The sequence below is a fragment of the Desulfosporosinus youngiae DSM 17734 genome (assembly GCF_000244895.1).
Lineage (GTDB): Bacteria > Bacillota > Desulfitobacteriia > Desulfitobacteriales > Desulfitobacteriaceae > Desulfosporosinus > Desulfosporosinus youngiae.
In genome coordinates this window covers 5,367,088-5,423,628 of the sequence record NZ_CM001441.1, presented here as the reverse complement: position 1 = coordinate 5,423,628, position 56,541 = coordinate 5,367,088, and the positions used below count along the sequence as shown (strand labels likewise).

Genomic DNA, 56,541 nt, shown 5'->3' with positions numbered 1-56,541 from the left:
AAAGACCTGGCGTTCCTGCCTTCGTTGAAAATGATTAGTTAAAAATTGGAGGAATAAAGCATGAATGATTTACAAGATTTTTTAATGGAAGATTTTGAGGATGCCGAGATTATTGAAAAGCCGGTAAGTCTTGGCGGAAAGGAAAAGAAAATGAAGTTTAGGCCAATCTCGGCCACAACCGGTGATGAAATCAGGAAAAGTTGCCGCAAGATTACATTTCACAAAGGGCAAAAAGTTGTTGAGGCAAATCATGATGCATTTATGACAAAGATTATTATTGAGACTACAGTGCACCCTAATTTTAAAAGCGAAGCATTGCAGAAAAGCTGGGGAGTCCTGGGTGCCGAAGACTTGCTTAATGCAATGAAAACCAAAATGAGAGACGGCGAATATGCCACGCTTTCAAGTATTGTTTCTGAAATCAACGGCTACGACAAGACTATGGAAGACTTGGTTGAAGAAGCAAAAAACTGATTGAGGGGGGCGATGGTGAGGCTAATTATGCTTACTACGCCCTCCACGAGTTTCATATTTTGCCTGGGGTGTTTGCGGAGCTACCGAGAAATGAGAAAGCAATGATTTATGCCATGATCGATATCCGGGTTAAAAAGGAGAAGAGAGAAGCCGCGAAGTTGAAGAAGAAATAGGAAGAGAAAATTAGGCTCATTTACCTCCAGCCATAAATTGATGGCCACACTTAAGGCAGGTTATTTCAATTCTTTTCGCACCGATATTCCCTGCGGCGAGACCTATCGGACCGGCCGCCAAAGCTCCAATGATGGCTTTTCCTATACCAAATCCTTTTTTGTTGGCGCTCAAAGATGTGGAGTGGCATTTGGGGCAATAGGCAACTCCTTCTTTGTCCATTGCCGCAATTTGCCTTCTTTGTTCTAAATCTCGCTTGATCATTGTTAGGTCTTTGGGATTAGGAACACCGGCAATAATGCGGTTAATAGTATCCTTATCGTTTGAGTCAACAATTGGAAATCCTTTATCTTTTGTTTTGCACGTAGGACATTTTTTGGCTGCATCCAATAATTTATCTCCACAATTAAGGCAGATTTTCACTAAAATCCCTCCTAAATAGATGAGTAATAATCTTACTAAATAGTTCTCCGTGATGGGGCCGATTATCCTGCATAAAGTTCCTTTCGATGATACAATATTCATTGATTGGAGGAGAAATAATGTTCAGGAAGAGAAATGAATAATGAAGATACAAAAAAACCTGAAAAAAAGAGGTTATACTTTAGTGAGCGTGACGAAGAGTTGTCTGACGGTTTTTGGCTAAAGCATCACGCTAAAATTGAAAAACTTGAATCTGATTTTTACGATGCATACAATTACGCCTTCGACCTAACGCCAACAGAAGAAATAGAAAAGTTATATCTTGCCTTGGCGCAATTGAATCGCTTGAAAGAGTTCTGTTATAAAACAAGCAAAGGAGGGAAAGTCTATTTCATTGATATGTGGGAACAAATGCACAATAGCCAGAGTCTATGTTTTAGTCAAGAAGAAGTCATAATTAATCGAATCGAAAAAATACGAGAAGATGAAATACTAAAAGAAAAAATCTTGAATATCATTAGGGTTACTGGTACATATATTCAAAAAGATTTGTATAGGGAATTTCCTGATTTTGAACGTGAACGTTTACAAAGACTTGTTAATTATCTGGAAATAAAAGGCTTGTTAACAAAAATAAAAAAGGGGAATTCTTATCAACTATTTCTTGTAGAAAACGATACTGAGCATTCCTAATGGGGGGTGCTTTTTCTTATGCTACGCAAGGGGGGATTAATTGTGCCAACCATCAGTGCTACACTGAGGATGTTCGACGCAATGTCTAGGCCGCTACAAAACATAACGCAGGGAATGAATCTCATGGTGTCAAGTATGCGGCAAATGCAAAGTGCTACCGAACGAAATACCAATGTTGGCAGGACGCTTGTAGCAGCCCAAGAGAGAATAGCCGCAGCCGAAGCGGGCATAAGGCAGGCTATTGACCAGTCCACTCGGGCACAACAACGATTTAACCAATCAAGTCAGAGCAGTGCAAGCCTTATCAACCAAGCGTCAAGTGCACAGGATAGATTCAACGCGTCGGCTCAAAATGGTGCACACCATACAAGCATGATGCTTTCTAATATTAAGGGGATTGTAGCAACTTATATTAGTTTAATGGGTCTAAGGGCAGCTATGAATACTAGTGATAGCTATATATCAGCGCAGGCCCGACTTAAACTGATTAACGATAGTTCTCAAACGGACGTGCAGCTTCAAGACAAGATATTTGCTACAGCAGATAGGGCGTATGGAATTTATGGCGTCATGGCAAGTAGTGTGGGAAAACTTGGCCTCCTGGCTGGAGATGCTTTTTCCAACAATAATGAAATTATTAGATTCACAGAACTTATGCAGAAATCCTTCAAGGTTGGTGGCTCATCCACCATGGAACAGCAGTCCGGTATGTACCAACTCACTCAAGCGATGGCTGCGGGAAAGCTTCAAGGTGATGAGTTTCGCAGCATCATGGAAAACGCCCCCATGCTGGCAAGCGCTATCGCTGATTTCACGGGAAAATCCAAAGGTGAGCTTAAAAAGATGTCTGCAGAGGGGACGATTACTTCAGACATTATTAAAGGTGCCTTGTTCAATGCGGCGGATGATATAAATTCAAAGTTTGCGACAATGCCTATGACGTTTGCAGATATGTTCAATAAGTTAAGAAATAACGCACTCAAAGCCTTTGGTCCTGTCATTGAGAAGATAAATAGCTTGATCAACTCGCCTGGTGGGGCCGCGTTCATAGATAATCTAACAATTGGAATCAATATATTAGCTCGTGCAATAAACGGTTTAATTTCGGGCTTGATTTTAGTTGGAAATGCGGTGCAAAACAATTGGGGCATTATTGAACCTATTATTTGGGGAGTTGTGGGTGCTTTAATAGCCTATAATGCGGTAATGGGGATTGCGTGGCTTACGACCTTAAAAGATTTGGCAGTAAAAGGAGCGCATGCCATTGCTTCTTGGGCGGAAACTGCGGCAATAATTGCATTAATAATAGCCCAAGACGGACTTAATGCGGCTTTGCTTGCATGTCCTATAACATGGATAATTGTTGGCATCATCGCATTAATAGCTATCTTCTATGTTGTAATAGCCGCCATCAATAAATTTGCCGGCACGAGCTATTCTGCCACAGGGCTTATTGCAGGGGCATTCATGTTCGCCGGAGCGGTTATTATGAACATCGTCTTAGCGATCCTTAAAATTGTTATTAATGTCGTCGCGACAATCTGGAATGTAATCGCAACGGTCGCCGAATCTATTAGAAATGTGTTTAATGACCCGGTAGGTTCCATTGTCCGATTGTTCGTTGGCTTGGGGGATACAGTTTTAGGAATATTAGAGACTATAGCTTCGGCAATTGACACGTTGACTGGAAAGCATCTGTCGGATGCAATCAATGGATGGAGGGGCGATCTTCAGGGGATGGCTGATGACTTAGTGGGTGAAGTAGAAATAAAGATTCCGCGATTAGATCCCCACAATTACCTTCCTGGTCGATTCGATTACACTAACGCTTTCAACACCGGGTATGACTGGGGCAACAAGGTTTCGGACAAATTCAGCCTGTCAAACCTTGGAACAAATACGCTGACGGATTTCGACTTGGGCAACATCCCCAATATAGGCAAAGTGGATGAAGTCGGCAAAATCAAGGATAAAGTCGATATCTCCAACGAAGACCTAAAGATCATGCGCGAATTAGCCGAAATGAAGAACATCCAGAACTTTGTAACGCTGACGCCGACAGTAGCAGTCACAACCGGGGATATTCACAACGGACAGAGCGTGGACACTATAGTAGGAAAGATTAAAACCATGCTGGAGACTGATATTGCTTCATCTGCGGCAGGAGCATGGGCGTAAGAAGGGGGAGAATATGCTTGGTAAGCGTAACGGTAGATTTAAGCAAACCGATTCAAGAGATTCAGGACAGTCTTGAAATAGCAACCTCCATCTTGGAAAAGGCCTCAGCAGAGGGTTGGTCACGCAGCACTTTTTGTAAGGCGATAGGCATACTGAATAGCCATATTAATAAAGGCAGGTGATCACCTATGCCCTACGGCATCAAACTGAGCTTATACTCAGAAACCATTGAGCTTCCCGTCATGCCCAGCGCCCTGGAAATTGGAGAGGGCGGGAATAACAAGACCTATGATGTTGTAGCCCTAGGGGAAATCAACGTCATAAAAAACCCCAAACTCTCAGAGTATGCGTTTAGCAGTTTCTTCCCGGCACAACGCTACCCATTTGTCACGGTTTCCCCCTTGTTGCTACCTTACGAATATGTAAAACGCATTCTAAAGTGGATGGAATCTAAAGAGCCCATCCGTTTTGTTTTTATCTCCGAAACGTTTGACATTAACACACTGGCCAGCATTGAAGGTTTTGACTGGAAGGAATCTGCCGGCTCCGGGGATATTGACTATACCTTAAAATTGAAACGATACACGCCTTACTCCGCACGCCGGGCTGTCGTTGCCCAAACAATGACAATCGCTTCAGTGTCCACTCAAGCCATCCAATCCCAGCCCCCAGCGAGGCCTAATGAGCAGCCGCCACCTAAAACCTATACTCTCGCAGCCGGGGATACTCTATGGGCTGTAGCACAGAAGCAATTAGGCAATGGAGGTCGCTGGCCAGAGTTACAATCATTGAACGGCATATCTGATGCTGAGATCAAACGGCTGCAGGTTGGCCGAGTAATAAAGTTGGCATAGGAGGTGCACTGTGCTAAAAATACTGATCGATAACAAAGATGGAAACGTGTGGGATATCTCTCAGATTGTCTCGGACGTCACCTGGAAAACGAGCAGGATCGGCAAAGCCGGCAGCCTGGAGTTTACGCTAATCAAAAACGCTTTAGGGCAAGATGCAGCCTTCAAGTACAGCAATGGAGATATTGTCCGGGTCCAGGAAGTTGAGGATGGTGTCAATGTCTTCTACGGCTATGTCTTTTCCATTGAAGGGGGAAGGGACGAGGCAGTTAAGATTACTTGCTATGATCAACTACGGTACCTCATGGCGAATGAAACCTATGTCTTTGCAAACGTCACAGCCTCTGAGGTCATTAAAACCATTGCCGCCGACTTCAAGCTCAAACTTGGGCGGATCGATGATACGGGGTATATAATTCCGACGATGTCCCAAAATGACCAAAAGCTTTTCGATACGATCTGCAAAGCCTTAGATTTAACTCTGATGAATGCTGGCAAAAATTATGTGTTCTTCGATGACTTTGGAGCTTTGTCGGTGCGGAATATTGAGGACTTACTGCTGGATTTCATCATTGGCGATGCCAGCCTCATGACCGATTATAGTCACAAGATATCCATTGATGATGACACCTACAATAAAATTAAGCTTTACAAAGACAACAAGGAAAGCGGCAAGCGCGAAATCTATCAGGCCCAAGACAGCGCCAATATGGCTAAGTGGGGCGTGTTGCAGCTCTATCAAAGTGTGGATGAAAACATGAACGATGCTCAGATTAATGAGCTGCTCGATAGTCTGGTCACATTGAAAAACCGGGAATCAAGGACGCTGAAAATCGAAGCTATCGGTGATCTCCGAGTAAGGGCCGGGAGTTATCTAAGGATACAGATTCAAGAGTACGAAATCAATCAGCCCTTTTTAGTGGATGAATGTAAGCATTATTTCGAAGGTGCAGACCATACGATGAGCCTGGAACTTAAAGCAATTATGAAGGTGGTATAATGGCAAGCTTATTGGATGTAATAAAAGCTGCGGGGATAGATGCTGTAGGGGCATCAAACCCTGTGAATGTTATGTTTGGAGAGATACTAACCATAAGTCCGCTGAGTGTGAAAGTCGACCAACGCTTTACACTGCCGGCGGATTTTTTAATTGTGCCGGAAAGTTTAACCCGGTATGAAGTCGACCTGACACACTCTCATCAGTACACTGATGATGGATCATCAAGAACCACAGCTACGGCCCTGACAACTAAACTGATCATCCGCCCTGGGCTTAAGGTGGGGGACAAAGTCCTGCTGCTCAGGGTCCAAGGCGGGCAGAAATTTGTAATCTTAGACAAGGTGGTGACAACATGATACCGACCGGCGGAAGCATCAACAACGGTGTGATTGAAGAAACGGAGCAGCCATCCCTCACATGGAAGCTGGATGCAGCTAAAGAACGAATTGCCGGCAGACTGGACGGCCTTGAGGCGGTCAAACAGGCTGTCTTTAAGATCCTGGGGACGCCTCGTTATCATCACTTAATCTACACAACAAACTACGGCTCTGAGATAGAGAAGTTAGTCGGAATGAATCCGGTCTTTGTAAAATCAGAGGCTGCCCGCATGGTCAGAGAAGCGTTAACCCAGGATGACCGAATCACCGGCGTTGAGAATATACGGACTACAGTCACGGGAGATGGTCTGCTCATTGAGTGCACAGTTATCAGCAAATACGGGAGTTTTGAGATAACTCAGGAGGTGAGGGTGTAAGTGTATGAGGGCCAAACGTATGAGTCCATCTTGGACAGAATGTTAGACCGGGTGCCTGGGGATCTGGACAAACGTGAGGGCAGCATTATTTATGACGCCTTATCCCCGGCTGCAGCAGAACTGGCCCAGGCTTATGCAGAATTGGAAGTCAACCTAAGGCTATTCTCGGCTCAAACATCAAGCGGAGATTACCTGGAATTAAGGACGATGGATTATGGGGTTACTCGTAGAGTCGCCACGAAGGCCCAGCGGAAGGCAATGTTTTACGGGCAAAATGATACCCCGCTGGATGTGGCCATCGGCAGCCGCTTTTCCATTGAGCAGGTAAGGTATGCTGCCAAAGAAAAAATCGCGTCGGGTCAGTATATTCTGGAGTGCGAAACTGCCGGTACTGTCGGCAATCAATACTTTGGTACGCTGATGCCGATTGACTATATCCCCGGGTTGGTGCAGGCCGAGCTGTCCGACATTCTCATTCCGGGAACGAATGCAGAAACCGACGACAGCCTCAGGCAGCGCTATCTACAGCGGGTTCGTCAGCCGGCAACGTCTGGGAATGCTGCTCAATATCGGCAGTGGGCGTCTGAAGTGGCTGGAGTGGGAGGCGCTAAGGTCTTTCCACTTTGGGAGGGGTCAGGGACGGTAAAGGTTGTCATTGTTGATGCTGAAAAGCAGCCAGCTACCTCCACTTTGGTGGACGCTGTATCAGACTATGTTGAGACCGTACGCCCTATTGGAGCCGCTGTGACCGTCGTTTCGGCAGCAGCTAAAGAGATCAGTGTTACGGCGACTGCCGTTTTAGCATCCGGCTATGCTATCCAAGGTGTAACGGACGCTTTTAAGGTAGAGGTGGAAAGCTATCTGCAGGATACAGCTTTTATCAACACCTATGTCAGTTATGCCAAGATTGGGAACCTGCTCCTTAGCACACCAGGTGTCATCGACTATACTACGTTGCTAGTCAACGGCGGCAGTGCCAATATCGCTCTGGCGGACGAAGAAATCCCGGTATTTGGGACCGTGGAACTGGGGGTGTAAAACTATGCCTTATCCGGATCAGATTGACCAATTTACCGAAAAACTTAACAAGAAGTCGGACGGCAGCGTTTACACGGTTGAAGAAGAGCTGCCTATTAATGGCGGGGTGTACCAGGGTTTCTTAGGTCACGACAACATTACGAACAGCACAATCAGAGTTTACACAGGACCACAGTTTACAGGTATCCCAGTGACAAACTTCATTGTATCCATTCCTTCTGAGACGCCTTGGAAACGTTCGATTAAAATCTTCGCCCAAACAGAGACGGTCTATGTTACCTATGAGACCCCCGGGGATATGGTAGAGGCGGAGGATGTTAACAATTTACAAGACAGTCTGATTCGAACCCAAGCAGAGATAGAGAGATATAAAGCAACAGGAATCATCGACGGCGGTGGATTTATTAGAGAGGAGGTATAACCATTGGCGGCACAAACAATTAAAATTCGCCGAGGTACCAAGCCCGAGCTAGTGGCCCTAGGTGCTTTGTCATCAGGAGAGATGGGGTTTTGCACAGATACTAAGGAAGTTTACATCGGGGACGGCACTGCCAATGTTTTTGTCGGCAGAGCACTATCTGGGACAGAAGCGGCCCGGCCCAATGCTGGGACATTAGGGCGGCTTTACTATGTCACCAGTGGCACCAATGCAGGCTATCTGTATTTTGATACGGTTTCGGCCTGGCAGCGTGTTAACGCCCAAAAGATAACAGATTTAACCGGAACCTTGGATGATGTGTCTGATGGAACAACCTATGCAAAGGTTAAAAAATCAGACATAACCAACGGCCAGGTTAACAAAGTATCAGATGGTACTAACACGAAAACTGCGGCTGAAATAAAATCTCATATTGACGATGCGGCTAAACACCGCCTTATCAATGACTCGGGGACAGCCATAACCGACTTATGGAGTGCTCAAAAAATTGGTAATGAAATTGAATTAGCTAAGCACAACATCGAACCTCAAGCCAGTGTGAAGAATCGTACCACTACAGCCCCACCGGGCAGTCCAGTGACCGGAGATCGCTATATCATCCCCAGCGGCGCAACGGGTGTGTGGTCCGGGAAACAGGATCAAATTGCCGAATATGCATCAGGAGCCTGGTCCTATTACCCGCCTCAGATTGGGTGGACCTGCTACGTTGATGAGGAACAAAAAATCTACAGCTGGAACGGGACAGCTTGGGTAAGAACCGGTGGAGCCCTGCAGACGATTACTGCCGGCAATGGTTTAACGGGGGGCGGGCAGGCCGACACAGTGACATTGACGGTAGGGGCGGGGAACGGGATCTCCGTTGCTTCGACTTCGGTTAGCGCTAAAGCTGGGAAAGGAATCCTCGTCAACAGCACGGGCATTGAGGCCAATATTGATGCCAGCAGTCTTGTCTATGACTCGGCCAATGGAAATAGGTTGATGGTATCCATTGTGGATGGAGGAACATTCTAAGGAGGGAGGCTGATGGCAAGAAAAGTATTGATCCAGATTAGGCGTGGCCTTGAGGGTAGCATTGGAACCTTGGCAGTAGGGGAGTTAGGCTTCTGCACGGATACCAAGAAGCTTTATATAGGAACAGAAAGCGGCAATGAACTATTGGTGGCTGCCCAAACCGTCGGGGATATGCTGAAAAGCATTTATGACACGGATAATGACGGCAAAGTGGATGTAGCGGAGGTGGCGGAGAGTGTCCCCTGGACTGGGGTCTCGGGAAAGCCAAGCACCTTTACTCCGGTGGGACACACACATAATGCCAGCGATATCAATGCCGGAACGGTGGCCATAGCGAGACTGCCAGCGGCATCTACAAGTGCTGCGGGAATATCTCAACTAAATAATACAATGACAAGCACCTCAACCACTCAGGCAGCCACGGCCAATGCCGTAAAAACAGCTTATGACCTGGCCGCGGGGAAACTGAGTCCCGGGGTAACCTGGAACCAGCTAAAGGGGGTGTGAGCCGATGGGATACGGAAACCAAATCTATGGCACCACCCTTTTTGGGACTGACGGCAACGACGGGGACCAGCCTGAGTATGCAAAGCCCGACCTCATGAGATATCTACCCGAGTATTATCAGAGCGTACGGGAAATGAAAAAGTTACAGGAGACTGCGTCCAATGAGCTGGGTCTTTTTTTATTTTCCATGAATGACCTGCTGGACCAATGCTTTGTAGATACCGCCACATGGGGCTTAGCTTACTGGGAAAGTGAGCTGGGTCTAGAGACAGAACCGACGAAATCTATAGAGCGAAGGCGGGAACAGATCAAGGCCAAACTGCGCGGGTCGGGGACAACCACGAAGCAAATGATTAAGGATACGGCCATTGCTTTTTCCGGGGGCGAGGTGGATGTGATTGAGTACCCGTCAGAGTACCGCTTTGAGGTCCGCTTTATTGGGACCAAGGGTATCCCGACGAATATGCCCGGGTTTATGGCGATGATCGAGCAGATTAAACCGGCTCACTTGGCTTACAGCTTTAAATATTCCTATACGTGGTGGGACTCCCTGAAGCATCTCGCTTGGAATGGCGTGAATGTTATGAACTGGAATGAGTTGAAAGTTTATGAGTAAGGAGGATGGTCATGCAGACAACAGCAAATTATGGACTTAAGAAACCGGACGGTACAGATATTGTTAACATTCAAGATTTTAACGACAATGTCGATGTGATTGATCAAAAGCTGAAACAGGCGATGGATGCGGCGGGAGAAATAGGTTCCCATGCTGATACTCACCGGCCCGGAGGTAGTGATCCTATTCCCACGGCGGCACCCTCGGGGGGATTGGGGACGGCTAATGCCGCCGGATCCAGCACAAGCCTTGCCCGTGCCGACCATGCCCATTTAGCCTTTGATAGCACAAATCCAGTGGCCAACGGCACGGCGTCGGCAGGATCAGCGGCCACTGCAGCCAGGAGAGACCATGTGCACCCGACCGATACCACCCGAGCCCCGTTGGCATCGCCAGCGCTCACTGGGACTCCGACTGCACCCACTGCGGCAGCGGATACGAGCACGACCCAGATTGCTACAACAGCGTTTGTTACCGGGCAAGCGGGGACTGTTACGCCTAACATGGATGGGTCTGCTGCCGTTGGGACATCAAAAAAGTATGCCAGAGAGGATCACAGGCATCCTGCAGATACAACCAGGGCACCATTGGCCTCCCCAGCATTAACGGGCACCCCCACAGCTCCTACGGCGGCAGTTGACACATCAACTACTCAAGTTGCCACAACGGCTTTTGTTGTAAATCAAGCAGCCTCGACAAGCCCCGTTATGGACGGGACGGCAACTGCAGGGACATCGAAGAGATATGCCAGGGCAGATCATGTTCATCCAGTCGATACGAGCCGGGCCGCGCAGACAGACCTTGTTGCGCATTTGGCGGAAGATGCGACATTAACCACTAAAGGGCATGTGCAATTATCGAGTAGCACAACAAGCACAAGCACGACTCTTGCAGCTACTCCAAGTGCAGTAAAAGTCGCCATGGACAAGGCTAATGCTGCAATCCCATCCTCGCAAAAAGGTGTTGCAAATGGTATTGCGGACCTTGATAGTAGCGGCAATGTCCCCGCTAATAGGTTAGGCAATGCTGCGAAATTTCAAAGGGGTAGTCTTTCGGGTTTTAGCAAATCCATGGCACCCTTAGAAGAGTATACTGTAACAATCCCTGTTATGCCGGAAGCGCAATCGGGGCGGGTTTATCTATCAGGATCTAACTATATAGGGATGGAGATTGCCTTTAATAGATCTAGCCTTGATGGCTATTCCATTACTGGGGCTGGCGCAAACAGTTGCGCATCATCAAAAATGGACAGCGGATATGTTTCCTATTACGGGTATGGGTTTAATGGATCATCGACAGTAAAAATTCTCGAATGTTACATTAATAGTAATAATTCTATAATCATCAAATTTGTGAATACTCACCTGAGTACTACCACTACAATCAATGTAGCAAGTATGTCGTGGGAGGTTAAAAGCCAATGATTGTAAAGCAGGATAAAGGTTTTGAAACCAATAGTTTTTACCCTGACACCGATTGGTATAACGACGAGAATTACGTGGTGGACGAAACGACAGAACTTGGACAATTGTTAGCTGAGAAAATCAAAAAACACGCTCCTTATTTTGAGTTTGTGCTAAACGAAAATAGAGAACTAATTGACATTATTCCAACGGAACGACCGCCACAACCACCTCCAGAACCAACCGAACTTGAAATACTGCAAAAGAAAGTCGCCATGCAAGACACGGTAATCGAGGAATTAATGTTTAGCATTATTCCACAATTAACAGGAGGAGGAATTTAATGATGGCTATGTATATCGCAGGCAAGATCCTAGATGGCAAGCAAGACTACGAGTATGTATTTAGTATTACACTCTATCAGCGCTATCAGGATGATGTTGACGCGATCCTGATCGGCGAAGGTAGGCAAGATTTAATTAAGCGGTAATGTCCGCAGTAAAGAATTGGGGCAAAGCAGGGACCGAGAGGTCTTTTTTCTTTGCCCTGCACATGTTAATAATTGATTTGTGTAGAAACAAGGATAATGATCTATCATGTAGAACACTAAATTAGTAACTTTATTTTTATTTTAGAAAGGACTAATTTAGTGTATGGAATTTAATGATTTAATCCTTCAGGTTCAACAATTATCACTTGAATTAGAACATTTAAAAGCGGCTCTTAATTCACGTACGATGTGGAATTCTCCGTTGTTATCGGGGGTAGTTGGAGCTCTAACAGTATTCTTGCTCACTGTCGTCTATAATTACTTTCGTGATATCGGAGACAAAAGATTCCAACATAGATCGTTTATTGTTGCTGAAGAAATTGATAATCTTGGAACTAGGCTAGAAGGTTATAATTATGAACCAACAGAAGACATTAGATTAGTAGAAACCGAATCCCTTGTGAAATTACATGATCGTGTTAAAACAGGGGCGCTTTGTTCAGGAACAAACTTCTTGAAAATTGAAAATCTGGGCCCTTCTTTAGTAACCAATGTAAATATTTCTATAGATATCGAAGGGCAGATTTCGAAGAAAAGGGTAACTCTGCAAAAGAGGATTCCAATTATTTCTATTAAGCAAAAGGTTTTTATTTTTGCTCAAGATATGGCGTTTCAATTTGAACCGCAACTCTTAAGAAAATCAACAATAACCTACACTACAATTGCCGGGGAAAAAATGAAGTATACTTATGAGGTATCTGAAAACGAGGGGAATACTACATGTAAAGAGAAATATTTTTATAAGTCAAGATTTTGTAACTTTAAGCTAATTGCTCATGCTGATACAGAACCTATAAGTTGGATCTATATTAAGCATAAGAGAGATGTTAAGCAGTAGATCCATTATGTGTAGTCACAAGTACCTAAACCGTCATTCTGGCGGTTATTTTTATTTCTAAAACGAAGGAGTTGATGTGGGTGGGAGATCAGCAAGAAGTACTTATGGAGATCCGGGAGCGCGTAGTGAGAGTCGAAACAAAATTGGACGCTCAAAACGACCTCAGGGAGAGGGTGTGCTCTGTCGAAGAAAAGGCAACCGAAACCGAGCAACGGTCAAAATCGAATACTCATCGCATTGACAAACTTGAAGCAAACAATACATGGCTCTGGCGCACTGTCGCTGGGGCCATCATTAGTGCGGGAGTGGGGACGTTAGCGTTATTAAAATGAAGGGAGAGAGTAAATTATGCCAGTAATCGAATGGCATCCATCCCCGAATTACAGTAGCAGGGGAGGACGCAAAATCATTGCCATAGTGGACCACGTCACCGCCGGCAGTTACCCTGGCTGTCTCAATTGGCTTTGCAATCCGGCTTCGCAATCGAGTGCTCACTATCTCGTAACAAAGACAGGCCGCATCCTGCAGCTGGTCAAAGAAGGAGACACGGCTTGGCACGCGGGCATTCGCAACAAGCCAAGCTGGGCTTTGTATGATGGCACGAACCCAAACACTTACACACTCGGGATCGAGCATGAGGGCCAGCCAGGAGATGTGATGCCGGAGGCCCAATACCAAGCCACGCTTTGGCTGCACAAGGATCTAACGCAAAAATACGGTATACCGATTGATGCTGATCACATCATAGGGCATTACCGTATCGACAGTGTTAATAGGCCTAATTGCCCGGGGGTTGGATTCCCGTGGGATAGGTTATTCAAGGATTTGAAGGGAGGGAGAGATGTGCTAAAAACAGCTGTCCTACTATATACGAAGGAAGACTTCTGGGCGGGGTATGATGTTGCCGTAAAGCATGGTAATTGTGCCATCTTTGTGCGGCCTCCGGATCTCTCTGTGCCGGCGGAGGCTAGGGCGGCTGAAAAGCTGATCGTGGTGGGCGGGGCAACGACCAATCATCCAAACGAAGTCCTGTTGAGTGGGAACGATAAATATCAGACAGCGGCTGCTGTGGCGAAGTATTTGGGGTAAGCAAATTGCATAATTTGCAAATTACAAAGGAGGAATCAACATGCCCACCGATTTATTTACCACGTCCTACCTGGGGAGTTATGCCGGTCTGGTTGCTGTGACGTATTTGCTCGTCCAATTCTTTAAGGAGCCTGTCAAGGCACGATTAAGCGACTGGTGGATACGGCTTATGGCCGTGGGCTTTGCGCTGGTGATCCAGCTTTTTACCCTGTTTGTCAGCGGTAATTTTACGGTTGAGGCTATTGGGTTATCCGTGCTTAACTCGTTTTTGGTGGCGATCACGGCGGCCGGTGCCCATAACATTAGCCAGCCGAGTACGCAGCAGTCGGTGGTTAGTGCCCTTGAGCCAGTTGTTTATAAGGCCCAGGTCCCGGACGTCAGCCCGCCGATTATTACGCCGCAGCCCAGCGCGGAGGTAGAGAGCGATCCGGTAATGTAGGTGGCGCGAGGTTAATATAGGCATGATGAAAGCCCTCTCCTTAGCTGAAGGGGGCTTTCGCTAAACAGTTTTGTTGACTTTTGATGTAAAGAAAAGGAATTTAGCCAAGTGATGACGAATCTAGTTAAAATATTGCGTAATAACTAGATTAATTATCAGGAGGAGATCAGAGTGAACGAAAAGATAATGCACTTGGCTAATTTCAATATTACCTTTGGGGAAAAAGCAGAGCCAATGCTATCACATTTCAAGGACATCATTTTTCCTGCTTTTACATCTGGTATCATGAGGGGAAAGGTTGATGAAATCCCTCATTTTCTATTTACTGATGTTGAGATCAAGCAAATCAAAGGCGGGGAATATATACTCGTTGGAAATTATATAAAAGAAACTGAATATACGATTCATACAACTGTTACGAATGGAGCGTTAACCGCTTCCCCGGCAAAGCACCCAACGGCTCCTTACTCAAGATTTATTATTTTTTTAAAAAATCATCGCATGATTCTGGTGCGAAATGAATCTGTAAGTCCCGATATTAGAAGCTTCCAAGCTACAGTAAGATATATTCTGAATAAATATACCCGTGAAGCTAATAAGGAACAACGAGAAAATAAACGTAAGCCTACTACAACTTTGCCGAACGCCTTAGTCAATATTGTAGATATGCCACTTAAAGAAGACATTAACGCTGTACTCAAAAGTGTTCAAAAAATTAAGTGGGTAAAACTTAATTTTTTTCCACTTAATAATGATTTTGGTAAGCGACCAATTGCAAACTCAATTAGAGCAGAAATGAAAAGTCTCGGTTCAAATACCACTAATTTAACATTTAACTCCCCGGACTCTAAAGAGGGAATTCAAAAATTATTAGAAGAGACTTCTGGGCAAGCTAGAACAACACTATTTGTTAAGAATAAAGACGGCGAGGATGAAAAAATTAGAGAAGATTCTTTTTCGTCTAACAAGAAAATTGCTTTCGCTAAAGATGTAACTAGCGATGATGATGAATATTTCGTTTTAATTGCACAAAAAGAATCAATAATAAAAAATGTTAGTAAGGAAAACGAGGCTTGGTATAAAAGATATGTAGCTGCCTTACGTTCATTATTGTGATATTGTGATTTCTTCGACAGAAAGCAGGTGTAAATTAATGAACGAAGAAAAATATTTTGCGACAATTAATGAATTTACAGAAAAAACACCTGCAAAAAAGATGATAATAGACGCCTTCAAAGAAATTACTCCAGATAAAAATAATTGGATTGCTTTCGTTATTAGCTTTGTTCTAGGTGTCTTTTTTGCTGCCATAATAGGGATTAATGAAAATACGGTAAAAATATTATTAGCTATAGTAGGGGTTCTTCTTAATGTGTTGCTTTATATATTTGGATACCTATTTACTATCTATGCTATTTTATTGGCATTTTTGAGCGATAAATATATAAAGGAACTAGCAAAACTCAAAACTGATGGTGTATCATCTTTGATGATCAGTACTAAATATTATGAATCTGTATTGTTTCTGTATTTTATAGGATTATGTATAACTGGTGTGATATTGCTGTTCTTAAATTGTATAGTCAATGAATGGGTATTGACTAGTAATTATATAATTAATAATAGCTTGGCGGTACTGGTACTTATTATCTACTTCACGTATATATTTCGAATTATTTACGAACTAAAGAGTGCTATATATAATACAATAGTATTGTTTAGAGAGAGTATTGCCTATAAGCTTTTGATTATCTTTAAAAAAGAAAGAGAAGGCGAACATATTGATAACGATAATAAATAAGGCTATTCTGCATATTCTGGATTTCAAGTCCGGTATAATGGTATTTTCAGATCAGGAATTAGATATAGGGAGTAAAAGTGTTCTTACTTTCTTAACGAAACATATTGAAAAGATAATGAACGATTCTGGTTCAAAATCTGGTAATTTTAATGCAGATAGTAGTTACAAGAAAAAACTTACGGAATACGTTACCGATAATATAGACTTTACTAGTTTTTCTGTTCATACCGCAGAATTAGTATACTCCGCTATATCTCTATCAGATATTTTAGAACCTGCAGATTTAATCGTTTGTGACGTGAACATTGATGATAAAAGGTTTATTGCAATATTAAAATGTAATAATAAAGTGGGGTTTACTCATCAAGTAATTAAAAATGAGGGAAAAATACAAAATGGAATCATCAATCATTATGCTATATTACCAAATATTTCACAAAAAATCGATGAATATGCCATTATTGAGGTAAGCTCTCTAGATATTAGATTCTGTGACAAGAAAAGATTTATTGATGGTAAGGATACTTATATCCTATCCGATATAGTTTTAGGATGTAACTCTACTATTTCTCCTAAAAACGCAATTGATTTGCTTCATTCCATTACACGCATGGTATCAGAGAATCATGGACAAAGCAGTGTTGCGGCTATCTCTAAGGTTAAAAATTATTTAGTAGAAAACGCGGAAGTATCAGAATACTTAGATACGACAGAATTAGGCAAAGAAGTATTTAACTCTTCTCCTATAATGCAAGAAGAATATATTAAAGAAGTAAAAAATACTGGCATTCCCGAGACAGTAAAGGTAGATAGATCCTTTGCAATCAAAAAGGGAAAAAATCATAGGATTAAAACTGACACGGGAATCGAAATAACATTTCCAGCGGATTACTTCCATAATAAGGACTATATTGAGTTCATTAATAATCCTGATGGAACTTTATCTATAGAGATGAAGAATATAGGTAAGATAATCAATAAATAGCTATAAAAGGGGATGGTTTTGTACATTCTTAGTATTTAAATTTGGACTTCCTAAGTAAGGCTTGAGTTTTAATAGCGCAAATTAACTCTCATCGAATGATGAGGAGTCTTTTTGTTATTGGATGATCACGACACCCAAAACTTTCCTCTACCAATTTCGCTTCATTCGCCTTATAATAGAACAAACGTTCTTTAAGGAGCGAATATATGTATGAAAATAATCGCTAAGCCGGTGGAAATGGTAGCATGGTTCGATCAAGCCGGTAAACCTCATCCGGTACGATTCAGACACGAGGGATCTGTGGTCCAAGTCCAGCGCGTGGTACATACGGTGGAAGAAAAAATCGCTGGCAAGCGCATGATCATTTTCCGCTGCCAGAGTGAAATTGATGGAATACTAAAGGTATTTGAACTTAACTATGAGGTGCAGGCCTGCAAGTGGATGCTCTGGAAAATGTAACAGGGGAGAGCCTCGCCTAAACTCTCCCCCTTTATCAGAAAGGAAGCGATGCCATGTCTACACCGCAATACATACTATGCCAGATTGTCCCATAAGGTTACAAGCTTAGGCTCCCATTGAAAACGATGGGGGCTTTTTTTGTGTTATAGATCTTCTTCTTCAAATAATTCTTCCTGTATTCCGCTTGAAGGAGGAAAAGCCTTTTGAAAATTCTTTTTAAATATTTCCCACGAAGATGATATCCTCATGATAGCTATCAACTGCATAAGATGGTCACGTAAGTCCTTTTGTCCAATGTCTGTTGAAAGATGTTGGTGGTGGGTAGCTTCTCTTCTACCTGACTGTTTATTTTTGACGGGGTTCAATTTCTTTAGCTCATCAAGAACACCGGGGGGCAGCTTTTCATATACCAATTGATTAGTCAATTTTCCAACCAATCTCGGTCTGTGTGTATCAAGGGGATCATAATTCCATTTTCTCAATCTAAATAGTTGTCGATAATATTCATCTGGGAACATTTTTGCCCATTTTAGTCTTTCATCTGTCAAGTAAATGGCTAGCAATTTTTGAAGGGCATCTTTTTCTCTTACTTCTTGATATCCAGTAGCCTCGTCAATCAAAGCTATTATACCTGTATGAGCAAGGCCCCTCATAAGAATTTCTGCTTTCAATGCCTTATCTAATTGTTGTTTCTGTAATATATTTGCCTCTCTTGCATTAAGCCAAATATCACATACAGTAGGAAGAATTGATGCATCGTAACCACTGACGGTTCTTTTCCCGTCTAAATATAAAATTGGATCAAGGGACCCGACATCTAAAGCCTTATCAACAAAGGGTTTCAGGTTTTTAGGGGCTATAAAAACGGGCAAAGGGGCCCCGGCTTCTTGGTGTTCTTTTTTTAGTCGCCTTGATGCACCGCTTGCCGTTCCTAGTATAGCATGGGTTATACCAGTTTCGCTTAATACTCTTTTCCCATTGTCTAACACAGCGCAAGGTATTCTAATATTACCAATGACAACGTCGCCCTTATATGCCGCTTTCCGCAATTGTTCCCCCATTATGAACAACCCCCAAAATATTGTATTTTTAGTATAGTTTCTCTTAAATTATGGAGATTCCTGCCGAAAGTATAAATATTTAGGCCACAAAGATCAAAATCTATATCAAGGCTGACTTTGCAAAGCCAGCTCGAAGCGGGATCCCGCGACCTCCCCGGGGCTTGTCCGGGTTAGGTTTCGGCCTGGTCCCTCAGGCCATCGTCAGGCGGGTTCGTAAATGGACCAGTCAAGAGTAGTTTTACACGATGGGCAAACATCAGGCATATCCCCATTTTCATCGCATAGTAATTCAGTGCTGCACTTTTCACAACGACATATTCCATAATTGTCTTCATATACCTTAGAATTCACACATATCATCCTTTCTCATCACGCCGGGCTTAGCCGCCCGGCTTTCGGCTTTGGTTTTTATATTGCGTTTTCCAATGTGATTATTCTCTTTTTTATCTCATCGTATTGCTTGTAAAACTTGTTGTGGCGGTGCTGTGCGATTTGGCTTTCGGGGTTGGCCCTCAGCCTATCAGCTTCTTTGCTTGCCATTGCTAGCAATTCAAAGGATGCTAAGCGGAGTATTTCAAGTTCGGTGATGGTGGTAAAGTTCGTCATTGTGGCGGCCTCCTTTGTATGTACTAGTGTTATTACATATAATATACCATAGCGCTAGTACATAGTCAATTATAATTATACTAGCGTTAGTACATTTTTTGTGTTATGCTTAGGTTGAGGTGATGCTATGCCCACGGCGCGAACTAAAGCAAATCGAAAGTATAACGAAAAGGCATATGATCGGATACCCCTTACTGTGAAAAAAGGGGAAAAGGAAGTAATCCAAGCTTTTGCCGAGAAGAAAGGCTTGAGCGTTAACGCCTTCGTTAATGCGGCCATACAGGAAAAAATGAACCCGGCCCCGGTTAAGGCTCAAAAGAAGAAAGACCCATCTCCTAAAGCCGTTGAGAGGAGCGGGATTGTTTACACGATGCAAGACCTAATGAGAGACTGGGACCACTATATCTATGTGCACAGTCTAGATCCTTCCCAGGGAGTTATCGCTGACGTAAAGGATGATCTTATACGTAATCTTTTCCCCAAGGGCGCAGAGTTGGCCGAGATAGGCATAAAGACGCAATATATTTGCCCATTTACGGGTAAAAAGTTTGGATCTATAGAGAACCTTATTTATGCGGCAATTCCTAAGTTAATATCATGGAGGGAAGCCGAGGCGGAAAGAGAAGGGCTTTTGGAAAAGCAAAAGCGAGAAGCAGCCAAAATGGCTAAGCAAAGACAAAGGCTTATTGATGAGGGGAAATTCCCGAAATTTTAATCTCGGCAAAAAAGACGCCGGCAATTAGCCGGCGCTTTGTCACACATCCTGGGGCATGGACATATAGTGTAGTGTTAAGAATATATCGCTGGAGCAGAAACCTGGTGTTTAGGGCAGCACTGGGGTTCTGCTTTTTTATTTAAGAAATAGGTGCCGGTAAGCTAGTTATGAACTTCGCGTATCCTTCATTGCACTTCATCAGGTTCAAGCTGTGAAAGCGCTTAAGGCTTAACAAGTCTTCTTCCGTATAGGGGTATAGTTCGCTTTTCAACTCATCATAATTCTTTTTATCACATCCGCTGATGAGCATATATGACGCATTGGCGCTCCTGAATTCTTCGCGGATAGTCTTAACTTGGTTGAGGTAATGGCAGCTGATGATAGGTTTAAGATTAAACTTCGGGAGCTGGCTAAGTTTCAGCTTGAGGAATTTCTCCGCATTGTTCACTTGGTAGAGCTCATCGATAATTAAGTTTACCTTAGTCATTTTGCGTCTATCTTGAATCTGCTCTTCCCGGATCTGCAGGGCAAGCCATATCTTAGTGAGCCAATAAGTTACATAAACGTCTTTCTCATTGTCGGTCAGAAACATACGCTGAGGCATCTTAATAACTATAAGCTGGTTTTTCTGCATTTCCTTAACCAGATCAATATTATTCTCAGTTCCTTTTTTAAGCATGGTCTCGATATAAGCATTAACCTTAAGCTTTTGTAGCCTATCTACAGCACCGGTAATTAAGTGCATCTTGGTGCCAACTACCTTGCCTTTTTCAACGTTATCCAGCTCATGTAGGTAATCGATATACTCTTCCATGTTTTCCATTTGCTCTGCAGGTATTCGGTCTATAAATGACTTCCTGACTTTGTAATTAATTAGAGTGGCGAATACGTCTTTTATATTACCATTAGACAGGAATACCGCTAATGCCGCGCTTTCAAAATATCTCCCCATTTTAGCCGTGAAGTTTGCATCGTCAGCATTAATGCTATCAACGAGCGTCATCAGTAGAGCCGATTGCTCCTTAGCATTTTTGTACTGGATAAAATGGGTTGTGCTTCGTGGAACCTCATTATAGCCAAGCCCTTGCAACGTATCCCAGTGATCACACCTAATCTCCAGAACTTTATCTCTTGGGAAGGTTGTTGCGATTTCTTCACTTAGCTGGCAGCTCCCGATGTAGTCGGGGATGATTACGCACTCTCCTGCCTCAATAGCATCCCGGGCTATGTTTGCAAGGAACTTCGATTTGCCTGCCCGGTTAGGCCCGATGAGTACCAGCGAAAGCATTTGATAATCAAAATCTGTACTCATGTAGACCTTTTGTGTATAGCCTTTGTACGTGTTTTCGCCTAAGCACATTACTCCCTTTAGGAGTTCGTCCGGCACCTCAGTCTCTAATGTCTCTACCTTTTCAATAAACTTGTGTTTTTCAAGTAATTCACGTCCAGGGAGCGCCAAGAAGTTGCCGCATTCGTAAACGCTTACTTTCATCGTAGCAGCCCCTTTAATCTTAGTATCTAAGTGATGGAATTTACCTTTGTACTTTCGGTGTCGTAAGCTATTATCTTCACCTATGCAGTCGTAGCTTTGGGCTAGAGCTATTGCGTTATTTCGCTGGTGTAGGTCGTCCTTACTTTCACTCAGTACGATAGCTTGAATATTTAGTACCATGTGCTTGCCTTTAGTTACGGTTGCATTAGACACTACTTTATGATTAATTGCGCTACGTAATGTTTGCTCTAGAATAGAGGCATTGTTCTTTTCATACCTAACTAAGTATTTTTGACGGCTGTCATCACCAAGGAACCCGCCGACATCGTCTACAAGCCCCGATAAAAGGGAGAATGCCAGCTTAAATAAGTAAATAATACCAGTCTTATTTTTATCTACAGGTTGCTCTTTGCGTACTTTAGTGATGGTAGCCTTATATTCACTTAACCAGCTTCGTTGGGATGTAGGAATAAAGTTATAAAAGATCCCCACTTTATCGCCTTCATGCATGATGTCTACTATATTAAGGTTACTTTCTAAGAGACTGTTACTGCGTTTGTCAACGGCAAGACTGAGACCATCTTCTTTTGAGTAGTCTAATTGGTAGGTAGTGACGTCTTCGTTGAAGCCTGGAAGTTCATTCACAGCTTGGACTGTTACGTTATTCCAGGAATCTGTCATTTTTTCTTTAATAATGCTTTGAGACTGCTCTGGAACAATAAAGTAAAACTCGATCCGTTTCTTTTCTATATAAATGTAATAGCTAACTTTGGGGTTTAGTATTAAAGAATACTTGGAACCCAAGACGAATTTCTTCCCGAATAATTTAATTAATTTTTTGTGTTCAATTTTTATGCTTTGATGAAAGGTTTTGTAAAGAGAGCCTATAGTTTTTGCCAAATTATTGGAAGTGTTATTTCGTATCGAGTTATTAGGTGTAAGCTTTAAATAAACGTAGGAAGGCTTTACGATTGCTATATAGTCGCAAAGTTTAATTGACTTCATTGTGTCGCCTCCTTACTGTAAATTTAAGTGAGGTGCAGGATCTACTGAGGTTTTCCCGTTATCCAGCCTTATTTCAAAATGCACATGTGGTCCAGTGCTACGGCCTGTGTTACCGCTTAAAGCTATTACGTCACCTTGTTGCACGGATTGGCCTACGTAAACTAAAACCTGGCTGTTATGCGCGTACATAGTCTGCGCCCCGTCTTGATGGTTGATTTCTACAACGTTCCCAACGATATTTCCCTTATACCCGGCAAAGCATATTGTACCAGGCTTACTCGCAAGCACTCTGGTTCCTTCGGGAACGGCGAAGTCGATACCGTAATGAAAACCGTCAGGGGAAGAGGCACGCGGTCCGTAAGGGCTGGATACAGGACCAATTACAGGAGCAATATATTCCCCTTTGACGAAAGTCTCTCCGTTGCCGTTTACATCAATGAAAATGTGAAGCAGAATGTATCCCACTAAAGTTATACCGACCCATCTGATACCCGGCCTGAATCCTCCTACGTATAGAACGATTAACGACGTACAGCCAAGTAGAACAATAACATGCATGTAGCTCATGAATAAAACCGGCTTCGTCATAACCATTGTTACAATTGCTAAAATAACTCCGGTCTTTAAAGCCGCAATAATCATGACTTAAACAACTCCTCTATCTGATTTAAAGCTCCAGGGAGAGCAAGCATTGCTCCGAAACATATAAGATACCCTATAAACTGGTGCTTTGCTTTTTCGTAATCCCCATCCAAAACGGACTGAATAGAGTTAACCGCACCTTTAACCAAAATCACATATTTACCTACATTAACGATCTTCCAGTATATTTTCATTCCCCCGTCATCAACACTTGAAGCGAGGGCAACGGTAGGGGAGAGGAACATAACGACCGCCGTAATTCCCACCTGAATACAGAGCGTTTTATGCCTTCGAAAATGGCTGGTTAATCTTAACATTTGATTTTCCTCCCTTTATGCTTGCTCGTAGACATATTTCGGGGTAGCTGTCGCATAAAGTTTATAGACGATAAACTTACATAGGCAAAGTCTGCGCTCATCGGTCCGGGTCCCCGGACTCTTTTTGTTTTTGTCGGTCAATAATGCTCTGGTACGCCCTTACCAGCGCCTGACACCGCTCTGCGGCTTGCTCGTTGCCCATCTCGCGGTCAATGAGGCTGCGGATGTAGCGGCTGGTGTTGCCTTTGCCCTTGGTATAGGTGATTTGGTCGGGGGTCAAGGAGACACTGGTGACTTTAAGTTGCTCCATGGGATCAGCTCCTTTACTAAATGTTTAGTAATACTAAATAGTTAGTAATTGATACTCAAAAAACCGCGATGTATTCCATAAGGGCATAAAAAATAGACTTCCTTTTTGTGGAAGTCTATTGAGGGGGGTACAGATCATCGACTGTTAACCTTTTTAATTCAATTTCTTTTTCGGCGGCTATATCATTAAATGCAGCCGCCATGCACTGAGCCAATGAAACCTTAGGCTCGTGAGTCCCATTTTCGTAGGAGGGCCAGTGACGATTTCCGACACCAGTTCGATACTCCATCTCTTTTTGAGTGACTCCGAGTTTTTCCCGGTAATATCGAAGGTTATTTTGAATTCTTGGCTTTTTTCTTAAACTACTATCCATACGCATCACCTAGAAACTTTATTCTAGGGGAAGGTCTAAAATCCTTTATTTTCCTACTTGAATATCGCCTTATATTGCAGGGTTTTATATAGTGTAAGGTCGCCTCCACCAATAAGTACTCAATCTTTGATACAATGAATGAACATACGAAGCCCAGCAATGCTGGGCTTTTCGGCTTTCTTGGGTAAGTTGAGCACCGTTTAGGACGGTGCTTTTTATGTTTCTTGCATCTTCTTCTTTGATAAGGATGCACCCTACTCTGGAAAACTCAAAGTATCAGGACATATTCGCCCCAGAGAAACCTATATGAGGGATGTTTGGGACAGGATAAAGCTACGCTCAGCAGTAGAGAATGCTGAGCCTATTTTTGGGGGGACTAAGGAGATCGCAGCCTACGATATCCCTGAGAAACACTATACCTTTATAAATAACATATTGTATAAGGGTATAATGCAGCAGGGGTGATGGAGTTGCGAATATTACGTATAGGATCGACTGGAGAAGATGTTATTCAATTACAGTCCACTTTAAGTATCTTGAACTATAATCCAGGGATAACTGATGGGATTTTTGGAGTAAAAACAGCGTCTGCAGTAATCCAATTTCAAAAAGACTACGGACTTGTTCACGATGGAATAGTAGGGCCAATAACCTGGGGGTATCTACAGCGTCAGAGTACTGCCTATAAAATTTACATTATCAAACCGGGTGATACATTTTACAAAATAGCTCGCGCAAATAACACGTCTCTTTCAGGGCTCATCGCTGCTAATCCAGGCCTTGATCCCCAAAGGTTGAGGATTGGTCAAGCAATTCAGCTCTATCCTATTTATTTAACGGATCCATCTATACGTATCATTTATCCTAAAGATGGAGCTATACTGCCTTATGGCGATATTGAAATAATCTGGACTCCGGTTCTGGGTGCTACGAGTTACACTGTAGATGTTACAGACAGGGATACAGCGCTGCCATATCTTCGCAATTATACAGCTAATGTGCCTGCCGATAAAAACAGTTTCATATTACCCAAGGGTCATTTAATAATAGGTCATCGTTATGAAATTACAGTATATATACTTGATCCATCAACGGGTTATAATGTTCCAAAATATATGCCAAAGGTCAATGTGACTATTGACGAAAGCCCAGTAAAGTCTCCTGAAATATTGATTCCACAAGACAACACGATAGTATCCAAAACTAATTTTGTACTACAATATGTCCAACCAGACATAGAAGGGAACATTGATCGAACTTTGATCTTGACATCAGCTACCAGCTCTTATAGTACGACTTTAAAGGTCAATACTGATCATCCAGAGATTCCCGAACAACTGCCATCTTTTTGGTTTGACGGTGTTCCTAGTGGCGAGTATAAAGCAGTTATAGTTTATGAAAATAGAACTCAAAGTATTAAGCTTAAAAGTGAACCTATTCAAGTTACTCTTACTGAATGAAAAAAGCCGGAGCTTCCGACTCCGGCTTCCCCGCTCTCCGCTAATCGCGTGGGCCACCCAAGAATATCACACAAAAAAATTAAGGTCGATTAAATTGAACGACAATGCTCTAAGACCATTAGAGGATACTATCTAAGGACAACACAAGGGTGAAACGAATCAAAATTGCCCTTTTATAAAAATCTACCTTCCGCATCCTCTTCAGTAGATTCTGTGTCCAATTCAGGTGAAAGCGTGAACGATCCAACGGCAAGTGTGAACGCCATTAAGCTTAATGCTATTTCATTCGCTGAAGAAAACTTCAGACGCTGTCTGAAGCAGTTTGAGTGTGAGCAACTTACAGATTGGACAAACCGGCTTATCGAACGAGGTAGCGTGGATCCGAATGTCGTATAATTGCTGGTTTTCAGCGGGTATCAAGCAAGGTTTCAAGTTTAGTTACCTTGAGGGAATTATGACAGGCTGGCTTAATCATGGGGTTACAACCTTGGAGCATATTGCAGCTCGTGATGAAGAGTGGAACGCCAACAAAGAGCTCAAACAAAAAAATAAGGGCTCAGGAGACGAGCCTCCTGAGCCGCCAAAACCAGGAAAGTACGACGGATTTTATCTGTGAAGGCCACGGATCCAACTGAACTCACCTTAATGGGGAATGCGTGGAATACTTACCCTAGGAGATACACTTTTACATTTTGGACAGACATATTCAGTATTCTTAGCAGCCGAAAGGATGTTCATTTTTAATGTTTTGGACGTACAGGTGACCCACTTGCTTAAATGATCCATCTTCTGACAGTTAGGGCAACGTAATAACAATGTCGCTTCACCTTCCTTAGGGTAGTCTATGAGCGACAGGGGACAAGTGTTACAAAGGGGAGTAGCAGCTCTCTAGGAGAAAGGATAGACACACTTAGGGATGCGGCATTGATGGGAATTTAAGCTTAGGTTAGCTTTGAATCGGTTATAGCTGAAGAAAAAGTAACGTACCACATAAGCCATCTTCCAAATTCCGTAGAAAAGGAAGTATTCCTAAAAATAAGAAATATTAACCACTACAAAAGCGAAATTGATTCGAAATCATTTGGCGTTGTAGCAGAGCGTATCTGCAAAGAACGCAGCTGGAATTATTACATCAAAGAGGATTCGCGTGCAGAAATGGAACTCGATGTAATCGGAGGGGAAAAAGATGCCTAAGCAAAATCCGACCATCTTCCAAAGCATGAGCGAAGCTTGCCCAGAATGCGGCAATAAAATAGTTCGTGAAGGTGGCTGCATTCACTGCATTAACCCGTCCTGTGGTTGGGGGCAATGTGGATAACACGGTGGATAAGCTGTTAGTTAAATGTGAATAAAGGGGTGAAGGAAGGATGGTAGCAAAAAGGAAGGCAACATGGCTAATGAGACTCTAAAGAAAGAACCAGTTAAACCTCATCCAAAGGTTAAGTATGAGGACACAATGGGGTTTTAAGTGCTTGATCGGATGATGCGGGAGAACAAAGGAATATCGGGTACAATGTAATAGCCCAGGTATAATACCTAGGCTGAAACAGTTATAGGCCAATGGAGGCGATTAGTATTACCAGTAAAGATACGATGATCTGCGGTATCAGGAAAAGTAAACCTAAAAAGCCTAAAAGCATATAATTCACCTCTTTATGCTAAGTTATGATAGCTTATTCGGTATGTCCACTGTATGTTAGTCGGGATTGGGTAATACGGGAGAATCGTGGGGTAAAACTGCAATAGAAAAATGACTTGGCTCGTGAAGAAGCTATTGCTTTATTCAGTGGGCTCGCTGGTATTCTAATCACCCTTTCTTTGGCATTGTGGGCCAGCAAAAGCATGATAATGAACATTGTAAACGAAAAGCACTTTTCTTTAAAATCTATTAATAGGCTAATAGAAGAACTCTTATTGAATGGCTATGAGTTAGTGAGCAACGAAACAGATGTGCGCTTCCTATCCTCCTTCCCCAATGGATGGAACGTATGTTCCTCAAAGATGGTAAAAAATATATGGCCAAGTGGTTTCTGAAAATTTATCTGCTTAAGAGTTTCTTGTATAGTATTTAATCATCTCGGTCGGAACGCCATTTTTAAGAAAAAAGTCTTCAATGGTCTCACCTGAATGTATATTTGTATTAATTAAAATTAGTTGAACGGCGAATCGATTTGCCTGTCTTTCGTACTTATTGGCGTTTGAAAAGGAGTATTTATCTAAGAAAAAGCGGTTTAGACCCCTGTGAAGTCTGTCGTGTGCCAGCTCGTGGGCGCATATGAATCGCTGCCAATGAGAATTCAGCCTAGAATTAATTACGATAAATCTACGTCTGAGCTTACTATAATAAATACCTCGAGTGTGCTCCCCCAGATCAGCAAAACGAATATGAATTCCAAGATGTTCAGCGATAGTGAAGGGGTTATTGGTTTTATACTTACGGGTTAAAGTATGTATAAGTTTGTCCATTTTTTAGTTGCACCTCTTTATAAAAAACGGCACCAGGATTTATTTCTTGGTGTCGTTTGTGCTGTCAGGTTTCTTTTTGCGTTTGTTCATCTGTTTGGCTTCCCAGAAAAGGCCGGTGAGAACGTCTTTGATTCTCTGGCGGTCATCGCTTTCGATAGGGATGCCATCAAACATTAAGTCATCGTCTTCTTCGAGCATTTTCTTGAAATCGCGCTTATCTTTTGCAGTGGCCCAGGAGGGGACTGGGCTGTCAGATTCAAAATTAAGAATATAGTCGGGTGTAACATTATGAAATTTAGCTATCTTTTGGAGCATTTCTATGTCTGGCTTAGCTATATTGTTTTCCCAAGAATTGTAGCGAGGTCTTTTTACATTTAGGGCCTCAGCCATCTGGTCTTGAGTAAGCCCTCTTCTATTTCTTAATTCGGCAAGGATTTCACCAATCATGGAGCAACGTCCCTTCTTTTTGATAATTATATTAACAAAATATCTTGACGATAATATAATTATCAAATATAATCAAAACACAAGGAGGTGAACTTAGGAAATGCAAAAAAGGCGCAACTTCTTCTCCGCGTGTAGGAAGAAAAAGGGCAAACAAAAAGAGGTTGCCAAAGACTTGGGGATCTCTGAGGTTTATGTGCGGATGATTGAGAATGGAACATTTAATCCTGGCAGAGATTTAATGTTCAAAATGTCTAGGTATTTTGATGAACCAATTGAAATATTGTTTCCTGATCTTTACGGGAGCCGCGAAAAGCATTGAAATGATAATTTTTTTATCTAATTAACATTATATGTGATAATTATTTTATCGTCAATGTTTTGTAGGATGTTTATTTTTTTGGCGTTTTTGATAATTAAATTATCTAAGAATAAGTAATGATAATTTGAAAGTGAGACAGGGAGAAGAAAATGTCACGTAAGCAACAGGCAGTCACAGTCAATCTTACAGTTAGAGGCTTACTTGAGTTGGAAAGGTTACAGAAGAGCGACTGTCACCGGGAATATTCGGTACTAGGATAAATGGAGACTGGGCTGGTTAAAAATGAAGTGGCAGAGAGGGGAGGATGTAAGCAACTGGAATCAAGGGAGATTGTATGTAAGCCGTAAGTTAAATAAAGGAGAGGAGTGGAGAAAATTGAAACTCAATAATGAAGTTCTTAAACTAATTGAAACGGTTGTAAATAAGGTGGCTCAAGAAAGCGCAAAAGCTGCGACGCAAGATACACTTGTTGAACGTAATTTCTTTCAAGAAACAGAAACCCTGCTGTATAATTACCAAGCTTTGAAGCTAAAGGTTGCTCAAGATGAAGAATTCTTATTTGATCCTGAAGCCTATACAACTCCTACGAATAATCGCTCAAAAGACATTATAAGGTTTTCAACGAGTAATACCGGAAGTCATGGATTGGATATTGACAGATATACGCAAGGTATAAAGTCAAGCATGATGCGGACGAGGCAGGAGGTAATGAGGATTGACAGGGCCCTTGAAGTGATTAAAGATGATAAATATTATGAAATAGTTCCCATGAAATACTGGGATGGAATGACTATTGAAAGCATTGCCTCGGATCTTGAATGTGATGAAAAAACTGTAAGAAGAAATAAAAATCGCCTGGTGAATAAACTAAAGATTATGCTTTTCGGAGCAGATGCTTTGAATGAAAATGTCCGGGTCCTGCCCGATTGATGCCCAAAGTCCTGCCCTGTACAATCCCTTTTAGCTATGTTAAAATTTCTATAATGCAAAAATATGATTTAAGAGCGTTCCGAAAGGAGCGCTTTTTATATTGCATAACAAAACTATACTTGATCAAAGATTATTGTATATTTATTGACTATTCCTCTGTTAGCCGTTTTTTATTGGCTGGCAAGGGATTCTTCAGAGCTGTTTTCCATTAATTATCCCATTGGACACGCAGCCTGATAAATCAGAAACTATCCGGAAAAGAGGTGAGACTGACGTGATTATAGAAAATGAGCGCATCGCCACAATGAGCGTGGCCGGCGTAAAAAATTTGACGAACTTGGAGCAGATTATCTCTATAAAGGTTAGCGAGTGGAAGTCGTCTCATAAGCGAAAAGAGATGATCAAAGGGGAGAATTATTACCGAAATAAAACAGACATCCTGAACCGTGAACGAAGGGAGATCGGGGCCAGTGGGGAAAAAGAAATTGTTGGGAATTTATCAAATAATAAATTGGTCAATGGCTTTTTTCGCAAGCTGGTAGATCAGAAAGTTGGATATTTGTTTTCCAAACCGCTGAGCGTACAGACAGACATCCAAGACTATCAAAAGCAGCTTGCCACTTTTTGGGGAAAGTCGATGCTTCGAATGCTGCAGAATATTGGAAAAGAGGCAATCAAGAAAGGTATTGCCTGGCTGCACGTCTACTATGACGAAACTGGCCAATTGTCCTTTATGAGGATCCCATCGGAAGAAATCATTCCCCTTTGGTATAATGCAGCACATAGAGATTTGCAGGCTGTGATCAGAGTTTATGAGGTGGAGACCTACGAAGAAACACGGCGAACTGTCGTAACGAAGATTGAATGGTGGGATATAAACGGCGTAAAACGATATATTCTACAAAGCGGGGGACAGTACGGACTAGTTCCCGATATAGAGGAAGGAGAAGAAGGGGCGCACTTTACAGTTGTTCAGGGAGATAGCGTAAAACCAGTCAATTGGGAGCGTGTACCCTTCATTGCCTTTAAATATAACGAAGAAGAGCAATCTCTTTTGGATCTGATCAAAGAGCTGATTGATGACTATGACGCCCGAAAGAGTGACAATGTCAACAAGTTAGAGGATCTGACAAATTCTAGTTATGTGGCATATAAAGTTCATATGGAGATGAACCGCAAAGATATCTATGAATTTGGCAGAGGCGTTTTATTCGAGCCTGACAAGATTGGAAACAGCCCGTCGGGAATCGATCTTAAAGTTCTTTATGCTGGTCTGGACATGGATGCCAATATTATCGAATCTGAATTTCAAGCGAGTTTAGAACAGCTGCGCTGGTTTATTGATGCTCATATTGCCAATACCACCGGCCGGGATTACTCGAATGAGGCGGTTGATTTTCGTTTTAACCGGGATATCCTTATTAAGGAAAGTGCAGTAATTGAAGATGCCAAAAACAACCGTGGAATTATATAGAATGAAGCTGTAGTCAGCAACTATCCTTGGATGACAGATGTTAAGAAGAGTTGGGAAGGCTGGAGAAAGAGAAGAAGAAATGAGCTGCTTCAATGACTATTCGGTTTAGGCCAAAATGGAGGAGAGCGGGGAGGCGGTATAAAGAAATTCCAGGCTAGGATGTTCTGAAAACCTTGGATGACTTCCAAATTTTAAAGTGTACAGAAGCTCCAGAAATGGAAAAGCACTCGAGCCAAAAGGTAAGAGTGCTTTTATTGTGCCGCCGTTTCGGTACTGCCGGCGTAAAAGAACAGGACATCACCGGACACGACCGGGCAAAAAGTGACGATGAAAGGACGATAATCATGAATAAAGAGCAGTTTCTTGCCCTCGGGTTGAGAGAGGAATTAGCAGTGAAGGCCGCGGCAGCGTCTCAAGTTGAGCTGAGGAGCTATATTCCAAAATTACGTTTCGATGAAGTGAACGGCGCTAAAAAGCAGCTGGAAAAGGACATTGCTACCCGGGATAAGCAGATTGAAGACCTAAAGAAAGTGGATACTGCCGGCCTTCAGGTTGAGATTATTAACCTCCGAAGTGAAAATAAAAAGGCTAAGGAGAACTATGAGGCTGACGTGAAGGCCATTACGCTAACTAATGCCCTTAAGTTGGCTCTAACTGGCAAGGCCCACGATCCAGATATTGTTGCTAGTCTGCTGGACAAAACAAAGATTGAACTAAATGAGAACGGGTCAATTAAAGTCGGCTTAGACGATCAGCTCAAATCGTTAAAAGAATCCAAGGCTTTTTTATTTAGTGAGGAGAAAAAGGAAAACCAGGGATTCCAGTTCAAAGGGGTTAGGCCGGTTGAAGGGTCTGCACCAAAGGAGGGATTTTATTGATAACTGTCAACCTCATTCGCGACAGCATTATATCGGTATTGGATCAGAATTTTCCCGATATAAGCATTTATGAAGAAGAACTTGCGGAGGATTTTGAAGAACCTTGTTTTTTTGTAAAGCTCCTTTCTGCGTCCCAGGAGCAACTGCTTGGCCAGCGGTATCAACGGTTTCATTTCTTTGATCTTCATTATTATGGAGGAAGTAATGGAAACCTGCATGACATGGCAGAGCAGCTCTATGACAAGATGGAGCTGATCAGCGTGGACGGCAGGCTTGTCAGGGGTACCGGAATGCGTCATGAAATTGTTGACGGGGTACTTCATTTTTTTGTAGCCTATAATTTTTATGTACTGCGCAGGGCTGAATCAGATCGGCTAATGCAGTCTATGAAACAGGAGGGGTATGTACGTGGTTGAAGGAAAGAAAGTGCAGACCGCAAAGGCCTACACGAAACAGCAAATAATACAGTCTAAACAGTATACCCCAAAGGATGCTTTGCAAGCGCTTTTAGATGAAAGACAGAAATACACTTGTCATCAAATCAAAGCAATACTTGACGATTTTTTAACTAAGGAGGTTGGGTGAAATGGCAGCAGGTACATTCACTATACAAAACAAAGTGCGACCAGGGGTTTATATAAACTTTGAGTCTAATCCCCAAGCGCTGGGAACTCTTGGGGAGCGCGGCATAGCTACTCTGCCCTTAATGCTCTCCTGGGGAGAGCCTAATAAAATCATTTCTATTGAAGCCGGAGAGGATACCTTCTCCATGCTGGGTTACAGCATTACAGATCCTAGATTGCTCTTGATTAAAGAAGCCTTGAAGAGAGCCAAAACCTTGCTTCTTTATCGGCTTAATGCCGGCACAAAGGCCGCAGTAACCATAGAAAACCTGACAGCTACGGCGAAGTGGGGCGGGATTCGCGGCAACGACATTTCCCTGGTCATTCAGGAAAATATTGATGATGATACAAAGTTTGATGTATCCACCTTAGTCGATGGGACTGAGATGGATAAGCAAATTGTAACGAATATTGCAGGACTTGCCGCAAATGATTGGGTTATATTCTCTGGCAGCGGGAGTTTGACAGAGACCGCCGGTGTGCCCCTTGTCAATGGCGCAGACGGCACGATCACTAATCAAGCTTATGTTGACTATTTGGCCGCAGTGGAGATTTACGACTTCAACACCATGGCCCTGCCTTCGACAGATGATACCCTTAAAGCCATGTTCCAAGCCTTTTGCAAACGTCTGCGGGATGATGAAGGCAAGAAAATACAGGTGGTTTTAGAGAATTATCCTTTGGCCGATTATGAAGGCGTAATCAGTGTCAAGAATGGTGTCATCTTAATTGACGGAACAACCCTTACGGCAGCTCAAGCCACTGTCTGGGTAGCCGGTGCAACGTCAGGTGCGCAAGTGAATGAATCACTTACTTATCAGGCTTATGATGGAGCAGTGGATGTGGCGCCCAGATATACCAACACCCAGATTATTACAGCACTGAAGGCAGGGGAGTTCTTGTTTACCGCTAATGATAACCGGGCGCTGGTAGAGCAAGATATTAATACCCTGACAAGCTTCACCTCGGACAAAGGCAAAGCCTTCAGCAAGAATCGAGTGATCAGGGTGCTGGATGGCATTAATAACTACCTGGAAAGCACCTTTTCTGAGTTTTACATTGGGAAAGTAAACAACAATGATGATGGCAGAAATCTGCTTAAGGGCGAGTGTATCCGCTATATGGAGACCCTGCAGGAAATCAACGCGATTCAAAACTTTGATTCCCAGTCTGACATTACAGTCATAGCCGGCAACGAAGGGGATGCGGTCTTTATAGAGGCCTACACCCAGCCGATTGATAGTGTGGAAAAAATCTATGTGAAAGCGCAGGTGAACTAAAATGCCATTTATGAAGTCTGAAGATGCCATTATCGGCAAACAGGCCCGTGCCTTTGCCACAATAAATGGGCGAGTGGAAGAATTGTTTTATGCTAAATCCATAGAAGCCACGATTGAAAAAACTAAAACCGATATTCCCATACTGGGGAGAATGAATGTCGCCAAAAAATCAACGGGCTGGTCCGGCAGTGGAACCTTAACTATTTATTACGTTACAAGTTTATTCAGAGCTTTGATGCTGGACTATATCAAGACCGGCAGGGATTTCTATTTTGATTTGCAGATTACTAATGAAGATCCGACATCAAGTGTAGGAAAACAGACCACGGTTTTAAAGAGATGCAACTTGGATAGTGTTATTATTGCGTCCTTTGATGCAAGCAGCGATGATGCCATAGAAGAAGAGATGCCCTTTACCTTTGAAGATGCAGATTTGCTGGATCAATTTAATAAACCGGCAAGCAGATAATTCAGACTGCCGAGAAAAAGCACTTGCAAAGAGTGCTTTTTCTTAGGCGGATTTTGAGGCTCTGTCATGTCGCGGGCGAAATGATTAGTGAGGAATGGGAGGAATAAAGTATGAGTGATTTACAGGCATTTTTTGCGCAGAATGTCCAGTCCGATGTTACCGAAGAGGTAATTGTCTCTGAGCGCTTCAAAGGGCCGGATGGCAAGCCAATACCCTGGAAGATTCACAATATAACCGAAACGGAGAATGAAGAGTATCGCAAAGCGGCCACAAAACGAGTTAAAGGAAAAAATGGATCACAGCAGGTTGAAACTGACCAGAATGCCTATCTGATAAAAATCTTAGTGGCCAGTGTTGTTTTTCCGGATTTAAAAAACGCGGAGCTGCAAAAATCCTACGGTGTCATGGGGGCGGAGGATCTTTTGAGGAAGATGTTGTTTCCGGGAGAATATGCAACCCTTGTTCAGAAGGTGCAAGAACTGAACGGTTTTGACCAAAGCCTGGGAGACTTAATGGATGAGGTAAAAAACTAATTGAGGAGGGCGATGGTGAGTGGAATTACGCTTACTATGCTCTCCACGAACTGCGGATCCCCCCGGATGAGCTCGTGAAGAAATCGAGAGAAGCTAAAGCCGCTATCTATGCCATGATTGATATTCGAGTTAAAAAGGAAAGGCAGGATAGGGCAAAGCTTAAGAAAAAATAGAAAATGCTAGGGAAATTATGCAATTGAAAATGAAATTATCATCTACTAAAACGAAGAAAGGCAGGGCGCTTTTTATTATGCCTGAAAGGAGGTCATATATTTGGCAACCGTGAGCGCTACTCTCAGAATGTTTGATGTCTTTTCACAGCCACTTCAAAATATTACCCAGTCACTAAATATAAGCATCTCCGCCATGAACGAGTTAACCAATGCCTCTGCCCAAAATGCGCAAATCACAAATCTCGTGGCATCAGCGCAGCTTCGGCTTGCTTTTGTTGAGACCGGGTTGCAAGACGCGACCAGCGGCGCTGCAAATGCACAAGCTGAGTTAAACAATCATTTCACTGCAGGTCAAGAGGGAGCAAAAGGCTTCATTTCATCAATAAGATCTTTGCTCGGCGAGTATCTAACCTTTCAGAGACTTAAGGACTTAGGTGAAGCGACTATCGGCGGTGCGATGGAACAGCGGAAAACGCAAGATATGTTTATCGCACGAACTGGAGATAGTGAAATAGGAACTGCCATGTTCAATAAGTTTAAAAAGGAGGCCCTTGCTGCAGGGCAAGATATTAATAAATCCCTGCAGAGCAGCCTCTCTTTTTTCTCATCCACTCAAAACGTAGATCAATTAACCAAGCTGAATAACTTAACTCAGCGTTTAAATGCCTTTGACACTTCAGGAAATGGAATCGAGGGAGCCGCCTCTGTCTTAAACGAAGCGATGTCGGGTGATATTACCTCATTGGGCGAACGCTTTAATATGTCAAAGTCCGATATCCAGGCCTTTAAAATTAATGAACTGGGCAAGTCCGGAGATATAGAAGGCTTTATTGAGGCCTTTGAGCATCTCCTGGAGAAACAGAAAATGGGACAGGTAGCCTTTGATGAAATGATGAAGTCTCCGGTAAAGCAGATGGAAGTTTTCACGAATAATATGGAATCTAGTTTTGCCAATGCGGGAGTACAGGCTTTGGACGCTCTTGCGCCGCTTATTATCATGTTGAATGATGCTTTTCAGGAAGGAAAGTTTCAGCCGTTTTTTGACGGACTGAGTGCCGGATTAACTATTATTGTTGGGGGAGTTGCCGGGATTGTCAATGGCCTCATCTGGCTAGGTGGAGTGGTACAGCAGAATTGGGATTTCATAGCTCCTATTCTTGCAATGGTTGGTTCGGCGCTGACGTTATGGGCCGTGAGCAAAATACCGGAACTATACCGAAGTCTTTGTCTGTTGGCAAATCCTGTATGGCAAGCTGTGGCGGGTTGGGTTGTATTGAATTGGCAGATCCTGCTGGTTGGCGCTGTCATCGGCTTGGTGCTTTACGCTATGGTGAGATGGGGCGATGCTACCGTAGAAGTCATCGGTTTCATTGGAGGGCTTTTTGGGATTTTTTTTGGATTCTTATTTAACAGGTTTGCTTTTTTGGCAAATATAGTTCTGGGGTTTGCAGAGTTCTTCGCCAATGTATTGAAGGATCCCATATATGCGGTACAAAAGCTGTTTTACGACTTATCAATAAACTCTCTTCAATACATGGCTAACCTTGCCAAAGGCATTGAGAATCTTCTTAACTATATACCAGGATTAAAAGTAAATATTACCTCGGGCATGGATAATTTACTGACCAAGCTTGAAGGGAAGAGAGACAGCCTTAAGAGTGAGGCAGATGTTGTGAAGCTCATGAGATTTAATCAAGTGGATTATGGTGACGCCTTTACCACAGGACAGACTATCGGGAAAAAAGCAGGCAATTTTGCTGTAAGCCATGTTCAAGATGCTTTCGGAGCCTTAAACAATGCATTTCGTCCTCAAGAACCGCCAGCTGATAGCCCCTTCAACCCCGATAGCTGGAACCAAAACTCAAACATCAATCGTGTCAATGAAGTTGGTAGAATCGAGAACACCGTCGATATTTCCAGTGAAGACATAAAAACCATGCGCGAGTTGGCTGAAATGAAGAACATCCAGAATTTTGTGACCCTTACGCCAACAGCCAATTATATGCACAACGGAGATGTCAACAACGGACAGAACGTAGATACCATTGTAACTAAGATTAAGACGATGCTGGAGACGGAGATAGTTTCTTCCACGAATGGAATGTTTCCGATATAAGGGTTAGAGGCCTGAAATTCTAAATTTATGAAATTTCCCAGAAGTATGCTAGATAAGGCAGGTGATAAAATGTCCTATGGCATCAATCTAAGCTTCAATAATACCGAATCAATCCAACTTCCGGTCATGCCTGGTTCTTTCGAAATAGGAGAAGGCGGAAAAAACAAAACCTATGATGTACTGGAATTAGGTGAAATCAATGTTATAAAAAATCTCAAGCTCTCAGAGTATGCTTTCAGCAGCTTCTTTCCTGCCCAGCCTTACCCTTTCGTCACAGTTCAACCCCTGCTGAAGCCCTATGAATACGTAAAACTTATTCTAAAGTGGATGGAAGCTAAGCAGCCCATTCGCTTTATTGTTATTTCCGATGCCTTTGATATCGACACCTTGGCCAGTATTGAGGGTTTTGACTGGAAAGAAGAGGCCGGCAGATCAGGTGATATCGACTATTCCTTAAAGTTGAAGAAATATGTGCCTTATTCAGCACGACGAGCTGTCAGCATTTCAACTTTGGAAACTGCCACAGCCTCAACACAAACAATTCAAGCCCCTGAAAGGCCAAACGAGCAGCAGACTCCCAAAACCTATACCCTTGCAGCCGGTGATACTCTTTGGTCTGTGGCTCAGAAATTACTGGGAGGCGGAGCTCGCTGGCCGGAGCTGCAATCCTTAAACGGCATTTCGGATGCCGAGATTAAGCGGCTTCAGATCGGCCGGGTCCTAAAGCTGCCGTAAGGAGGTGTATTGTGCTAAAAGTACTGATTGATAACAAAGACGGCAACGTGTGGGATCTATCTCAGATTGTTGCGGACGTAACCTGGAAAACCAGCAGGATCGGCAAAGCCGGCAGCCTGGATTTCACACTGATCAAAAATGCCCTTGGCCAGGATAAAACGTTTAAGTACAGCAATGGGGATATCGTCCGGGTTCAAGAGGCCGAGCATAATGTTAATATCTTCTACGGTTATATCTTTTCCGTTAATGAAGGAAAGGACGAGGCAGTCAAGATCTCGTGTTATGATCAATTACGCTACCTCATGGCCAATGATACCTATGTGTTTACGAATATAACAGCCTCTGAGGTGGTTCGAACCATCGCTGCCGACTTCAATCTCCTGCTCGGTCAAATTGATGATACGGGCTATCGGATTCCCACTATGGTTGAGGACAATCAAAAGCTGCTGGATATCATTTGCAAAGCCTTAGATTTAACGCTCATTAACTCCGGCAAAAATTATATCTTCTTTGATGATTTTGGTTCTTTGTCTGTGCGCAATGTGGAGGATCTTTGGTTGGATTTCATCATTGGTGATGGCAGCCTTATGACGGACTATACCTATAATACCTCCATTGACTCGGACACCTATAACAAGATCAAACTATATAAGGACAATAAAAATACGGGCAAACGTGAAATCTATATCGCTCAGGATAGTGTCAACATGGCCAAGTGGGGCGTGCTGCAGCTCTATCAAAATGTGGATGAAAACCTGAACCCGGCTCAGATTGATGAGCGGCTGACAACCTTGTCAACGCTAAAGAACCGGGAATCAAAGATTCTAAAGATTGAAGCTATCGGTGATTTTCGAGTAAGGGCCGGGAGTTATGTCAGTCTGCAGATTGAAGAATACAGTATTAATCAACCGTTTTTAGTTGATGAATGCACACATCGTTTTGATAGTGCAGACCATACCATGAGCCTGGAACTTAAAGCAATTATGAAGGTGATATAATGCCAAGTTTACTGGATGTTATAAAAGCGGCTGGGATGGATGCAATGGGAGCTTCCAACCCTGTAACTATTATGTTTGGAGAAGTCGCCGCAGTAGATCCGCTCAGTGTAAGAGTCGACCAACGCTTTACACTGCCTGCGGATTTTTTGATTGTGCCTGAAAGTCTAATTAAGTACGAGCTGGATCTCATGCATACTCATCAATACACAGACAGCGGGTCCTCAAGAGAAACAAGCGAGGCCCTAAATTCTAAGGTCATTATTCGTCCTGGTCTTAAAGTGGGAGATAAGGTCCTGTTACTTCGAGTCCAGGGTGGCCAAAAATTTGTAATTCTAGATAAGGTGGTGATGATGTGATCCCAGTGGGAGGAAGTATAAGCAAGGATAGGATCGAAGAAATAGAGCAGCCGTCACTCACTTGGAAACTGGATGCAGCCAAACAACGAATTGTGGGCAGACTGGACGGCCTTGAGGCAGTTCAGCAGGCGGCCTTTAAGATTCTGCAAACCCCACGCTTTCAGCACCTGATTTACACAGCAAATTATGGTTCTGAGCTGGAGAATCTGATTGGCAGCAATCCGCTCTTTTTGAAACCAGAGGTTGCGCGAATGATCCGGGAAGCTTTAACTCAGGATGATCGAATTACCGGTATTGAGAATATCCAGATAACGATCATAGGGGATAGTTTACTCATTGCGTTTACAGTCATCAGCAATTACGGAAGCTTTGAGATGACTCAGGAGGTGAACCCATAAGTGTATGAAGATCAAACCTATGAAGCTATTTTATCGAGAATGCTGGATCGGGTTCCAGGTGATCTGGACAAACGAGAGGGAAGCATAATTTATGATGCCCTATCTCCGGCTGCGGCGGAACTAGCTCAGGCTTATGCAGACCTGGAGGTTAATCTGAGACTATTCTCAGCTCAAACCTCAAGTGGAGCCTATCTGGAATTAAGGACGGCGGATTATGGGGTAACTCGTAAACCGGCGACCAAGGCACAGCGGATGGGTCAGTTTTTTGGACAGAATGATTCACCCCTGGATGTGGCTTTGGGCAGCCGCTTTTCCATTGAGCAGGTAAACTATCAGACTATCCAAAGAATTTCAATCGGTCAGTATGTTTTGGAGTGTGAGATTGCCGGAAGCATAGGAAACCAGAAGGCGGGGACTTTGCTGCCCATCAACTACATTAATGGCCTTGTGAGAGCAGAGCTGATCGATATTTTGGTTCCTGGAGCGGATACAGAGACGGATGACAATCTCAGGCAGCGGTATCTGCAGCGGGTTCGTCAGCCGGCGACCTCAGGGAATGCGGCTCAATATCGACAATGGGCCCTTGAAGTAGCTGGCGTGGGAGATGCGAAAGTTTTCCCCTTGTGGGCAGGGTCAGGAAGCGTGAAGCTTGTTATCGTGGATGCTGGAAAACAGCCGGCCACATCAATCTTGGTGGACGATGTCTCAGACTATATTGAGACTGTGCGCCCTATCGGCGCTGCCGTGACCGTTGTTTCGGCAGCAGCTAAAGAGATTGGTGTTTCAGCGGTGGTCACTTTGGCGGCAGGTTATGCTATCCAAGGAGTGACAGATGCTTTTAGGGCAGCCCTGGGAAGTTATCTGCAGGATACAGCTTTTGCCAGCACCTATATCAGTTATGCTAAAGTTGGAACCATATTGCTGAGTACACCGGGTGTCCTTGATTATACAAACTTGACAGTCAATGGCGGCAGTGTAAATGTAGCTTTGGCGGATGAAGAAATACCGGTACTTGAAACCGTAGGACTGGGGGTATGAATAAGTGCCCTATCCTGAGGAACTTGATCAGTTTTTAGAAAAGCTGAATAAAAAGCCCGATGGCAGCAGTTATACTGTCGAAGAAGAATTATTCATTAACGATGGGGTGTACAACGGCTTTTTAGGTCACGACAACATTACGAACAGCACAATCAGGGTTTATACAGGGCCTCAATTCTCAGGCGATCCGGTGGCTAATTTTATCGTATCAATTCCCTCTGAAACACCTTGGAAACGTTCGATTAAAATCTTTGCCGAAACAGAAAAAGTCTATGTAACCTATGAGACGCCTGGAGATATGGCAGAGGCCAAAGATATCAACAGCCTGCAGGAAAGCGTAATTCGTACCCAGACAGAAATTGAAAGATATAAAGCCAATGGAATTATTGATGGCGGTGGATTTATTAGAGAGGAGGCATAAGCAGTGGCGGGACAGACAATACGCATAAAGAGAGGAACTAAGGCAGAATTGGCAGCCTTGGGGGCATTGCCAGCGGGAGAAATGGGGTTTTGCACAGATACAAAAGAAGTTTATATTGGGGACGGGGTCTCAAATACGTTCGTTGGTCGTGCCTTATCGGGAACAGAAGCGGCTCGGCCTAATGCTGGGGCCTTAGGAAGGCTTTATTATATTACCGGCGGAGCTAATAGTGGCTATCTCTACTTTGATAACGGTACGGACTGGAATCAAGTCAATGCTCAAAAACTGACAGATCTTACAGGTGCCTTAGATGACATTGCTGACGGAACGACTTATGCAAGGGTTAAGAAATCAGAGCTCAGCAACGGTCAGGTTAATAAAGTATCGGATGGTACCAACACAAAGACTGCTGCTGAAATAAAAACTCACATTGATGATGCCCCAAAACATCGCGTCATTAATGACTCCGGAACGGCGATTACCGATTTGTGGAGTGCTCAGAAAATTGGCAACGAAATAGAGCTTGCTAAACATAACATCGAACCTCAAGCTAGCGTGAAGGATCAGAATCTTACAGCCCCTCCAGGTTCTCCGGCAACGGGTGATAGATATATTATACCGTCTGGGGCTACCGGGGCCTGGGCGGGTAAACAGAACCAAATAGCAGAATGGATATCCGGAGCGTGGGTGTTTTATACTCCTCAGACAGGCTGGACATGCTACGTTGATGATGAACAGAAGGTCTACTCTTGGAACGGAACAGCTTGGGTAAGAACTGGGGGAGCCCTGCAGACCATCACTGCCGGCAATGGTTTAACTGGGGGCGGTCAGGCCGATACGGTCACCTTAACGGTAGGAGGAGGAAACGGAATTACTATTGGCACAACGACGGTGAGTGCTAAGGCGGGGAAAGGAGTCCTCGTCAATAGCACAGGCATAGAAGCCCATATTGATACCAGTAGTATTATCTATGATACGGCCAACGGAAATAGGTTGATGGTATCCATTGTGGATGGAGGAACATTCTAAGGAGGGAGGCTGATGGCAAGAAAAGTATTGATCCAGATTAGACGTGGGCTTGAGGTAAGCATTGGGACTCTGGAAATAGGTGAGCTAGGTTATTGTACAGATACCAAAAAGCTTTATATTGGAACAGATAACGGAAATGAGGTCCTCGTCGCCGCCCAAACAGTTGGGGATATGCTGAAAAGCATTTATGACACGAATAATGACGGTAAGGTTGATATGGCTGCGGCAGCCGAGAGCGTCCCCTGGAGCGGTGTGACGGGAAAAAAAGTCCTCTCTGAGTCCAGTACCGATGAAGCTCCAATGACCATACCTCATGGGGTTGCGCCAGTTTCTCCAGTTAACGGTGATCTATGGACGACAACCTCAGGACTCTATCTCAGGTTAAACGGAACAACAAGAACAATGGCCCACACAAGCACCTGGAGTACGGTGTCCCAAGCCGAGGCCGAAGCAGGAACAGTCACCTCACAACGATTATGGACTGCCCAAAGAGTGGCTCAAGCTATAGCTGCTCAGGCCATGCCCAAAGGCCCGGTAACCTGGAATCAATTAAAGGGGGTGTAAGCCAGTGGGATACGGAAGTCAACTCTATGGCACCACTTTTTTAGGCACGGATGGCGGCGACGGGGATCAGCCTGATTACTCGACACCTAACCTCATGAGATACTTGCCTGAGTATTATCGGGGCATTCGAGAAATGGAAAAGCTCCAGGAGACGGCATCGGATGAGATGGGTCTTTTTTTGTATGCTATTGATAATGTGTTAAGTCAATACTTTGTGGATACGGCTACATGGGGCTTAAATTATTGGGAAAGTGAGTTAGGTTTAGAGACAGAACCGGCAAAGCCTATAGAGCGAAGGCGGGAGCAGATCAAGGTTAAACTGCGTGGCTCCGGTACAACAACCCAACAAATGATCATGGACACCGCAGCTGCCTTTTCTGGGGGTGAGGTGGATGTCATGGAATATCCGGCGGAGTGTCGCTTTGAGGTTCGGTTTATTGGAATAAAAGGTATTCCTGCTAATATGCCAGGGTTTATTCAGATGCTGGAACAAATTAAGCCTGCCCATTTAGGGTACAGTTTTAAGTATTCCTATACATGGTGGGATTCTTTGAAACATCTCACTTGGAATAGCGTGAATGTTATGAGCTGGAATGAGCTCAGAGTTTATGAGTAAGGAGGTAGACTATGCAAACGACAGCAAACTACGGACTAAAGAAACCCGCTGGAACAGATACTGTCAACATTCAAGACTTTAATGACAATGCTGACGTGATTGACCAAAAAATAAAAGAGGTGATGGATGCGGCAGGAGCGATAGGTTCCCATGCTGATGCCCACCGACCTGGCGGTAGTGATCCTGTTTCTACTGCGGCTCCTTCGGGGGGCCTGGGAACAGCTAATGCTGCTGGATCAAGCACAAGTCTTGCAAGGGCCGATCACACACACTTAGCTTTTGACAGCACTAATCCTGCCGCCAATGGCACAGCTTCTGCAGGCTTTGCGGCTACCGCGGCAAGGAGAGACCATGTTCACCCAACGGATGTCACTCGGGCTCCTTTGGCTTCGCCTGTCTTTACCGGAACACCAACTGCACCGACAGCTGTGACGGCAACTAATAACACGCAAATTGCTACTACAGCTTTTGTAAAGGCGGCAGTAGCCGCTTTGGTGGATTCTGCGCCGGCAGCCCTTGACACGCTTAATGAGATAGCTGCGGCGTTAGGTGATGATCCCAATTTCGCTACAACAGTGACCAATCTTATTGAAACTAAGGCTGATCAGACTGTTGTTGATGCGCATTTGGCGGATGTAGTGTACCAAGTCGCAGGAGGAACGGCAACCGCATTAACCTTACGACTGCTACATTAACTAATGGCTATTCTAAAACATTCATTGCGTCTGCTAATAATAGTGGGGCACCAACAACTATAAATACCAAATCACTATATAAGCCAGGCACAACTACAGCACCAACTTTAATCGCTGATAAAGCCTATACAGTTTGGTACAGTACATCTGATAATTGTTTTTTTATAAAAGCTAGTGCAGAGGGTGATGCCGTTGCTGATAATGTACTAGCAGGAAAGACATTCAGCAACGATGCAGATACTGGATTAGTCGGGACCATGGTCAGTAGGGGGGCTGGAGGAACAGTAACTCCGGGAACTTCAGCACAGACTAAATATGCTGGGTACTATTCGAGTAATATTACTATATCCGGGGACCCTGACTTGATACCGGCAAATATATTGAGTGGAAAGGACATATTCGGTGTCTCTGGTACGCTTCAGAAGAAAGGCTCCGTGAGTGCATATCTGAATCCCATAGTATTCGTGGATATTAATAAGGTGATTTCGTTCGTCGATGGTGATGGGATCTGGGTGAGGGGTTCCCAAGGTGAAGCCAACTTATATAACCCATCTGGGACAGTAATTAAGACGGTTCTATTTACACCAAGTTCATATATCGAACTCAGGGCAGTAAATGTCGATAGGATGTTCTGGTATAATACATCATCACGTGCCGCATATGTAACAGATAAAAATGGAACAGTCATCTCATCCATAACATCATTTTTCAATTCTAGTCGTAGGGAACCTGTGTGTGTAATGCACACGGCAACGGATCGACTTTATATGTACACCACCAATGGCTCTAGCTCGATGATGTGGATAATCACCCTATCTGGTACGGAGATTTATTCTGCTAATTATGGTAGTTCAGGTAGATGGTTGGCAGTAATGCCGGAGGGTGCAATAACCGAGACCGCCGCCTCCTCTCAATATGTGAGTTTTATAAGTAAATCCGGTACTAGTGTCGGTATATCACCGTCCATATTCCACCATGTCTTCAATTAATATTAAGGAGGTAATACAGATGAAATTCGGTAAGATAGTTAATTTCACGAATATGTTCGGACAATGTGATTACAAAACCCTCAACATTGATTCAATTGTTCCGGGTTCACAGGGTTACAAAATGGATAGGTCATGTTTTGTATTTGCGTGTGATTGCGACCTGCCACAGCATGAGGATATATCTGAACTAACACAGGCACAATGGCAGGCAGAAAAAACAGCTATAGCCAATGAAAATAGCGCAGAACAGCAAACTATTGAGCAAAAGATTGATGATCTTAAGAGTCAAAACGCCCAGGTCATTCTTACTTTAGTTATGGAGGGATTAATGTAATGGATTGGTTTAAATTTGTGTCAAGTAACTATCCAGTAAACTATTCTATTGATGACGTTAAAGTATTTGTGGTTAAGAGCAAGATCACTGAAGAACAGTATAAGACGATTACCGGTATAGACTATGTTGACTAATGCACAATAGACTCATTATGTGCAGCAAACGCTTTAAAAAAGGGCGTTATTTTTATTGCCTAATAGGAGTGAGGTGGGGCTATGGCGGGGGAAAACTTAGTCACAGAACAATCCTGTGAGAGAACACATAAAGGACTAGATAAGCAGATGGAGGTGGCTGAGCGCAGATTAAACGCACATAGTGAGACCATAACAGATTTAAAGATTATTATCACCCAGCTCACTCAGCTGTTGGAGACAACCTCTAAGACGTTAGAAACAATGGAGAAGCGAGTGTCTGCTCTCGAAACGGCTCGCGAATATGCCGAAGAGGCTAGTGGGTTTTGGAGTTCATCTGGTGGACAATGGATTATTAAGGGTTCGGTGACTCTAGCGCTCATCATAACGCTTGCGGCCATTGGTCAGAATGTTAACCCTGAGTTTCTGTCCAGTATTTTTGTAAAGTGAGGTGAGTCATTCGGGTGAATTAAAGATATATGATATGATCTTCGACCCAGGCCATGGCGGCGCAGATCCGGGAGCTGTAGGCTCGACAACTAAGGAAAAGGATAATGTTTTAGCGTTGGCCAAGAAAATTGCAGTGATTCTCGAAGCAACAGGCCGCTTCAGAGTGAAGTTCACTAGGACTACAGACAAGGACTTCTGCGCGCCGATAGCATTCAACGTTGATTTGGACCTGAAAAATAGGGTAAAAGCGGCCAACTCTTTGGGCGGTGACGCATTCTACTCCTTCCACAATAATTCAGCGGCTGCGAAAGCATACGGGAACGAGGTCTATGCTCTTGCGGCCGGGGGCGAAGGGGAGAAGATTGCCAAGGCGATCCGGGCAAGAATGGCTCTGCTGGGAATGACAGACCGTGGTGTCAAATACGCAAATTGGTATGTATTAAAGTGGACAGAGATGCCGGCCGTGCTCATTGAGCACGGTTTCATTAATTCAGAGGAAGCCACGATCTTGGAAAAGATGGATCAGGCTGCTTTAGCGATCGCCCAGGGGATTGGGGATCATTTCGAGGTTAGTGTCAGTGGAAATACACAAAAGAAAAGGGGCTATGAGATGAAAGAAGCGGTTTTAGCTCATGGCATTGAGGATTACTTGGTACCGGCGCGAAGAGAGTCAATCAAACTTGGCAACTGTGCAGTTTTTTTGAGATTTGATGATAAGACCCCACCGCCAGACGTTTTTAAAGCCGAGCATCTTGTCATAGTCGGGGGTGGACCCGTGGGACATCCGAACGAAACAATCCTTTCCGGGAAGACTTGGGGAGATACTGCAGCTGTTGTAAGTGCAACAGGCGCTTAATATTCGCAAGTGCTTGCCAATTTGAAAAGGAGAAATAAAAGTGGATATTGTATTATCGGGCCTCCAAGCTTACTGGGGGTTAATTTTATTGGTTAGCGGCTTTGTTGTTTTCTTGGTGTCTCAAGGAAAGGCAAAAGCAACAAAAATAATCCTTTCTCTGATGCTGCAGGTAGAAAAGCAAGCAGAGGCCCTTGTATTGGAGGTTGGTGATCAGAAATTTAGTTTTGTGGTTAGTAAGGGATATGAGTTACTGCCGAGAGCGGTACGAATGGTTATGACTTATTCGATGTTTGAAAATATGGCCAGAACACTTTATGCCAGCGCGAAGAATTATCTAACAGAATTAAACTCTACCGACGTTCATCAAAAACCAAAGCAAGAAGCTGTTCAGGAAGTAAAGGGAATTGATCATGGGTAAATTATTTTAAGACATGGCGAGAGCCCTATCCTTAATTGGAGGGGCTTTTTCCATTATAAGGTTTAACACATTCTACATATCAAGGTCACGTAACGTTAACATATTTGTTCTATACTAAATATGGCCGAAAAATACTTGGACATAACGGTTGAAATATAGACCGCTGTCTCTCTTACCTCCTCTGTCACGCCCCTCCTATGGAGGGGCGTTTTTTGTTTTTTATCCTGGGAATAATTTTATTGATATAGTTCTTAAGGTAATTCAAACTGGAGTGCGTTCAGCGCAGCAGCTCTACAATTGCCTCAGGATCTGGGACAGACCATCGGAAATACTGCAGAAGAAGCAGTTGTATGTGTTATGAATGTAGCTCAAATTCGGAATCGATTCCGAATTTGAGCAGAAACCAGGCGATTATCCTCTGGGGAATTCCTGGGGAGGAACGGGATGCAAATGGAAATACCTTAAACGAATAAATAGATCAAACTTTCTCGTATGTATGAAAAATCGGCTGAAATATATCGGATGCATGGAGACATGCAAAAAGCTTTAGAATATATGAACTTAGCGTCCCTTTATGCGAAGGATCTGGAGAATGATCCGGCGCTTATTCTTCTCACCCTGTCATTAGCCCCCTTGGCAAGCCAAGCCGGTATCCATCCATGGGTGTTAGTGTTTGTAATTCTCTTGACAATCGATCCTTTCTTTTTCCCCTATCAATCGCCAACCTATCTTATGGCTTACTACAGTACGGGGGGGAAGGCTTTTAATCACAGGCAAGGTCGCTATGTTGCCCTTTGCTATGGTATTGTTGTGCTGCTAACGGTCGTCCTTTGCATCCCGTATTGGAGATTCATAGGATCAATATGGTGACAGAAGTGGGCAATCCAAGGCATGTCCCAGAAAAGACAACGTTGTCTTTTCTGGGACATGCCCTAATTTTTTAAATGGTATGGCACCTCTCGGACAGCAAACTCATAGAATATAGGGACATGCCGGATTAGCCCTTCCGGAGAAAAGCAGACGTTTATCAGTTTTCCTGTGATCATGTGTCCACGAATGATATTGTCAGTTGAATTTTGCCACTAAAATAGAAATGTGCATCTCAAAATCCCAAACGTTTGGGATTTTGAGATGCAACAAGCCGGGGATACGGGAATTATTTACCGCAGTTTATGTATGGGCAGGATTATTGAATTGAGTTTGACTCCCTTCAGGATTCGTACCGTTCATCCAATATATGCAAAAGCCAAGCACCCAATATGCCCCAAATAAGAGAAGCGATAAAAAAGGAAATAGCTGATCCTAGATCCATCAATAATGTGTTATGGATTCCAATGATATAACACGAGGACAAAATTGCGAACCAGCTTCCAAAACCAACAAACAACCCTCTCAATAAATAAGTTTCCCTTTTTTCCTTAAGAATAAGATAACTAGAAATAACAATCAAAGAAGTGGAAAAACAAATTTGAGCAATGGAACTTACAAAAGCCTCAGGAAAGTTATTAAATTGTCTCCCAAAGATCATTAAAGCTGAATAGTTTATAAAACGGCGCTGACTTAAGTGGAGTATATAATAAGAAAATAAATTTAAAGCTAATAATACTAAAGAAGCAAAAAATCCGGCAACCAAGCTCCTTGCAAATCTGTCTTTAAGGTCAATGATTTTCATCTTACGGTCCTCCCTATGTTTTGCTTAACCCTACCGTAACTATCAACATAATAATCCTATCTTTTTGATTCAATCATGGGACTTCTATTTCTATCCTGTGCTGTCCTGTACTTCGGAGGGGATAAACTTCTCTATCGAACCCCGATGTTAATTGTAACCTATTTTCATTTTTTTAACCGTGGTGGCGGGAGCCCGTGCAGAATTTCCGACTGCCTATTCTTATATACGGATTTTATTATGCTTATCCTTATCCTCAGCTTTAGAAAATACTCAGGATTTAGTGAAAGCGGCTTAAACCGAGGGGATTTTTCTTCAATCCTGAGGATTTTGTTGAGCCCCACAGATCGCAGGACACTGAAATCACTAAAAATCAAGAGGTTAATTTCATGTGTCAAGCTTAGGAAAACGCAGTTGATAATTTAGGCTTGACAAGTATAGCAATATATGGATAGACTTAATAGAACTGATAGAGGTGCATTGTACAATCAGTATCCGAAGTTGTTAAGGTTTACGTAAGACCGTAGCTTCGGTGAAAGGTGTAGATGCCGAAGTTGGTCCCAATTACGTGGGGACTGGGCTGGTTGAACAAAATAAGATTTGTTCAATTGTCGCGTTTGCGGAGAGCTATCTATATTACAGTATGATTGGAAAATCATAGGGTAATTTAGTAGCTGATTCCGTATCAGCTATTTTTTTGTATAAAAGGAGACGTAGAATTAACATGAAAAAGAACACTGTTTTCAAAGGTATCGCCACTGCTCTCATCACTCCTCTGGACGAAACAGGAATTAATTATGAACAGCTTGGCAGATTGATCGATTGGCAAATTGCAGAAGGGATTGATGCTCTGGTAATTTGCGGAACCACAGGCGAAGCGTCGACCCTGACTGACGCCGAGCACAGAGCAGCAATTACATTTGCCGTTCAGCATGCAGGAGGCAGAGTGCCGGTTATTGCCGGCACAGGCAGCAATGACACCGAATACGTGCATGATCTCACGCATTGTGCCTGCGAAGCAGGTGCGGATGCAATGCTCGTAGTTACCCCTTATTACAACAAAGCTACGCAAAAAGGCCTGATTAAAATGTTTGCTCAAATTGCCGACAAGAGTACTAAGCCTATCATTCTCTATAATGTGCCTTCAAGGACGGGGATAAATATTGAGCCTGCAACCTACGAGGCATTAGCTGAACACGAAAATATAGTAGGGATTAAAGAAGCAAATGGCAACATTTCCAAAGTTGTTGAAACCATGGCGCGTGTGCATGGTAAGCTTGATTTGTATTCAGGCAATGACGATCAGTTGGTTCCACTTATGGCGCTTGGCGGAGTTGGCGGCATTTCTGTGATTTCTAACGTCATGCCGGCACAGACACGTGAGATTTGCACACGTTTCTTTAAGGGTGACATTGCAGGCAGTGCAGAGCAGCAATATAAACTTTACTCCCTTATAGAGGCACTGTTTTGCGAAGTAAACCCTATTCCGGTCAAGGCTGCTATGGCAGCTATGGGTTTCTGCAAGGATTATCTCAGATCCCCTCTTACAACAATGGAGGATACAAACCGTGAAAAGTTGGTCTCTCTTATGAGAGCACATGGATTAAACGTTTGAGGAAGATCATAGAGACAGGACGAGACCGGCAAATCTATCTGGCAATAGGGTAGTTTCGCTATCCTTGGGCTGAAAAATGTAATAGTAGTGCACAATCTTTAATACAATTAAGAACATAAAAAGGGGCTGTCTTCATTTATTTTTGAGACAGCCCCTTCGGCTTTTGGGGGTTAAAAATTAAGCATCGTTTTTAGTATGAATTTAATTAACTTCGCCATAAGCAATCGAGGTTGACAGTTGACTTCAATTCCGGGCATAACTGGAAAAGTCGAGATAACAAAAATTTATCTCGACTTTAATGGACTATTTTGTTTGTCTGAACGTAAGTGTCAGAGAGTACGGCCCGAGGCTACGGCTTGCAAGTTTCACTTATACCTTTTGGAGCAGACGTTTTTAATGACCTTAATAAATTCTTTTTCGACTAAAGAGAGATGATGGCGGTTCAGCCATATTAAAAGGATTATAACCTCTAAATGCGCATCGCTGAGGGCGATTTTTTTTATTTTACTGGATTTTACGTATTCATCAGCCATAAACTGAGGGACGAAGGCAATTGTTTTTCCTTGAGACAGAATCTTTTCCATCATCTCTAGGTTGTCAACCCTGTAAGACACATTAATATCACCATATCTTTGCAATACACTCGATACGCCACAATCAGTGATATATTCAGTGTTGTATAAAAGAATAGGCAAAGATAGGGCCTGCTTAAGAGTCATAGTGGAAGACCCTTTAGTCATCTCACAATTATTCCCGGAAATGATGACCAGCTCATCAGAAAACAATTCTTTGTAGTTAATATCCTTTGATTTGGAAAAGGCATCGGTTTTTAAGATCATCCCAAAATCAGCTTTACCTGATTGAACATCCCTTAGTATATTATTCGACTCTCCGACTTTCAAAATAGTATCCACTTTAGGATGATCATGTTTAAAGGTTGTCAATATTTCAGGCATTACTGTTATGTTTATACTTGGTTCAACAGCCATTGAAATATTACCCTGTAAATCAATTGAATCGCCATGAGCAATGGATTTGATTTCATCAATCTTGTTGAGAACTTCCTTAGCCACAACAATAATTTGTTCGCCCATTTCAGTAAGCTGGGCTCCTGCATTAGTTCTTTTTAGCAGAACAATACCCAGTTCGTCCTCTAATTTACTGATGGCAGAGCTAAGCGCAGGCTGTGAAATATGGGAGCGTTCGGCGGCAAGAGAAATCGATTTAGATTCATGGACAGCAATTAAATAGGATAATTGTTCTAAGCGCATATTTCTAACCATCCTTGACAGCTTAATTTGGGATTTAGAGTTTATTTTATGAGGTTTGAACTTAACGATTACTTCTCATTATACTATGAGTTATTCAGATAACAAAGTGAGAAAACAATAATAATTCAACCTATTATTTGGAAGTTACAGTTAGGTGTAAAAATTTAACTATAGAAAAATTTAATAATCTTCCTCTATATTAACTATAGGGGGCATAATCACTAAGTATTTTACAGATAAAGCTATATTACCTTATAATCTGCAAATAAGTGATGGAAATCACAATTAAAACATAAATTTATGAAGGGAGAAAAGTTAACGCTCTTATTTCGATTTATTAATTTTTACAAGTGGGGTGCCATAATATGACCCCAAGCCCTTGGACAGTCTAATTAAAGTTAATTATCGTTTCAATAGTACTGGCTCCTGTGGATTAATTTATAGGAGGTTTTGATGGTTATTTCAGGACAATAAGTAGTTGAATCAAAGAATCTCAGATTAAATCACAAGAAAGGGTGAATAACTTGTCACAAGAGAAGTCTAAAGGTATATATGCTCGTATTAATCCTGTTGTTTTCTGGGGCAGTGCCATTTTATGTGTTGTGTTATATGCACCAATGCTTATTTTTGGTACGGAGCTGCAACCTTATGTTTCAACCATCTTAAAAGCTATAACCTATAGAATGGACTGGTTATGGTTATTATTTGCTTTGGGTTGTGTAGTGTTTTCACTTTGGCTGGCTTTTGGCAGATATGGCAATGTAAAATTGGGCGGAAAAGATGATAAACCTGAATTCTCAGACTTCAGCTGGATATCGATGATGTTCACCGGCGGTGTCGGAGCCGGTTTAGTTTATTGGTCCATGGCCGAGCCTATTTTTTATCTTAAGTTTCCTCCTTTCTGGGGTGAGGCATTTTCAGCACAAGCTGCGCAATTCTCTATTGCTTATGGAATATTTCACTGGGGTATATCGGCCTGGGCTATCTTTGTCCCGGGGGCTATCGCCTTTGCCTACATGATTTACGTAAGAAAAAAACCCTACTTCTATCCAAGCTATGCTTGCAGGGGAATATTGGGGGACAGGGTAGACGGATGGCTTGGCAGAGCTATTGATATCTTTGTTGTTATCGGTCTGGTAGGCGGATTAGGGACTACCTTAGGAACGGTCGTGCCTATGATATCGGCTGTAAGTGCCAATATGCTGGGTATTGAGGATTCTATGGCGGTAAAAATTGGGGTTACACTGGTGATTGCAGCGGTATTTGGCTATAGTGCTTACTCCGGTTTAAATAGTGGAATTAAAAAATTGTCGGAATTAAATAGTTGGTTATGTATGGGATTATTAGCCTTTGTTATGCTGGTAGGCCCCACCCTATTTATGTTATCCTTTTATGTTGACAGTCTAGGGGTTTGGGCTACTAACTTTTTACGGATGAGTTTATATACGGATCCGGTTACCAAATCCGGTTTTCCTCAGGACTGGACAGTATTTTACTGGGCCTGGTGGGCAGCATGGGCCATGTATTTCGGATTATTTGTTGCCAGGATCTCCAAGGGGAGAACGATCAAAAACGTTGTTCTGAATATGATGGTTGTAACGACAATCGGCTGTTCAATATTCTTCTTAGTCTTCGGTGCCTATACAGTAGATCTACAGCTTAATCAAGGGGTAGCACTTGATGTAACTTTGGCTGAGGCTGGTGCCGGGGCAATGATTACCCAAGTCTTAAATACCTTACCTTTAACTGCAATAGTGATTCCCTATTTCTTATTTGTAATGCTTATTTTCCAAGCTACGACCATTGATTCCAATGCGTTTATTATTTCCATGATCGCTTGCAAAGAGGTTAGGAACGATCAGGAATCTCCCCGCTGGACAAGACTTTTCTGGTGTGCAGCCCTGGCTGTGATCGGGGTGGCTATCATGATGGTGGGCGGATTATCTGTAGTTCAGCTTTCATCTGTTGCCACCAGCGTACCTATTATAGCTATTATCATCATCTTAGGGATGTCCCTATGCAAGTGGCTCAAGGAAGATTTCGGCCAAGAAGCTAAAGTGCAAGTTGTTGATTATCCGGAAGAAGGCTAATCATAACAGGGCTGTCCAGTAAGACCAGCTCGGAAAATAAAGAAAACTTGGCCGGTGCCCGAAGACACTGTCTTCGTACGGATTACCTTTCTTGCAGTATAATAACGTAAGTTTTATACTTTCTGGTAGTATAGCAAAAGGCGGCTTCAGCCAGTAAGGTTTTTAGAATCTTACCGTAGAACGAATTAGTAAAAACAGGTGATGACATATGTATCGTTGTCACCTGTTTCACTTTTAAATCAACACTAAACATTAACTATTAAAAATCCTAATAAGCCATAGTTAACTTAACTATACGGGGCATAATTAGTCGGTATTTTACACATAAACTCGAATTGAATATAATTCGAGTGGAAAGTGAATGAATTAACAAGTAGCAGCAACTGCATGTTTGGATCTTAAAGCGTAAAATTTTCCCCACTTAGTTGGAGAATGTTAATACTAAGCTTAAATTTATGAGGAGTGATACGTATTATGAAGAGAGCAGCACTCACCAATAAACTATTGGTATTGGGTGTCGATGGAATGGACCCCAGAATCAGCAGGAAGTTTCTGGCGGAAGGAAAAATGCCTAACCTACAAAAATTTATTGATCGAGGATCAGCCAGAGAAGATCTTATGCTTTTAGGAGCAATCCCAACGATTACACCGCCTTGTTGGACGACACTCGCCACAGGTGCTTATCCGGGAACTCATGGGATTACTTGCTATTGGCGACAGTCCCCGGAAAGCCTTGATGCAGTTGTATACAATTTAGATTCTCGTAATTGCACGGCGGAGCAAATCTGGAATATTACCTCCGAAGCCGGCATGAAGACCCTCGTTTGGCATTGGCCCGGAAGCTCCTGGCCTCCAACCTCGCACAGTGAAAATCTGAGTGTTGTGGACGGTACACAGCCGGGTTCGGTCAATATGGGTGTCGCCCAGCTCGATTGGGAAAAGGTGATCATTGCCACCCCTGAAATTAAAGAAGTACGTTACGCTCCAAGAGTGGATAAACCAGCAGGCGTGGGCTGCATAATTACCGACTTGGAAGACACTTTGGACGCTGAGGTTGACGATGAAATGATGGAACTTTGGTGGGGGGATACAGCCCGTGAAGGCGGCGAAATCCGTACCTACGTAATGGATGACGAAGATACGGAAGTTGTTATCGGCAGCAAGGTAGCTTATGATATCGTCAACTCTCCCCTCAAGGATGCTGCGGGTTGGGCAAATGCACCTGAAGGGGCTAAAGAATTCACGATCTTAACATCCGGTGGTGTCATGAGACGTCCGGCCTTAATTCTCAAAAATGAAGCCGGGGAATATGACCGGGTAGCTATTTACAAGAACAAGAAGGCAGAAGCGCCAATCGTTATTCTGGAACGGGATAAAATGGTAACAGGTATTATTGATGATGTAACCAAAAAGGAAGTCACCAAACCTGCCTGCCGTTCAATGAAGATTTTAGAACTTGATCCGGCCGGCAATAAGGTTAGACTTTGGATCAGCAACGCTCTTGATATCTCAAATGACCAATTATGGCATCAAAAGTCCCTTTATAAAGATGTTGTCGGCAACGTCGGCGAAGTTCCGCCTGTCAGCTTAATCGGGGGGGAAGATGCTGAGTTGGTACGTGAAATCTTCGAACCTTCCTGGGAAATTTACTGCAAGTGGCAAGCTGACAGTATGAATTATTTGATTAAAGAAAAGGGATATACAGCCGTATTTTCACACCTTCACAATATCGACTGCGCGGGTCATCAGTTATGGCATCTGGGTAAGACTCTGCCAAATTGGGATCACACCGATGAAAAAACGTATCAAGGGTTTATCGAAAAATTCTATACGCAGACGGATGATTATCTCGGAGAATTCCTGTATTTGTTAGATGAAGGCTGGACAGTGTTGGTCGTAAGTGATCATGGTCTTATTGTTGGGGAAAACGTACCTCCGATTATTGGAGAATATGGCGGCCTCAACACAAAGGTGATGGAGGAACTGGGCTATACGGTTATGAAAAAAGACGAGAATGGCAATTCCATCAGAGAAGTCGATTGGGAAAAGACCAGAGCTGTACAAATCCGCAGTAACTACATTTACATCAACCTCAAAGGCCGTGACAAATACGGGATTGTGGATCCCAAAGACAAATATGACTTAGAAGAACAACTCATCTCCGATCTCTATAATTACAGAGATGAACGTACGGGTAAACGTGTTATCGGGATTTGCCTCAGAAACAAAGATGCTGTGTTAATTGGTGCTAATGGACCGGAATGCGGCGATATCTTCTTCTCAGTTGAAGAAGGATACAACAGATTGCACGGTGATAGCATTTCAACTTCAGAGGGGTATTTTGAAACATCAGTTTCTCCGATTTTTGTAGCCGCAGGTGCGGGTATTAAGTCAGGATTTACAACAGAACGCACCATCCGACAAGTCGATGTTGCACCTTCAGTTTCGGCACTGCTCGGG

General features: G+C 43.1%; 70 protein-coding genes and 1 riboswitch (1 of these 71 only partly in view). Of the genes, 57 read left to right on the top strand and 13 right to left on the bottom strand.

Annotated features, from left to right (window positions below; genetic code table 11):
- Positions 1-60: 60 nt before the first annotated feature.
- Positions 61-474 carry a phage tail assembly chaperone gene (locus tag DESYODRAFT_RS25215; protein WP_007787396.1) on the top strand — a complete coding sequence of 138 codons (414 nt, stop codon included), beginning with the start codon at positions 61-63 and terminating at the stop codon, positions 472-474.
- A 189-nt stretch (positions 475-663) separates the two neighbouring features.
- Here the strand turns inward: DESYODRAFT_RS25215 and DESYODRAFT_RS25210 are convergent, their stop codons facing one another.
- Positions 664-1,068, bottom strand: a complete 405-nt coding sequence (locus DESYODRAFT_RS25210) for a hypothetical protein (protein ID WP_007787394.1) — start codon at positions 1,066-1,068, stop codon at positions 664-666.
- 135 nt (positions 1,069-1,203) lie between these two features.
- Here DESYODRAFT_RS25210 and DESYODRAFT_RS25205 point away from each other — a divergent pair, with 135 nt between their 5' ends.
- The 23 genes from DESYODRAFT_RS25205 to DESYODRAFT_RS25105 all read left to right on the top strand — a co-directional run bounded on the left by DESYODRAFT_RS25205 (position 1,204) and on the right by DESYODRAFT_RS25105 (position 17,719).
- A complete protein-coding gene (locus DESYODRAFT_RS25205; protein ID WP_007787393.1) occupies positions 1,204-1,761 on the top strand; it encodes a hypothetical protein in 558 nt (185 codons plus the stop codon).
- 81 nt (positions 1,762-1,842) lie between these two features.
- Positions 1,843-3,939, top strand: coding sequence for a tape measure protein (locus DESYODRAFT_RS25200; protein ID WP_242833515.1), 2,097 nt, complete (start codon positions 1,843-1,845; stop codon positions 3,937-3,939).
- A gap of 17 nt (positions 3,940-3,956) precedes the next feature.
- The gene (locus tag DESYODRAFT_RS28530) at positions 3,957-4,121 is read left to right on the top strand and encodes a hypothetical protein (protein WP_157137250.1); all 165 of its coding nucleotides are present in this window, start codon (positions 3,957-3,959) and stop codon (positions 4,119-4,121) included.
- A 6-nt stretch (positions 4,122-4,127) separates the two neighbouring features.
- On the top strand, positions 4,128-4,793 hold the full coding sequence (locus DESYODRAFT_RS25195; RefSeq protein ID WP_007787390.1) for a LysM peptidoglycan-binding domain-containing protein: 666 nt from the start codon (positions 4,128-4,130) through the stop codon (positions 4,791-4,793).
- Between the two features lie 10 nt (positions 4,794-4,803).
- Positions 4,804-5,790 carry an XkdQ/YqbQ family protein gene (locus tag DESYODRAFT_RS25190; protein ID WP_007787389.1) on the top strand — a complete coding sequence of 329 codons (987 nt, stop codon included), beginning with the start codon at positions 4,804-4,806 and terminating at the stop codon, positions 5,788-5,790.
- Positions 5,790-6,146 carry a DUF2577 domain-containing protein gene (locus tag DESYODRAFT_RS25185; protein WP_007787388.1) on the top strand — a complete coding sequence of 119 codons (357 nt, stop codon included), beginning with the start codon at positions 5,790-5,792 and terminating at the stop codon, positions 6,144-6,146. The genes DESYODRAFT_RS25190 and DESYODRAFT_RS25185 overlap by 1 nt, the downstream gene beginning before the upstream one ends.
- Positions 6,143-6,544 carry a DUF2634 domain-containing protein gene (locus DESYODRAFT_RS25180; protein WP_007787387.1) on the top strand — a complete coding sequence of 134 codons (402 nt, stop codon included), beginning with the start codon at positions 6,143-6,145 and terminating at the stop codon, positions 6,542-6,544. The genes DESYODRAFT_RS25185 and DESYODRAFT_RS25180 overlap by 4 nt, the downstream gene beginning before the upstream one ends.
- Complete coding sequence (locus tag DESYODRAFT_RS25175) at positions 6,545-7,582, top strand: baseplate J/gp47 family protein (protein WP_007787386.1); 1,038 nt, start codon at positions 6,545-6,547, stop codon at positions 7,580-7,582.
- Positions 7,583-7,586: 4 nt separating this feature from the next.
- Entirely contained in the window at positions 7,587-8,003 is a 417-nt protein-coding gene (locus DESYODRAFT_RS25170) for a hypothetical protein (protein ID WP_007787385.1), read from the top strand.
- 3 nt (positions 8,004-8,006) lie between these two features.
- Positions 8,007-9,032 (top strand): DUF2793 domain-containing protein, encoded by a 1,026-nt coding sequence (locus tag DESYODRAFT_RS25165; RefSeq protein WP_007787384.1) that lies wholly within the window; start codon positions 8,007-8,009, stop codon positions 9,030-9,032.
- 12 nt (positions 9,033-9,044) lie between these two features.
- A complete protein-coding gene (locus DESYODRAFT_RS25160; RefSeq protein WP_007787383.1) occupies positions 9,045-9,539 on the top strand; it encodes a tail fiber protein in 495 nt (164 codons plus the stop codon).
- 4 nt (positions 9,540-9,543) lie between these two features.
- The gene (locus DESYODRAFT_RS25155) at positions 9,544-10,155 is read left to right on the top strand and encodes a YmfQ family protein (protein ID WP_007787382.1); all 612 of its coding nucleotides are present in this window, start codon (positions 9,544-9,546) and stop codon (positions 10,153-10,155) included.
- Positions 10,156-10,166: 11 nt separating this feature from the next.
- On the top strand, positions 10,167-11,579 hold the full coding sequence (locus DESYODRAFT_RS27720) for a tail fiber protein (protein WP_007787381.1): 1,413 nt from the start codon (positions 10,167-10,169) through the stop codon (positions 11,577-11,579).
- A complete protein-coding gene (locus tag DESYODRAFT_RS25145) occupies positions 11,576-11,902 on the top strand; it encodes a hypothetical protein (protein WP_007787380.1) in 327 nt (108 codons plus the stop codon). Before DESYODRAFT_RS27720 ends, DESYODRAFT_RS25145 begins: the two co-directional genes overlap by 4 nt.
- The gene (locus DESYODRAFT_RS28525; protein ID WP_007787379.1) at positions 11,902-12,048 is read left to right on the top strand and encodes a hypothetical protein; all 147 of its coding nucleotides are present in this window, start codon (positions 11,902-11,904) and stop codon (positions 12,046-12,048) included. Before DESYODRAFT_RS25145 ends, DESYODRAFT_RS28525 begins: the two co-directional genes overlap by 1 nt.
- 163 nt (positions 12,049-12,211) lie before the next feature.
- Positions 12,212-12,946 (top strand): hypothetical protein, encoded by a 735-nt coding sequence (locus DESYODRAFT_RS25140; protein WP_007787378.1) that lies wholly within the window; start codon positions 12,212-12,214, stop codon positions 12,944-12,946.
- An 80-nt stretch (positions 12,947-13,026) separates the two neighbouring features.
- Positions 13,027-13,278, top strand: coding sequence for a hemolysin XhlA family protein (locus tag DESYODRAFT_RS25135; protein ID WP_007787375.1), 252 nt, complete (start codon positions 13,027-13,029; stop codon positions 13,276-13,278).
- A gap of 16 nt (positions 13,279-13,294) precedes the next feature.
- The gene (locus DESYODRAFT_RS25130; RefSeq protein WP_007787372.1) at positions 13,295-14,035 is read left to right on the top strand and encodes an N-acetylmuramoyl-L-alanine amidase; all 741 of its coding nucleotides are present in this window, start codon (positions 13,295-13,297) and stop codon (positions 14,033-14,035) included.
- Between the two features lie 40 nt (positions 14,036-14,075).
- Positions 14,076-14,474 carry a hypothetical protein gene (locus DESYODRAFT_RS25125; protein ID WP_007787370.1) on the top strand — a complete coding sequence of 133 codons (399 nt, stop codon included), beginning with the start codon at positions 14,076-14,078 and terminating at the stop codon, positions 14,472-14,474.
- A gap of 171 nt (positions 14,475-14,645) precedes the next feature.
- Positions 14,646-15,590, top strand: coding sequence for a hypothetical protein (locus DESYODRAFT_RS25120; RefSeq protein ID WP_007787368.1), 945 nt, complete (start codon positions 14,646-14,648; stop codon positions 15,588-15,590).
- Between the two features lie 37 nt (positions 15,591-15,627).
- The gene (locus DESYODRAFT_RS25115) at positions 15,628-16,275 is read left to right on the top strand and encodes a hypothetical protein (RefSeq protein ID WP_007787366.1); all 648 of its coding nucleotides are present in this window, start codon (positions 15,628-15,630) and stop codon (positions 16,273-16,275) included.
- Entirely contained in the window at positions 16,256-17,260 is a 1,005-nt protein-coding gene (locus DESYODRAFT_RS25110) for a nucleoid-associated protein (RefSeq protein WP_007787365.1), read from the top strand. The genes DESYODRAFT_RS25115 and DESYODRAFT_RS25110 overlap by 20 nt, the downstream gene beginning before the upstream one ends.
- Before the next feature lie 210 nt (positions 17,261-17,470).
- Entirely contained in the window at positions 17,471-17,719 is a 249-nt protein-coding gene (locus DESYODRAFT_RS25105) for a hypothetical protein (protein ID WP_007787362.1), read from the top strand.
- Between the two features lie 143 nt (positions 17,720-17,862).
- On the opposite strand, the gene DESYODRAFT_RS25100 is transcribed toward DESYODRAFT_RS25105, so the two are convergent.
- The 3 genes from DESYODRAFT_RS25100 to DESYODRAFT_RS25095 all read right to left on the bottom strand — a co-directional run bounded on the left by DESYODRAFT_RS25100 (position 17,863) and on the right by DESYODRAFT_RS25095 (position 19,386).
- The gene (locus DESYODRAFT_RS25100) at positions 17,863-18,780 is read right to left on the bottom strand and encodes a P63C domain-containing protein (protein ID WP_007787360.1); all 918 of its coding nucleotides are present in this window, start codon (positions 18,778-18,780) and stop codon (positions 17,863-17,865) included.
- Between the two features lie 170 nt (positions 18,781-18,950).
- Positions 18,951-19,103, bottom strand: coding sequence for a hypothetical protein (locus DESYODRAFT_RS28520; RefSeq protein WP_169315936.1), 153 nt, complete (start codon positions 19,101-19,103; stop codon positions 18,951-18,953).
- Positions 19,104-19,188: 85 nt separating this feature from the next.
- Positions 19,189-19,386 carry a hypothetical protein gene (locus tag DESYODRAFT_RS25095; protein WP_007787358.1) on the bottom strand — a complete coding sequence of 66 codons (198 nt, stop codon included), beginning with the start codon at positions 19,384-19,386 and terminating at the stop codon, positions 19,189-19,191.
- Positions 19,387-19,513: 127 nt separating this feature from the next.
- Here DESYODRAFT_RS25095 and DESYODRAFT_RS29430 point away from each other — a divergent pair, with 127 nt between their 5' ends.
- A complete protein-coding gene (locus DESYODRAFT_RS29430; protein WP_007787356.1) occupies positions 19,514-20,101 on the top strand; it encodes a hypothetical protein in 588 nt (195 codons plus the stop codon).
- Between the two features lie 139 nt (positions 20,102-20,240).
- Here DESYODRAFT_RS29430 and DESYODRAFT_RS29425 read toward each other — a convergent pair whose 3' ends face one another.
- The 5 genes from DESYODRAFT_RS29425 to DESYODRAFT_RS25065 form a co-directional block, all read right to left on the bottom strand.
- The gene (locus tag DESYODRAFT_RS29425) at positions 20,241-22,598 is read right to left on the bottom strand and encodes a type IV secretory system conjugative DNA transfer family protein (RefSeq protein ID WP_007787354.1); all 2,358 of its coding nucleotides are present in this window, start codon (positions 22,596-22,598) and stop codon (positions 20,241-20,243) included.
- A gap of 12 nt (positions 22,599-22,610) precedes the next feature.
- The gene (locus tag DESYODRAFT_RS26795) at positions 22,611-23,240 is read right to left on the bottom strand and encodes a M23 family metallopeptidase (RefSeq protein WP_007787352.1); all 630 of its coding nucleotides are present in this window, start codon (positions 23,238-23,240) and stop codon (positions 22,611-22,613) included.
- Positions 23,237-23,557, bottom strand: a complete 321-nt coding sequence (locus DESYODRAFT_RS25075) for a hypothetical protein (protein WP_007787350.1) — start codon at positions 23,555-23,557, stop codon at positions 23,237-23,239. Before DESYODRAFT_RS25075 ends, DESYODRAFT_RS26795 begins: the two co-directional genes overlap by 4 nt.
- Before the next feature lie 97 nt (positions 23,558-23,654).
- Positions 23,655-23,867, bottom strand: a complete 213-nt coding sequence (locus DESYODRAFT_RS25070) for a hypothetical protein (RefSeq protein ID WP_007787349.1) — start codon at positions 23,865-23,867, stop codon at positions 23,655-23,657.
- 115 nt (positions 23,868-23,982) lie between these two features.
- Entirely contained in the window at positions 23,983-24,240 is a 258-nt protein-coding gene (locus DESYODRAFT_RS25065; protein WP_007787347.1) for a helix-turn-helix transcriptional regulator, read from the bottom strand.
- A 470-nt stretch (positions 24,241-24,710) separates the two neighbouring features.
- Between DESYODRAFT_RS25065 and DESYODRAFT_RS25060 the strand changes: the two genes are divergently transcribed.
- Together DESYODRAFT_RS25060 and DESYODRAFT_RS25055 are read left to right on the top strand one after the other, a co-directional pair.
- The gene (locus DESYODRAFT_RS25060; protein ID WP_169315935.1) at positions 24,711-25,700 is read left to right on the top strand and encodes a peptidoglycan-binding protein; all 990 of its coding nucleotides are present in this window, start codon (positions 24,711-24,713) and stop codon (positions 25,698-25,700) included.
- A gap of 328 nt (positions 25,701-26,028) precedes the next feature.
- On the top strand, positions 26,029-26,316 hold the full coding sequence (locus DESYODRAFT_RS25055; protein WP_169315934.1) for a DnaD domain-containing protein: 288 nt from the start codon (positions 26,029-26,031) through the stop codon (positions 26,314-26,316).
- A gap of 1,430 nt (positions 26,317-27,746) precedes the next feature.
- Here DESYODRAFT_RS25055 and DESYODRAFT_RS25045 read toward each other — a convergent pair.
- Both DESYODRAFT_RS25045 and DESYODRAFT_RS25040 read right to left on the bottom strand, forming a co-directional pair.
- Positions 27,747-28,166: an ImmA/IrrE family metallo-endopeptidase gene (locus DESYODRAFT_RS25045; protein ID WP_007787343.1), complete on the bottom strand. Its 420-nt coding sequence runs from the start codon at positions 28,164-28,166 to the stop codon at positions 27,747-27,749.
- A gap of 39 nt (positions 28,167-28,205) precedes the next feature.
- Positions 28,206-28,613 (bottom strand): helix-turn-helix domain-containing protein, encoded by a 408-nt coding sequence (locus DESYODRAFT_RS25040; RefSeq protein WP_007787340.1) that lies wholly within the window; start codon positions 28,611-28,613, stop codon positions 28,206-28,208.
- Between the two features lie 100 nt (positions 28,614-28,713).
- Between DESYODRAFT_RS25040 and DESYODRAFT_RS25035 the strand changes: the two genes are divergently transcribed.
- The 27 genes from DESYODRAFT_RS25035 (at position 28,714) to DESYODRAFT_RS24910 (ending at position 48,306) form a co-directional block, all read left to right on the top strand.
- On the top strand, positions 28,714-28,932 hold the full coding sequence (locus DESYODRAFT_RS25035; protein WP_007787338.1) for a helix-turn-helix transcriptional regulator: 219 nt from the start codon (positions 28,714-28,716) through the stop codon (positions 28,930-28,932).
- A gap of 282 nt (positions 28,933-29,214) precedes the next feature.
- The gene (locus tag DESYODRAFT_RS25030; protein ID WP_242833514.1) at positions 29,215-29,862 is read left to right on the top strand and encodes a sigma-70 RNA polymerase sigma factor region 4 domain-containing protein; all 648 of its coding nucleotides are present in this window, start codon (positions 29,215-29,217) and stop codon (positions 29,860-29,862) included.
- 274 nt (positions 29,863-30,136) lie between these two features.
- Positions 30,137-31,336, top strand: a complete 1,200-nt coding sequence (locus DESYODRAFT_RS25025) for a phage portal protein (RefSeq protein WP_007787332.1) — start codon at positions 30,137-30,139, stop codon at positions 31,334-31,336.
- Positions 31,337-31,551: 215 nt separating this feature from the next.
- Entirely contained in the window at positions 31,552-32,214 is a 663-nt protein-coding gene (locus tag DESYODRAFT_RS25020) for a phage scaffolding protein (protein ID WP_007787330.1), read from the top strand.
- Positions 32,205-32,630, top strand: coding sequence for a phage tail terminator family protein (locus tag DESYODRAFT_RS25015; protein WP_085938784.1), 426 nt, complete (start codon positions 32,205-32,207; stop codon positions 32,628-32,630). The genes DESYODRAFT_RS25020 and DESYODRAFT_RS25015 overlap by 10 nt, the downstream gene beginning before the upstream one ends.
- Positions 32,623-32,799, top strand: a complete 177-nt coding sequence (locus DESYODRAFT_RS25010; protein WP_007787326.1) for a hypothetical protein — start codon at positions 32,623-32,625, stop codon at positions 32,797-32,799. Before DESYODRAFT_RS25015 ends, DESYODRAFT_RS25010 begins: the two co-directional genes overlap by 8 nt.
- 1 nt (position 32,800) lies before the next feature.
- A complete protein-coding gene (locus tag DESYODRAFT_RS25005) occupies positions 32,801-34,117 on the top strand; it encodes a phage tail sheath family protein (protein ID WP_007787324.1) in 1,317 nt (438 codons plus the stop codon).
- 1 nt (position 34,118) lies between these two features.
- Positions 34,119-34,586, top strand: a complete 468-nt coding sequence (locus tag DESYODRAFT_RS25000; RefSeq protein ID WP_007787322.1) for a phage tail tube protein — start codon at positions 34,119-34,121, stop codon at positions 34,584-34,586.
- A gap of 110 nt (positions 34,587-34,696) precedes the next feature.
- On the top strand, positions 34,697-35,119 hold the full coding sequence (locus DESYODRAFT_RS24995; protein ID WP_007787320.1) for a phage tail assembly chaperone: 423 nt from the start codon (positions 34,697-34,699) through the stop codon (positions 35,117-35,119).
- A gap of 282 nt (positions 35,120-35,401) precedes the next feature.
- Positions 35,402-37,408 (top strand): hypothetical protein, encoded by a 2,007-nt coding sequence (locus DESYODRAFT_RS24990; protein WP_427854330.1) that lies wholly within the window; start codon positions 35,402-35,404, stop codon positions 37,406-37,408.
- 69 nt (positions 37,409-37,477) lie between these two features.
- Positions 37,478-38,143, top strand: a complete 666-nt coding sequence (locus DESYODRAFT_RS24985; RefSeq protein ID WP_007787318.1) for a LysM peptidoglycan-binding domain-containing protein — start codon at positions 37,478-37,480, stop codon at positions 38,141-38,143.
- A gap of 11 nt (positions 38,144-38,154) precedes the next feature.
- The gene (locus DESYODRAFT_RS24980; RefSeq protein WP_007787316.1) at positions 38,155-39,141 is read left to right on the top strand and encodes an XkdQ/YqbQ family protein; all 987 of its coding nucleotides are present in this window, start codon (positions 38,155-38,157) and stop codon (positions 39,139-39,141) included.
- Positions 39,141-39,497 (top strand): DUF2577 domain-containing protein, encoded by a 357-nt coding sequence (locus DESYODRAFT_RS24975; RefSeq protein ID WP_007787314.1) that lies wholly within the window; start codon positions 39,141-39,143, stop codon positions 39,495-39,497. Before DESYODRAFT_RS24980 ends, DESYODRAFT_RS24975 begins: the two co-directional genes overlap by 1 nt.
- Positions 39,494-39,895 (top strand): DUF2634 domain-containing protein, encoded by a 402-nt coding sequence (locus DESYODRAFT_RS24970; RefSeq protein ID WP_007787312.1) that lies wholly within the window; start codon positions 39,494-39,496, stop codon positions 39,893-39,895. The genes DESYODRAFT_RS24975 and DESYODRAFT_RS24970 overlap by 4 nt, the downstream gene beginning before the upstream one ends.
- Entirely contained in the window at positions 39,896-40,933 is a 1,038-nt protein-coding gene (locus DESYODRAFT_RS24965) for a baseplate J/gp47 family protein (protein WP_007787311.1), read from the top strand.
- Between the two features lie 4 nt (positions 40,934-40,937).
- On the top strand, positions 40,938-41,354 hold the full coding sequence (locus DESYODRAFT_RS24960; protein ID WP_007787310.1) for a hypothetical protein: 417 nt from the start codon (positions 40,938-40,940) through the stop codon (positions 41,352-41,354).
- Positions 41,355-41,357: 3 nt separating this feature from the next.
- Positions 41,358-42,383 carry a DUF2793 domain-containing protein gene (locus DESYODRAFT_RS24955; RefSeq protein ID WP_007787308.1) on the top strand — a complete coding sequence of 342 codons (1,026 nt, stop codon included), beginning with the start codon at positions 41,358-41,360 and terminating at the stop codon, positions 42,381-42,383.
- Positions 42,384-42,395: 12 nt separating this feature from the next.
- Positions 42,396-42,947 carry a hyaluronate lyase N-terminal domain-containing protein gene (locus DESYODRAFT_RS24950; RefSeq protein ID WP_007787306.1) on the top strand — a complete coding sequence of 184 codons (552 nt, stop codon included), beginning with the start codon at positions 42,396-42,398 and terminating at the stop codon, positions 42,945-42,947.
- 4 nt (positions 42,948-42,951) lie between these two features.
- Positions 42,952-43,563, top strand: a complete 612-nt coding sequence (locus DESYODRAFT_RS24945; protein ID WP_007787304.1) for a YmfQ family protein — start codon at positions 42,952-42,954, stop codon at positions 43,561-43,563.
- 11 nt (positions 43,564-43,574) lie between these two features.
- Entirely contained in the window at positions 43,575-44,258 is a 684-nt protein-coding gene (locus tag DESYODRAFT_RS28945) for a hypothetical protein (RefSeq protein ID WP_007787302.1), read from the top strand.
- A 257-nt stretch (positions 44,259-44,515) separates the two neighbouring features.
- Complete coding sequence (locus tag DESYODRAFT_RS28940) at positions 44,516-45,247, top strand: hypothetical protein (RefSeq protein WP_042339132.1); 732 nt, start codon at positions 44,516-44,518, stop codon at positions 45,245-45,247.
- A gap of 19 nt (positions 45,248-45,266) precedes the next feature.
- Positions 45,267-45,581 carry a hypothetical protein gene (locus DESYODRAFT_RS24930; protein ID WP_007787301.1) on the top strand — a complete coding sequence of 105 codons (315 nt, stop codon included), beginning with the start codon at positions 45,267-45,269 and terminating at the stop codon, positions 45,579-45,581.
- Positions 45,581-45,715, top strand: a complete 135-nt coding sequence (locus DESYODRAFT_RS27710; RefSeq protein ID WP_007787300.1) for an XkdX family protein — start codon at positions 45,581-45,583, stop codon at positions 45,713-45,715. Before DESYODRAFT_RS24930 ends, DESYODRAFT_RS27710 begins: the two co-directional genes overlap by 1 nt.
- 81 nt (positions 45,716-45,796) lie before the next feature.
- Positions 45,797-46,162: a hypothetical protein gene (locus DESYODRAFT_RS24925; RefSeq protein ID WP_007787299.1), complete on the top strand. Its 366-nt coding sequence runs from the start codon at positions 45,797-45,799 to the stop codon at positions 46,160-46,162.
- 34 nt (positions 46,163-46,196) lie between these two features.
- A complete protein-coding gene (locus DESYODRAFT_RS24920; RefSeq protein WP_007787298.1) occupies positions 46,197-47,018 on the top strand; it encodes an N-acetylmuramoyl-L-alanine amidase family protein in 822 nt (273 codons plus the stop codon).
- Between the two features lie 40 nt (positions 47,019-47,058).
- A complete protein-coding gene (locus tag DESYODRAFT_RS24915; RefSeq protein ID WP_007787297.1) occupies positions 47,059-47,436 on the top strand; it encodes a hypothetical protein in 378 nt (125 codons plus the stop codon).
- Positions 47,437-47,970: 534 nt separating this feature from the next.
- Complete coding sequence (locus DESYODRAFT_RS24910; protein WP_042339130.1) at positions 47,971-48,306, top strand: hypothetical protein; 336 nt, start codon at positions 47,971-47,973, stop codon at positions 48,304-48,306.
- Between the two features lie 340 nt (positions 48,307-48,646).
- Here DESYODRAFT_RS24910 and DESYODRAFT_RS24905 read toward each other — a convergent pair whose 3' ends face one another.
- Entirely contained in the window at positions 48,647-49,108 is a 462-nt protein-coding gene (locus DESYODRAFT_RS24905) for a hypothetical protein (protein WP_007787296.1), read from the bottom strand.
- A 459-nt stretch (positions 49,109-49,567) separates the two neighbouring features.
- Positions 49,568-49,743: riboswitch (Lysine riboswitch) on the top strand.
- 86 nt (positions 49,744-49,829) lie between these two features.
- Here DESYODRAFT_RS24905 and dapA point away from each other — a divergent pair.
- On the top strand, positions 49,830-50,720 hold the full coding sequence (gene dapA, locus DESYODRAFT_RS24900) for a 4-hydroxy-tetrahydrodipicolinate synthase (RefSeq protein ID WP_007787295.1): 891 nt from the start codon (positions 49,830-49,832) through the stop codon (positions 50,718-50,720).
- A gap of 365 nt (positions 50,721-51,085) precedes the next feature.
- Here dapA and DESYODRAFT_RS24895 read toward each other — a convergent pair whose 3' ends face one another.
- Entirely contained in the window at positions 51,086-51,991 is a 906-nt protein-coding gene (locus tag DESYODRAFT_RS24895; protein WP_007787294.1) for a LysR family transcriptional regulator, read from the bottom strand.
- A 524-nt stretch (positions 51,992-52,515) separates the two neighbouring features.
- Between DESYODRAFT_RS24895 and DESYODRAFT_RS24890 the strand changes: the two genes are divergently transcribed.
- Together DESYODRAFT_RS24890 and DESYODRAFT_RS24885 are read left to right on the top strand one after the other, a co-directional pair.
- Positions 52,516-54,081, top strand: a complete 1,566-nt coding sequence (locus DESYODRAFT_RS24890; RefSeq protein WP_007787293.1) for a BCCT family transporter — start codon at positions 52,516-52,518, stop codon at positions 54,079-54,081.
- Positions 54,082-54,555: 474 nt separating this feature from the next.
- Positions 54,556-56,541, top strand: partial view of an alkaline phosphatase family protein gene (locus DESYODRAFT_RS24885; RefSeq protein ID WP_007787291.1) — the 5' portion only. The gene runs 63 nt beyond the window's last position; 1,986 of the gene's 2,049 nt are visible here — the first part of the coding sequence; the start codon lies at positions 54,556-54,558; its stop codon lies beyond the right edge, outside the window.

Coding starts and splice junctions, on each gene's coding strand:
- DESYODRAFT_RS25215 (WP_007787396.1), top strand. CDS start 61: ATGAATGATTTACAAGATTTTTTAATGGAAGATTTTGAGGATGCCGAG.
- DESYODRAFT_RS25205 (WP_007787393.1), top strand. CDS start 1,204: ATGAATAATGAAGATACAAAAAAACCTGAAAAAAAGAGGTTATACTTT.
- DESYODRAFT_RS25200 (WP_242833515.1), top strand. CDS start 1,843: ATGTCTAGGCCGCTACAAAACATAACGCAGGGAATGAATCTCATGGTG.
- DESYODRAFT_RS25195 (WP_007787390.1), top strand. CDS start 4,128: ATGCCCTACGGCATCAAACTGAGCTTATACTCAGAAACCATTGAGCTT.
- DESYODRAFT_RS25185 (WP_007787388.1), top strand. CDS start 5,790: ATGGCAAGCTTATTGGATGTAATAAAAGCTGCGGGGATAGATGCTGTA.
- DESYODRAFT_RS25180 (WP_007787387.1), top strand. CDS start 6,143: ATGATACCGACCGGCGGAAGCATCAACAACGGTGTGATTGAAGAAACG.
- DESYODRAFT_RS25170 (WP_007787385.1), top strand. CDS start 7,587: ATGCCTTATCCGGATCAGATTGACCAATTTACCGAAAAACTTAACAAG.
- DESYODRAFT_RS25160 (WP_007787383.1), top strand. CDS start 9,045: ATGGCAAGAAAAGTATTGATCCAGATTAGGCGTGGCCTTGAGGGTAGC.
- DESYODRAFT_RS25155 (WP_007787382.1), top strand. CDS start 9,544: ATGGGATACGGAAACCAAATCTATGGCACCACCCTTTTTGGGACTGAC.
- DESYODRAFT_RS27720 (WP_007787381.1), top strand. CDS start 10,167: ATGCAGACAACAGCAAATTATGGACTTAAGAAACCGGACGGTACAGAT.
- DESYODRAFT_RS25145 (WP_007787380.1), top strand. CDS start 11,576: ATGATTGTAAAGCAGGATAAAGGTTTTGAAACCAATAGTTTTTACCCT.
- DESYODRAFT_RS28525 (WP_007787379.1), top strand. CDS start 11,902: ATGATGGCTATGTATATCGCAGGCAAGATCCTAGATGGCAAGCAAGAC.
- DESYODRAFT_RS25140 (WP_007787378.1), top strand. CDS start 12,212: ATGGAATTTAATGATTTAATCCTTCAGGTTCAACAATTATCACTTGAA.
- DESYODRAFT_RS25130 (WP_007787372.1), top strand. CDS start 13,295: ATGCCAGTAATCGAATGGCATCCATCCCCGAATTACAGTAGCAGGGGA.
- DESYODRAFT_RS25125 (WP_007787370.1), top strand. CDS start 14,076: ATGCCCACCGATTTATTTACCACGTCCTACCTGGGGAGTTATGCCGGT.
- DESYODRAFT_RS25115 (WP_007787366.1), top strand. CDS start 15,628: ATGAACGAAGAAAAATATTTTGCGACAATTAATGAATTTACAGAAAAA.
- DESYODRAFT_RS25105 (WP_007787362.1), top strand. CDS start 17,471: ATGAAAATAATCGCTAAGCCGGTGGAAATGGTAGCATGGTTCGATCAA.
- DESYODRAFT_RS25100 (WP_007787360.1), bottom strand. CDS start 18,780: ATGGGGGAACAATTGCGGAAAGCGGCATATAAGGGCGACGTTGTCATT.
- DESYODRAFT_RS28520 (WP_169315936.1), bottom strand. CDS start 19,103: ATGGAATATGTCGTTGTGAAAAGTGCAGCACTGAATTACTATGCGATG.
- DESYODRAFT_RS25095 (WP_007787358.1), bottom strand. CDS start 19,386: ATGACGAACTTTACCACCATCACCGAACTTGAAATACTCCGCTTAGCA.
- DESYODRAFT_RS29430 (WP_007787356.1), top strand. CDS start 19,514: ATGCCCACGGCGCGAACTAAAGCAAATCGAAAGTATAACGAAAAGGCA.
- DESYODRAFT_RS29425 (WP_007787354.1), bottom strand. CDS start 22,598: ATGAAGTCAATTAAACTTTGCGACTATATAGCAATCGTAAAGCCTTCC.
- DESYODRAFT_RS26795 (WP_007787352.1), bottom strand. CDS start 23,240: ATGATTATTGCGGCTTTAAAGACCGGAGTTATTTTAGCAATTGTAACA.
- DESYODRAFT_RS25075 (WP_007787350.1), bottom strand. CDS start 23,557: ATGTTAAGATTAACCAGCCATTTTCGAAGGCATAAAACGCTCTGTATT.
- DESYODRAFT_RS25070 (WP_007787349.1), bottom strand. CDS start 23,867: ATGGAGCAACTTAAAGTCACCAGTGTCTCCTTGACCCCCGACCAAATC.
- DESYODRAFT_RS25065 (WP_007787347.1), bottom strand. CDS start 24,240: ATGGATAGTAGTTTAAGAAAAAAGCCAAGAATTCAAAATAACCTTCGA.
- DESYODRAFT_RS25045 (WP_007787343.1), bottom strand. CDS start 28,166: ATGGACAAACTTATACATACTTTAACCCGTAAGTATAAAACCAATAAC.
- DESYODRAFT_RS25040 (WP_007787340.1), bottom strand. CDS start 28,613: ATGATTGGTGAAATCCTTGCCGAATTAAGAAATAGAAGAGGGCTTACT.
- DESYODRAFT_RS25035 (WP_007787338.1), top strand. CDS start 28,714: ATGCAAAAAAGGCGCAACTTCTTCTCCGCGTGTAGGAAGAAAAAGGGC.
- DESYODRAFT_RS25030 (WP_242833514.1), top strand. CDS start 29,215: ATGAAGTGGCAGAGAGGGGAGGATGTAAGCAACTGGAATCAAGGGAGA.
- DESYODRAFT_RS25020 (WP_007787330.1), top strand. CDS start 31,552: ATGGAAAAGCACTCGAGCCAAAAGGTAAGAGTGCTTTTATTGTGCCGC.
- DESYODRAFT_RS25005 (WP_007787324.1), top strand. CDS start 32,801: ATGGCAGCAGGTACATTCACTATACAAAACAAAGTGCGACCAGGGGTT.
- DESYODRAFT_RS25000 (WP_007787322.1), top strand. CDS start 34,119: ATGCCATTTATGAAGTCTGAAGATGCCATTATCGGCAAACAGGCCCGT.
- DESYODRAFT_RS24995 (WP_007787320.1), top strand. CDS start 34,697: ATGAGTGATTTACAGGCATTTTTTGCGCAGAATGTCCAGTCCGATGTT.
- DESYODRAFT_RS24985 (WP_007787318.1), top strand. CDS start 37,478: ATGTCCTATGGCATCAATCTAAGCTTCAATAATACCGAATCAATCCAA.
- DESYODRAFT_RS24975 (WP_007787314.1), top strand. CDS start 39,141: ATGCCAAGTTTACTGGATGTTATAAAAGCGGCTGGGATGGATGCAATG.
- DESYODRAFT_RS24950 (WP_007787306.1), top strand. CDS start 42,396: ATGGCAAGAAAAGTATTGATCCAGATTAGACGTGGGCTTGAGGTAAGC.
- DESYODRAFT_RS28945 (WP_007787302.1), top strand. CDS start 43,575: ATGCAAACGACAGCAAACTACGGACTAAAGAAACCCGCTGGAACAGAT.
- DESYODRAFT_RS28940 (WP_042339132.1), top strand. CDS start 44,516: ATGGTCAGTAGGGGGGCTGGAGGAACAGTAACTCCGGGAACTTCAGCA.
- DESYODRAFT_RS24930 (WP_007787301.1), top strand. CDS start 45,267: ATGAAATTCGGTAAGATAGTTAATTTCACGAATATGTTCGGACAATGT.
- DESYODRAFT_RS27710 (WP_007787300.1), top strand. CDS start 45,581: ATGGATTGGTTTAAATTTGTGTCAAGTAACTATCCAGTAAACTATTCT.
- DESYODRAFT_RS24925 (WP_007787299.1), top strand. CDS start 45,797: ATGGCGGGGGAAAACTTAGTCACAGAACAATCCTGTGAGAGAACACAT.
- DESYODRAFT_RS24920 (WP_007787298.1), top strand. CDS start 46,197: ATGATCTTCGACCCAGGCCATGGCGGCGCAGATCCGGGAGCTGTAGGC.
- DESYODRAFT_RS24910 (WP_042339130.1), top strand. CDS start 47,971: ATGCAAAAAGCTTTAGAATATATGAACTTAGCGTCCCTTTATGCGAAG.
- DESYODRAFT_RS24905 (WP_007787296.1), bottom strand. CDS start 49,108: ATGAAAATCATTGACCTTAAAGACAGATTTGCAAGGAGCTTGGTTGCC.
- dapA (WP_007787295.1), top strand. CDS start 49,830: ATGAAAAAGAACACTGTTTTCAAAGGTATCGCCACTGCTCTCATCACT.
- DESYODRAFT_RS24895 (WP_007787294.1), bottom strand. CDS start 51,991: ATGCGCTTAGAACAATTATCCTATTTAATTGCTGTCCATGAATCTAAA.